At 58.4% G+C, this 51,494-nt stretch carries 48 protein-coding genes, 1 tRNA gene and 1 pseudogene; 35 read left to right on the top strand and 15 right to left on the bottom strand.

Annotation, left to right across the window (positions count from 1 at the left end; all coding sequences use genetic code 11):
- Positions 1-21: 21 nt before the first annotated feature.
- From ACKLKD_RS21830 to ACKLKD_RS21820, 3 genes are all read left to right on the top strand, one after another.
- Positions 22-294, top strand: a complete 273-nt coding sequence (locus ACKLKD_RS21830; RefSeq protein WP_420061987.1) for a fimbrial protein — start codon at positions 22-24, stop codon at positions 292-294.
- A 243-nt stretch (positions 295-537) separates the two neighbouring features.
- Positions 538-900: a hypothetical protein gene (locus ACKLKD_RS21825; protein ID WP_087805823.1), complete on the top strand. Its 363-nt coding sequence runs from the start codon at positions 538-540 to the stop codon at positions 898-900.
- A gap of 30 nt (positions 901-930) precedes the next feature.
- Positions 931-1,293 (top strand): hypothetical protein, encoded by a 363-nt coding sequence (locus ACKLKD_RS21820; protein WP_087805825.1) that lies wholly within the window; start codon positions 931-933, stop codon positions 1,291-1,293.
- Positions 1,294-1,970: 677 nt separating this feature from the next.
- Here the strand turns inward: ACKLKD_RS21820 and groL are convergent.
- The gene (gene groL, locus ACKLKD_RS21815; RefSeq protein ID WP_087805827.1) at positions 1,971-3,617 is read right to left on the bottom strand and encodes a chaperonin GroEL; all 1,647 of its coding nucleotides are present in this window, start codon (positions 3,615-3,617) and stop codon (positions 1,971-1,973) included.
- A gap of 37 nt (positions 3,618-3,654) precedes the next feature.
- On the bottom strand, positions 3,655-3,948 hold the full coding sequence (locus tag ACKLKD_RS21810) for a co-chaperone GroES (protein ID WP_004152420.1): 294 nt from the start codon (positions 3,946-3,948) through the stop codon (positions 3,655-3,657).
- Between the two features lie 232 nt (positions 3,949-4,180).
- Here ACKLKD_RS21810 and yjeH point away from each other — a divergent pair, with 232 nt between their 5' ends.
- Positions 4,181-5,431 carry an L-methionine/branched-chain amino acid transporter gene (gene yjeH, locus ACKLKD_RS21805; protein ID WP_025712595.1) on the top strand — a complete coding sequence of 417 codons (1,251 nt, stop codon included), beginning with the start codon at positions 4,181-4,183 and terminating at the stop codon, positions 5,429-5,431.
- A 50-nt stretch (positions 5,432-5,481) separates the two neighbouring features.
- Here yjeH and ACKLKD_RS21800 read toward each other — a convergent pair whose 3' ends face one another.
- Positions 5,482-5,958: an FxsA family protein gene (locus ACKLKD_RS21800; protein WP_025712594.1), complete on the bottom strand. Its 477-nt coding sequence runs from the start codon at positions 5,956-5,958 to the stop codon at positions 5,482-5,484.
- A 337-nt stretch (positions 5,959-6,295) separates the two neighbouring features.
- On the opposite strand from ACKLKD_RS21800, the gene aspA reads away from it, so the two are divergent.
- The 7 genes from aspA (at position 6,296) to ACKLKD_RS21765 (ending at position 14,308) form a co-directional block, all read left to right on the top strand.
- Positions 6,296-7,732: an aspartate ammonia-lyase gene (gene aspA, locus ACKLKD_RS21795; protein WP_025712593.1), complete on the top strand. Its 1,437-nt coding sequence runs from the start codon at positions 6,296-6,298 to the stop codon at positions 7,730-7,732.
- 115 nt (positions 7,733-7,847) lie between these two features.
- Positions 7,848-9,149: an anaerobic C4-dicarboxylate transporter gene (locus ACKLKD_RS21790; RefSeq protein WP_025712592.1), complete on the top strand. Its 1,302-nt coding sequence runs from the start codon at positions 7,848-7,850 to the stop codon at positions 9,147-9,149.
- A 121-nt stretch (positions 9,150-9,270) separates the two neighbouring features.
- The gene (gene cutA / locus ACKLKD_RS21785) at positions 9,271-9,594 is read left to right on the top strand and encodes a divalent cation tolerance protein CutA (protein ID WP_025712591.1); all 324 of its coding nucleotides are present in this window, start codon (positions 9,271-9,273) and stop codon (positions 9,592-9,594) included.
- On the top strand, positions 9,570-11,351 hold the full coding sequence (locus tag ACKLKD_RS21780; protein WP_087805829.1) for a protein-disulfide reductase DsbD: 1,782 nt from the start codon (positions 9,570-9,572) through the stop codon (positions 11,349-11,351). The genes cutA and ACKLKD_RS21780 overlap by 25 nt, the downstream gene beginning before the upstream one ends.
- 35 nt (positions 11,352-11,386) lie before the next feature.
- The gene (locus ACKLKD_RS21775) at positions 11,387-11,962 is read left to right on the top strand and encodes a transcriptional regulator (protein WP_087805851.1); all 576 of its coding nucleotides are present in this window, start codon (positions 11,387-11,389) and stop codon (positions 11,960-11,962) included.
- A gap of 67 nt (positions 11,963-12,029) precedes the next feature.
- The gene (locus ACKLKD_RS21770; RefSeq protein ID WP_080897635.1) at positions 12,030-14,117 is read left to right on the top strand and encodes a DUF1176 domain-containing protein; all 2,088 of its coding nucleotides are present in this window, start codon (positions 12,030-12,032) and stop codon (positions 14,115-14,117) included.
- A gap of 115 nt (positions 14,118-14,232) precedes the next feature.
- Positions 14,233-14,308 (top strand) — tRNA-Phe (locus ACKLKD_RS21765).
- Between the two features lie 715 nt (positions 14,309-15,023).
- Here ACKLKD_RS21765 and ACKLKD_RS21760 read toward each other — a convergent pair.
- Together ACKLKD_RS21760 and ACKLKD_RS21755 are read right to left on the bottom strand one after the other, a co-directional pair.
- Positions 15,024-15,314: a PerC family transcriptional regulator gene (locus ACKLKD_RS21760; RefSeq protein WP_080897653.1), complete on the bottom strand. Its 291-nt coding sequence runs from the start codon at positions 15,312-15,314 to the stop codon at positions 15,024-15,026.
- A 311-nt stretch (positions 15,315-15,625) separates the two neighbouring features.
- Positions 15,626-16,192, bottom strand: a complete 567-nt coding sequence (locus tag ACKLKD_RS21755; RefSeq protein ID WP_025712586.1) for a helix-turn-helix transcriptional regulator — start codon at positions 16,190-16,192, stop codon at positions 15,626-15,628.
- Between the two features lie 632 nt (positions 16,193-16,824).
- On the opposite strand from ACKLKD_RS21755, the gene pgaA reads away from it, so the two are divergent.
- Genes pgaA through pgaD form a run of 4 tightly spaced genes read left to right on the top strand, consistent with a single transcriptional unit; the run spans position 16,825 to position 23,066 of the window.
- On the top strand, positions 16,825-19,272 hold the full coding sequence (gene pgaA / locus ACKLKD_RS21750; RefSeq protein ID WP_165931843.1) for a poly-beta-1,6 N-acetyl-D-glucosamine export porin PgaA: 2,448 nt from the start codon (positions 16,825-16,827) through the stop codon (positions 19,270-19,272).
- A gap of 8 nt (positions 19,273-19,280) precedes the next feature.
- Positions 19,281-21,296, top strand: a complete 2,016-nt coding sequence (gene pgaB, locus ACKLKD_RS21745; RefSeq protein WP_025712584.1) for a poly-beta-1,6-N-acetyl-D-glucosamine N-deacetylase PgaB — start codon at positions 19,281-19,283, stop codon at positions 21,294-21,296.
- Positions 21,289-22,617 carry a poly-beta-1,6-N-acetyl-D-glucosamine synthase gene (gene pgaC, locus ACKLKD_RS21740; protein ID WP_025712583.1) on the top strand — a complete coding sequence of 443 codons (1,329 nt, stop codon included), beginning with the start codon at positions 21,289-21,291 and terminating at the stop codon, positions 22,615-22,617. The genes pgaB and pgaC overlap by 8 nt, the downstream gene beginning before the upstream one ends.
- Positions 22,617-23,066 carry a poly-beta-1,6-N-acetyl-D-glucosamine biosynthesis protein PgaD gene (gene pgaD / locus ACKLKD_RS21735; RefSeq protein ID WP_025712582.1) on the top strand — a complete coding sequence of 150 codons (450 nt, stop codon included), beginning with the start codon at positions 22,617-22,619 and terminating at the stop codon, positions 23,064-23,066. The genes pgaC and pgaD overlap by 1 nt, the downstream gene beginning before the upstream one ends.
- Before the next feature lie 45 nt (positions 23,067-23,111).
- Here the strand turns inward: pgaD and ACKLKD_RS21730 are convergent, their stop codons facing one another.
- Positions 23,112-23,897, bottom strand: coding sequence for a DsbA family protein (locus ACKLKD_RS21730; RefSeq protein WP_025712581.1), 786 nt, complete (start codon positions 23,895-23,897; stop codon positions 23,112-23,114).
- A gap of 225 nt (positions 23,898-24,122) precedes the next feature.
- On the opposite strand from ACKLKD_RS21730, the gene ACKLKD_RS21725 reads away from it, so the two are divergent.
- Positions 24,123-24,806 (top strand): TerC family protein, encoded by a 684-nt coding sequence (locus ACKLKD_RS21725; RefSeq protein ID WP_042929392.1) that lies wholly within the window; start codon positions 24,123-24,125, stop codon positions 24,804-24,806.
- Here ACKLKD_RS21725 and ACKLKD_RS21720 read toward each other — a convergent pair.
- Positions 24,766-24,877 (bottom strand): annotated as a pseudogene (locus ACKLKD_RS21720) (hypothetical protein); the annotation flags it as partial. The gene ACKLKD_RS21725 and the pseudogene ACKLKD_RS21720 sit on opposite strands and share 41 nt — an antisense overlap.
- 75 nt (positions 24,878-24,952) lie before the next feature.
- Between ACKLKD_RS21720 and cbpA the strand changes: the two are divergent.
- Together cbpA and cbpM are read left to right on the top strand one after the other, a co-directional pair.
- On the top strand, positions 24,953-25,870 hold the full coding sequence (gene cbpA / locus ACKLKD_RS21715; RefSeq protein WP_087805833.1) for a curved DNA-binding protein: 918 nt from the start codon (positions 24,953-24,955) through the stop codon (positions 25,868-25,870).
- Positions 25,870-26,175, top strand: a complete 306-nt coding sequence (gene cbpM / locus ACKLKD_RS21710) for a chaperone modulator CbpM (RefSeq protein ID WP_012543142.1) — start codon at positions 25,870-25,872, stop codon at positions 26,173-26,175. The genes cbpA and cbpM overlap by 1 nt, the downstream gene beginning before the upstream one ends.
- A gap of 210 nt (positions 26,176-26,385) precedes the next feature.
- Here cbpM and ACKLKD_RS21705 read toward each other — a convergent pair whose 3' ends face one another.
- From ACKLKD_RS21705 to ACKLKD_RS21690, 4 genes are all read right to left on the bottom strand, one after another.
- On the bottom strand, positions 26,386-26,757 hold the full coding sequence (locus tag ACKLKD_RS21705) for a plasmid partitioning/stability family protein (protein WP_025712578.1): 372 nt from the start codon (positions 26,755-26,757) through the stop codon (positions 26,386-26,388).
- 9 nt (positions 26,758-26,766) lie between these two features.
- Positions 26,767-27,723, bottom strand: coding sequence for a plasmid segregation protein ParM domain-containing protein (gene parM, locus ACKLKD_RS21700; RefSeq protein WP_087805835.1), 957 nt, complete (start codon positions 27,721-27,723; stop codon positions 26,767-26,769).
- A 272-nt stretch (positions 27,724-27,995) separates the two neighbouring features.
- Positions 27,996-29,411, bottom strand: coding sequence for a melibiose:sodium transporter MelB (gene melB / locus ACKLKD_RS21695; protein WP_025712576.1), 1,416 nt, complete (start codon positions 29,409-29,411; stop codon positions 27,996-27,998).
- A 93-nt stretch (positions 29,412-29,504) separates the two neighbouring features.
- A complete protein-coding gene (locus ACKLKD_RS21690) occupies positions 29,505-30,857 on the bottom strand; it encodes an alpha-glucosidase/alpha-galactosidase (RefSeq protein ID WP_087805837.1) in 1,353 nt (450 codons plus the stop codon).
- 239 nt (positions 30,858-31,096) lie between these two features.
- Here ACKLKD_RS21690 and melR point away from each other — a divergent pair, with 239 nt between their 5' ends.
- Complete coding sequence (gene melR / locus ACKLKD_RS21685; RefSeq protein WP_087805839.1) at positions 31,097-32,035, top strand: transcriptional regulator MelR; 939 nt, start codon at positions 31,097-31,099, stop codon at positions 32,033-32,035.
- A 49-nt stretch (positions 32,036-32,084) separates the two neighbouring features.
- Here the strand turns inward: melR and proP are convergent, their stop codons facing one another.
- Positions 32,085-33,587 (bottom strand): glycine betaine/L-proline transporter ProP, encoded by a 1,503-nt coding sequence (proP, locus tag ACKLKD_RS21680; protein WP_025712573.1) that lies wholly within the window; start codon positions 33,585-33,587, stop codon positions 32,085-32,087.
- A 543-nt stretch (positions 33,588-34,130) separates the two neighbouring features.
- Here proP and ACKLKD_RS21675 point away from each other — a divergent pair.
- From ACKLKD_RS21675 to phnP, 12 genes are all read left to right on the top strand, one after another.
- Complete coding sequence (locus ACKLKD_RS21675) at positions 34,131-34,466, top strand: zinc ribbon domain-containing protein YjdM (RefSeq protein WP_008807241.1); 336 nt, start codon at positions 34,131-34,133, stop codon at positions 34,464-34,466.
- A 228-nt stretch (positions 34,467-34,694) separates the two neighbouring features.
- Positions 34,695-35,129 (top strand): VOC family metalloprotein YjdN, encoded by a 435-nt coding sequence (gene yjdN / locus ACKLKD_RS21670; RefSeq protein WP_087805843.1) that lies wholly within the window; start codon positions 34,695-34,697, stop codon positions 35,127-35,129.
- A 155-nt stretch (positions 35,130-35,284) separates the two neighbouring features.
- Positions 35,285-36,010 carry a phosphonate metabolism transcriptional regulator PhnF gene (phnF, locus tag ACKLKD_RS21665; RefSeq protein WP_025712571.1) on the top strand — a complete coding sequence of 242 codons (726 nt, stop codon included), beginning with the start codon at positions 35,285-35,287 and terminating at the stop codon, positions 36,008-36,010.
- Positions 36,011-36,463: a phosphonate C-P lyase system protein PhnG gene (gene phnG, locus ACKLKD_RS21660; RefSeq protein ID WP_087805845.1), complete on the top strand. Its 453-nt coding sequence runs from the start codon at positions 36,011-36,013 to the stop codon at positions 36,461-36,463.
- Positions 36,460-37,044: a phosphonate C-P lyase system protein PhnH gene (gene phnH, locus ACKLKD_RS21655; protein ID WP_087805847.1), complete on the top strand. Its 585-nt coding sequence runs from the start codon at positions 36,460-36,462 to the stop codon at positions 37,042-37,044. Before phnG ends, phnH begins: the two co-directional genes overlap by 4 nt.
- Positions 37,045-38,109, top strand: a complete 1,065-nt coding sequence (locus ACKLKD_RS21650) for a carbon-phosphorus lyase complex subunit PhnI (protein WP_080897640.1) — start codon at positions 37,045-37,047, stop codon at positions 38,107-38,109. It begins immediately after the preceding gene.
- Entirely contained in the window at positions 38,102-38,950 is an 849-nt protein-coding gene (locus tag ACKLKD_RS21645) for an alpha-D-ribose 1-methylphosphonate 5-phosphate C-P-lyase PhnJ (RefSeq protein WP_025712567.1), read from the top strand. Before ACKLKD_RS21650 ends, ACKLKD_RS21645 begins: the two co-directional genes overlap by 8 nt.
- Entirely contained in the window at positions 38,947-39,705 is a 759-nt protein-coding gene (gene phnK / locus ACKLKD_RS21640) for a phosphonate C-P lyase system protein PhnK (RefSeq protein WP_012543148.1), read from the top strand. Before ACKLKD_RS21645 ends, phnK begins: the two co-directional genes overlap by 4 nt.
- A 118-nt stretch (positions 39,706-39,823) precedes the next feature.
- Complete coding sequence (phnL, locus tag ACKLKD_RS21635; RefSeq protein ID WP_080897641.1) at positions 39,824-40,504, top strand: phosphonate C-P lyase system protein PhnL; 681 nt, start codon at positions 39,824-39,826, stop codon at positions 40,502-40,504.
- Positions 40,501-41,637, top strand: coding sequence for an alpha-D-ribose 1-methylphosphonate 5-triphosphate diphosphatase (gene phnM / locus ACKLKD_RS21630; protein ID WP_025712565.1), 1,137 nt, complete (start codon positions 40,501-40,503; stop codon positions 41,635-41,637). The genes phnL and phnM overlap by 4 nt, the downstream gene beginning before the upstream one ends.
- The gene (gene phnN / locus ACKLKD_RS21625) at positions 41,637-42,200 is read left to right on the top strand and encodes a ribose 1,5-bisphosphokinase (protein ID WP_025712564.1); all 564 of its coding nucleotides are present in this window, start codon (positions 41,637-41,639) and stop codon (positions 42,198-42,200) included. Before phnM ends, phnN begins: the two co-directional genes overlap by 1 nt.
- 15 nt (positions 42,201-42,215) lie before the next feature.
- The gene (gene phnP / locus ACKLKD_RS21620) at positions 42,216-42,974 is read left to right on the top strand and encodes a phosphonate metabolism protein PhnP (RefSeq protein ID WP_008807250.1); all 759 of its coding nucleotides are present in this window, start codon (positions 42,216-42,218) and stop codon (positions 42,972-42,974) included.
- Between the two features lie 22 nt (positions 42,975-42,996).
- Here phnP and yjdP read toward each other — a convergent pair whose 3' ends face one another.
- Both yjdP and ACKLKD_RS21610 read right to left on the bottom strand, forming a co-directional pair.
- Positions 42,997-43,350: a DDRRRQL repeat protein YjdP gene (gene yjdP, locus ACKLKD_RS21615; protein WP_080897642.1), complete on the bottom strand. Its 354-nt coding sequence runs from the start codon at positions 43,348-43,350 to the stop codon at positions 42,997-42,999.
- 70 nt (positions 43,351-43,420) lie between these two features.
- A complete protein-coding gene (locus ACKLKD_RS21610) occupies positions 43,421-45,706 on the bottom strand; it encodes an ATP-binding protein (protein WP_080924692.1) in 2,286 nt (761 codons plus the stop codon).
- A 178-nt stretch (positions 45,707-45,884) separates the two neighbouring features.
- Between ACKLKD_RS21610 and ACKLKD_RS21605 the strand changes: the two genes are divergently transcribed.
- The 4 genes from ACKLKD_RS21605 (at position 45,885) to ACKLKD_RS21590 (ending at position 50,454) form a co-directional block, all read left to right on the top strand.
- A complete protein-coding gene (locus ACKLKD_RS21605; protein WP_087805849.1) occupies positions 45,885-47,405 on the top strand; it encodes a sugar ABC transporter ATP-binding protein in 1,521 nt (506 codons plus the stop codon).
- A complete protein-coding gene (locus ACKLKD_RS21600; protein WP_002885172.1) occupies positions 47,402-48,400 on the top strand; it encodes an ABC transporter permease subunit in 999 nt (332 codons plus the stop codon). The genes ACKLKD_RS21605 and ACKLKD_RS21600 overlap by 4 nt, the downstream gene beginning before the upstream one ends.
- Positions 48,401-48,430: 30 nt before the next feature.
- Positions 48,431-49,372 carry an ABC transporter substrate-binding protein gene (locus ACKLKD_RS21595; protein WP_008807254.1) on the top strand — a complete coding sequence of 314 codons (942 nt, stop codon included), beginning with the start codon at positions 48,431-48,433 and terminating at the stop codon, positions 49,370-49,372.
- A gap of 74 nt (positions 49,373-49,446) precedes the next feature.
- Positions 49,447-50,454 (top strand): carbohydrate kinase family protein, encoded by a 1,008-nt coding sequence (locus tag ACKLKD_RS21590; RefSeq protein WP_080924695.1) that lies wholly within the window; start codon positions 49,447-49,449, stop codon positions 50,452-50,454.
- A 124-nt stretch (positions 50,455-50,578) separates the two neighbouring features.
- On the opposite strand, the gene ACKLKD_RS21585 is transcribed toward ACKLKD_RS21590, so the two are convergent.
- On the bottom strand, positions 50,579-51,494 hold a 916-nt coding region (locus ACKLKD_RS21585), incomplete at its 5' end, for a nucleotidyl transferase AbiEii/AbiGii toxin family protein (protein WP_420061986.1).

Here is a 51,494-nt window from a genome sequence, read left to right as displayed (position 1 = left end):
TACGTTCAGTAAGTTGGAGTCATTACCTACGTTTCTTTTGACCCAACGACCGGTAGTACTGGAAAAGGTATACTTAATGTTGACACCAGTAATTCAGATGCCGCCACAGGTATAGCAATTGAGATACTTAATGCTAACGATCGTTCTCCTTTAGTTTTCTCTAGTGAAACCAAATATCATACCAATATGGAGAGCTCAGTAGAGATCCCACTTGTTGCTCACTATAAACGTATCGGGACGGTTAAATCAGGGACTGCTAATGCTGCAATGACCTTCACGATAAATCAATATTAATAAAACTTAAAATGAACTGTGATGTGAACCTAACCTCACAGTTCATTAAGCAGCAATAATTCATGTAAAGATGAGTTGAAAAACAGAATTGGATATTTATTCTGTAACGGCTTCCAGTAACAGGAATGCTTCTTGGCATTCACGTTATATTATTGACCAATGTATATTGATTAATAAGGAAGAAAATATTGGTTCGATCTAATATACAATTGTAAGCTTTATTACTTTTTTCAAGGAGCGTTAATGAAAGAGTTATCAGTAATTGAAATGGAATCCATTGCTGGTGCATACAGCTGGGATTTTTCCTCTCTGGGTTCAGCACTGACTTCTATCGTATCAAACAGCGTTGAAGCGGTAGCATCCGCGGTCACTCTGGGATCGATTCTTGCCAGCTACGGCAGTTCTATTGGCGGAACACATGGCAGCGATAGCGGCGGTATCCTCGGCGTTGGTACCATTGGTATGGCCGTTGGTGGCTTATGGGGGCTGATCGCTGGCGGTATTATCGGTGCTATTACCGGTGCCTTACTTGGTTGGGATGATTCTATGCAACTGACCATGGACGGTTATAAAGGTTTGATTGATGGAACAACCGGCATTTTCTAATTTCACCACTGATTAAAATAAGGACATAAAATGAAAGAATTATCTGTAATTGAAATGGAATCAATCTCTGGTGCTTATAGCTGGGACTTCTCATCCCTGGGATCGGCGATTTCATCTATTGCATCAAACGGCGTTGAAGCAGTCGCTTCTGCTTTGCTGTTAGGTGCAATCACCGCTGGTGGTGGTAGCATTGTTGGCGGCTCCCACGGCAGCGATAATGGCGGTATCTTTGGCGTTGGTACCATCGGTATGATGATCGGCGGACTCTATGGCATTATCGTTGGTGCAATTAACGGTGCTGCAGCTGGTTTCTTCCTGGGGTGGGATCAGTCAAAACAAATCGCGATTGATGGCATAGAAGGTATCTTTAAAGGTACCCCGGGCATTTATTAATCCCGATTTATTACTCAACATAAAAAGGTACGACGTTGTACCTTTTTATGTTTTTAACATTCCAATATAGCTATTTGCGAAATTTATCACTCCTTTCTTTATTAAAAATCAATCTCACAAATAAAAACCATCATTATAAATTTCATTCATAGATTTATTACGATAAACCACTTTAGTGATTAGGATTGATTAACATATTAATTATAAGATAAAACACTCATTACTGTAGTTTTTATACGTTTAATACTCTGCTCCAGTAGCGAATCCATTCCGACATCAATTTCCATTTAAAATCATTAAGTAGGTTTATGTGATTTTAAACTGATTGGTCCCCTCCCTTAAAACAGTACCAGGCTAAACAGGAAAATCAACGGATAACCCGTTAATTCAATCACTTAATAACAGCCTGAACATTCACTGGCTTCTGTCACTAGAAGAGGCGCAGGACGATCTCGAGAACTGGCGCAGGAATACAATCAATGAGAGAAAGTATTAATCAGTAAATGACATGATCCGGATGAATTTATCCGAAGTCTCCGAAAAGACGAAGATCACTGATTTAGCACAGCACTGATTTTGTACCAGGGTTACGAAGAGGATGATTAAAAATAACAATAAAAAACCCCCAGCCATTGCTGGCCAGGGGTTTCTGCTTTTTTAAGCCGTAGAGCGCACGATTACATCATGCCGCTCATACCGCCCATGCCACCCATGCCGCCGGCAGCACCTAAATCAGGCGCATCACCTTTCGGCAGGTCGGTCACCATGCACTCGGTGGTGATCATCAGACCAGCCACGGAAGCCGCGTACTGCAGAGCTGAACGGGTTACTTTGGTTGGGTCCAGGATACCGAAGTCGATCATGTTGCCGTATTCTTCAGTTGCCGCGTTGTAACCGTAGTTACCGTCGCCTGCTTTCACGTTGTTTGCCACAACAGACGGCTCTTCACCGGCGTTGGACACGATCTGACGCAGCGGTGCTTCCATTGCACGCAGCGCAACTTTGATACCGACGTTCTGATCTTCGTTCTGACCGGTCAGGCCAGTGAGTTTCGCTGCAACGCGAACCAGCGCTACGCCGCCGCCAGCCACCACGCCTTCTTCAACCGCAGCACGGGTTGCGTGCAGGGCGTCGTCGACGCGTGCTTTTTTCTCTTTCATTTCAACTTCGGTAGCCGCACCGACTTTGATTACTGCTACGCCGCCAGCCAGTTTAGCGACACGTTCCTGCAGTTTTTCACGGTCGTAGTCGGAGGTCGCTTCTTCGATCTGCTTACGGATCTGAGCAACACGGCCCTGGATTGCGGATTCTTCGCCAACGCCATCAATGATGGTGGTGGTGTCTTTGTTGATAACCACGCGTTTCGCCTGGCCCAGGTCTTCCAGAGTCGCTTTTTCCAGCTCCATACCGATCTCTTCAGAGATAACGGTACCGCCAGTCAGAGTGGCGATATCCTGCAGCATAGCTTTACGACGGTCGCCGAAGCCCGGTGCTTTCACCGCAGCCACTTTAACGATGCCGCGCATGGTGTTAACCACCAGGGTCGCCAGCGCTTCGCCTTCAACGTCTTCAGCGATGATAACCAGCGGTTTGCCCGCTTTCGCTACGGCTTCCAGAACCGGCAGCATTTCGCGGATGTTGGAGATTTTTTTGTCAGCCAACAGGATGAACGGGCTTTCCAGCTCAACGGCACCGGTGTCCGGCTTGTTGATGAAGTACGGAGACAGGTAGCCACGGTCGAACTGCATACCTTCAACTACGTCCAGTTCGTCTTCCAGACCAGTACCGTCTTCAACGGTGATCACGCCTTCTTTACCAACTTTATCCATCGCTTCCGCGATCAGTTTACCTACGGTTTCGTCGGAGTTAGCGGAGATAGTACCAACCTGAGCAATCGCTTTAGAGTCGGAGCACGGTACGGACAGCGCTTTCAGTTCTTCAACAGCAGCAACGACAGCTTTGTCGATACCACGTTTCAGATCCATCGGGTTCATGCCCGCAGCAACAGCTTTCAGGCCTTCGTTCACGATAGCCTGAGCCAGTACGGTTGCGGTGGTGGTACCGTCGCCTGCCGCGTCGTTCGCTTTAGAGGCAACTTCTTTCACCATCTGCGCGCCCATGTTTTCGAACTTGTCTTCCAGTTCGATTTCACGTGCAACGGAAACACCATCTTTGGTGATGGTCGGCGCGCCGAAGGACTTATCCAGAACCACGTTACGGCCTTTCGGGCCCAGGGTTACTTTAACTGCATCTGCCAGTACGTTTACGCCGCGCAGCATTTTTACACGAGCGTCGTTACCGAATTTTACGTCTTTTGCTGCCATTTCTTTTATTCCTCAAATTCGTTCAGGGTCGTGCGAATTACGCTTCAACAATAGCCAGGATGTCGCTTTCGGACATGATCAGTACTTCTTCGTTGTCGATCTTTTCAGTCTTCACGCCGTAGCCATCGTTGAAAATCACGATGTCACCAACTTTAACGTCCAGCGGCTGCACAGTCCCGTTTTCCAGGATGCGGCCTTTACCGACAGCGATGATTTCGCCACGCGTTGACTTAGCTGCTGCAGAACCGGTCAGAACGATGCCGCCCGCAGATTTGGTTTCAACTTCTTTACGTTTGACGATCACACGATCATGTAACGGACGAATACTCATTGATAGCTCTCCTTCGAGAAAGTCATTATCAGTTATGGGTGACGCCGGGCCGAACGCGGTTTACCGGCTAGTGCAGAGAGAGATGGGGATGGCCATTTCCGGCTTCAAGGGCAAAATTAAAAAAAATTTTTACCTTTGCGCTGGCGCACAAAAAGCGGCCATGCCAGGCAATCGGTCATAAGGAAAAGCGATTGTGATACTCTCTTTTTTTTCACTGGCGCAGGATTGAATCATGAGTGGTTTAAAACAGGAGTTAGGGCTAGGACAGGGAGTCGGGTTGCTTTCCACCTCATTGCTGGGTACTGGCGTCTTCGCTGTCCCGGCGCTGGCGGCGCTGGTCGCTGGCGATAACAGCCTGTGGGCATGGCCGCTGCTCATTCTCCTCGTTTTCCCGGTCGCCATCGTGTTCGCCCTGCTGGGCCGCCATTTTCCCAGCGCGGGCGGTGTAGCTCACTTTGTCGATATGGCCTTTGGCCCACGTCTGGCCAGCGTCACCGGCTGGCTGTTTTTATCGGTTATCCCGGTCGGGCTCCCCGCCGCCCTGCACATCGCCACCGGCTTTGGCCAGGCGCTGTTCGGCTGGCACGATACACAGTTGCTGCTGGCGGAGCTGGGTACCCTGGCCATCGTCTGGTGGGTCGGTTCGCGTGGCGCCAGCTCCAGCGCTAACCTGCAGACGCTGGTTGCCGTACTGATTGTGGCGCTGATCGTCGCCGTCTGGTGGCGCGGTGGAATAAGCCCGGCGCAGATCCCCTTCCCGGCCCCGGCGGAAATTGACCGCGGGCAGCTCTTTTCGGCGCTGTCGGTGATGTTCTGGTGCTTTGTTGGTCTGGAAGCCTTTGCTCACCTTGCCTCGGAGTTTAAACATCCCGAGCGTGACTTCCCCAGGGCGCTGATGATAGGCCTGCTGCTTGCCGGTTCGGTCTACTGGGCCTGTACCGTGCTGGTGCTGCACTTCCACGCCTTTGGCGAGGAGATGGCGGCGGCGGCGTCATTACCGAACATCGTGGTCCGTCTGTTCGGTGTCGAAGCGCTGTGGGTGGCCTGCGTCATCGGCTATCTCGCCTGTTTCGCCAGCCTCAACATCTATATTCAAAGCTTCGCCCGCCTGGTCTGGTCGCAGGCGCAGCATAAGCCCGAAAGCTACCTCGCCCGCCTGTCGCCGCGGCAGATCCCGCGCAACGCCCTTAACGCCGTGCTGGGCTCCTGCGTGGTCAGTACCTTGTGTATTTATTTGCTCGATATCAATCTGGACGCGCTGATCGTCTATGCCAACGGCATCTTCATCATGATCTATCTGCTGTGCATGCTGGCGGGCTGTCGTTTGCTGCGCGGACGCTATCGGCTATTGGCGGTGGTGGGCAGCATTCTCTGTCTGCTGCTGTTAACGATGGTCGGCTGGAAGAGTCTGTACGCGCTGGTGATGCTCGCGGTGCTGTGGCTGTTTTTACCGAAGCGCAGGCTGGCGACGGGAAGCGTATAGATCTGGAAAGAAAGCGGCCCGGACGCCTCTGCTGACCGGGCCGCTGTATGTTATTCGCGGCGATCGTCCTTATGGTCCAGACGGTCGTGTTGCTCATCCTTGCGCTGGAATTCCCCTTCGAAGGTCTCCCCGCCGCCAGTTCCGGCGCTAAAGCCGCCGCCCGGCATCCGGCTGAAGCGCAGATGCGGCATCAGCTTCATCGTCAGGTGCTTTTGCACCGGCGGCAGAAGCAGCAGCAGGCCGAGGAAGTCGGTAAAGAATCCCGGGAGCAACAGCAGCAGACCAGCGATAATCAGCGATACGCTTTTGATCATCTCCGCCGCCGGACTCTCGCCCGCGGCCATCTTCTGCTGCATCAGCAGGAAGTTTTTGAAGCCCTGGTTACGCACCAGCGACATCCCCACCACCGAGCTAAAGATCACCAGAATCAGGGTCATAAAGACGCCCAGCACGTGCGCGACCTGAATAAAGATCGATATCTCAATGTAAACGTAAAGAAAAAAGGCAATAAACGGAATCCAACGCACTGGCGTCTCCTTCATCGACGGGCGCTGCGTTCAGCGCCCGTAATCATCAATTTGCTGATCGTATCCCACTAAGATGGGGGTACTGCGCGAATTTTCAATCAGCGGAAATGCTTATTTTTCTCAGGAATAGAAAAGCGGTGATTCATTTCACAGATTAATAAATCTTCACATACCCGCGATGTAATAAGTGATCAAGCTTACTGATATTCGCTATCATCAGCATATGATCTTGGGCACCGGGCCGGTTAAGGAAATAATCGTCGGCCAGAAAATATACTGAATCCTGGATATTCTGTGTATTTGGTGAATTCATTGGCAGCTTGAAAAGAAGGTTCACATGTTAAACAACATTCGTATCGAAGAAGATCTGTTGGGCACCAGGGAAGTTCCCGCGGACGCTTACTACGGCGTTCATACTCTGCGAGCGATTGAAAACTTCTACATTAGCAACAGCAAAATCAGCGACATACCAGAATTCGTGCGCGGCATGGTGATGGTGAAGAAAGCCGCGGCGCTGGCGAACAAGGAGCTGCAGACCATTCCCAAAAGCGCGGCAAATGCAATTATTGCCGCCTGTGACGAGGTCCTGAATAACGGCAAATGCATGGACCAATTCCCGGTCGATGTCTTCCAGGGCGGGGCCGGCACCTCCGTAAACATGAACACCAACGAAGTTTTGGCAAACATCGGCCTTGAGCTGATGGGCCACCAGAAAGGCGAATACCAGTACCTGAACCCAAACGATCACGTCAACAAATGCCAGTCTACTAACGATGCCTACCCTACCGGGTTCCGCATCGCGGTGTATGCTTCCATTCTGAAGTTAATCGATGCGATTAAACAGCTGGGCGAAGGCTTCCAGGCGAAAGCCGTGGAGTTCGAGGACATTCTCAAAATGGGCCGCACCCAACTGCAGGATGCCGTGCCGATGACCCTCGGCCAGGAGTTCCATGCCTTCAATGTGCTGCTTAATGAAGAGACCAAAAGCATTCTGCGCACTGCGGAGCTGCTGCTGGAGGTGAACCTCGGCGCCACCGCGATCGGTACACGCCTCAACACCCCGGACGGCTATCAGCAGCTGGCGGTGCAGAAGCTGGCGGAAGTGAGCAACTTACCGGTCGTCCCGGCGGAAGACCTGATTGAAGCCACCTCGGACTGCGGGGCGTACGTCATGGTTCACAGCTCGCTGAAACGCCTGGCGGTGAAACTGTCCAAGATCTGTAACGACCTGCGTCTGCTCTCTTCCGGACCGCGCGCCGGCCTCAACGAAATCAACCTGCCGGAGCTGCAGGCTGGCTCTTCTATTATGCCGGCGAAGGTTAACCCGGTAGTGCCGGAGGTGGTCAACCAGGTCTGCTTTAAAGTCATCGGCAACGATACCACCGTGACCATGGCCTCCGAAGCCGGCCAGCTGCAGCTGAACGTGATGGAGCCGGTGATCGGCCAGGCGATGTTCGAGTCCATTCATATCCTGACCAACGCCTGCTACAACCTGCTGGAGAAATGCGTTAACGGCATCACCGCCAATAAAGCGGTGTGTGAAGGCTACGTCTACAACTCCATCGGCATTGTCACCTACCTCAACCCGTTTATCGGCCACCACAATGGCGATATCGTCGGCAAGATCTGCGCCGAAACCGGCAAGAGCGTACGGGAAGTGGTGCTGGAGCGTGGACTGCTGACGGCGGCGGAGCTGGATGATATTTTCTCCGCGCAAAACCTGATGCATCCCGCTTATAAAGCGAAGCGTTATACCGATGAAAGCGAACAGTAATCTTTCAGGTTAGTCATTGAAAGGCATGTCAGCGATGACATGCCTTTTTTGCTTTTAAGTTTTACTAAAATACAACAATCCAATATCAACTTGTTAAAAAACAAGGAAGGCATATATGTTTGGTGCAGAACTGGTTATTGTCCTGCTGGCGATTTATCTCGGCGCCAGGCTGGGCGGCATCGGTATCGGCTTTGCCGGTGGCCTTGGCGTCCTTGTCCTGACGCTTATTTTTCAAATTAAACCGGGCGCAATCCCCTTCGACGTTATTGAAATCATTATGGCGGTGATTGCCGCTATCGCCGCCATGCAGGTCGCCGGCGGGATGGATTATCTGGTTAGCCTCGCCGAACGGATGCTGCGTCGCCATCCGAAGTACATTACCTTCCTTGCCCCGCTGGTGACCTGGTTTATGACCGTGCTCGCCGGCACCGGCCATACCGCCTTCTCCACGCTGCCGGTGATAACCGAAGTGGCCAAAGAGCAAGGTATTCGTCCCTCGCGTCCGCTGTCGATTGCGGTGGTGGCCTCCCAGATAGCAATCACCGCCTCGCCTATCTCCGCGGCGGTGGTGTTCTTTGCCGGGCTCCTGGAGCCGCTGGGCGTCAGCTACCTGATGCTGCTGGCCATCTGTATTCCCGTCACCCTGCTGGCGGTGATGCTCACTGCGATTGTCTGCAACTTTCTCGGCTGCGAGCTGAAAGACGACCCGGTTTATCAGGAACGGCTGGCCAAGGGGGAAGTCAGACTGCGCGGCAGCCAGGTATTTGAGCTGAAGCCGCACGCCAAACGTTCCGTCCTGCTGTTTTTGATCGGCATTGTGGCGGTGATGTTCTACGCCACCGCCATCAGCGATACCGTCGGCCTGATCAAGAACCCGGTGCTGCCGCGTAACGAGGCGATCGTGGTGTTTATGCTGACCATCGCCACCCTGATTAGCATCACCTGCAAAATCGACACTGGCGAGGTGCTCAACGCCAGCACCTTTAAGTCCGGGATGAGCGCCTGCGTCTGCGTGCTCGGCGTCGCCTGGCTGGGGGACACCTTCGTTAAGGCGCATATCAGCGATATCCAGGCCGTGGCCGGCGACCTGCTGCACAACTATCCGTGGCTGCTGGCGGTGGTGTTATTCTTCGCCGCCACGCTGCTCTACTCGCAGGCAGCCACCACCAAGGCGTTGATGCCCGCCGCACTGCTGCTGGGCGTCAGCCCGTTAACGGCGATTGCCTCGTTTGCCGCCGTCTCGGCGCTGTTCGTCCTGCCAACCTACCCAACCCTGCTGGCGGCGGTAGAAATGGACGACACTGGCTCGACGCGCATCGGCAAATATGTCTTTAACCACGCCTTCCTGATCCCTGGCGTTATCGCTATCACGCTGTGCGTGATCCTCGGCTTTATCTTTGGCGGGATTATGCTGTAAATACCGCTGGCGGCGGGCCTGCTGAGGGCCCGCTTCCCGTTTGCCCCTTTCCCCGCGCGTTACCCTGATCTCCCCGCATCTTGCGTGTTATAGTGCCTCTTTCGCTGATACGAGGTTCATAATGACTACGCCTGATGCTGTTGTTGTTCTCTGTACCGCGCCGGACGAAGCGACCGCCCAGGATCTGGCGGCAAAAGCCCTGGCGGACAAGCTTGCCGCCTGCGCCACGCTGCTGCCGGGCGCCACTTCGCTGTATTACTGGGAAGGAAAGCTGGAGCAGGAGTATGAAGTTCAGATGCTGCTCAAAACAGACCTTGCCCATCAGCAGGCGTTGCTGGACTGTCTGAAGGCTCATCACCCGTATCAAACCCCTGAACTGCTGGTTCTGCCCGTCACGTATGGAGACAACGATTACCTCTCATGGCTTACCGCATCATTACGCTGATTTTGCTGCTGTGCAGCACGTCAGCCACCGCCGGGTTATTCGATGCGCCAGGGCGCTCGAACTTCGTGCCTGCTGATCAAGCTTTCGCCTTTGACTTTCAGCAGCAACAGCACGACATCAACCTGAGCTGGCAAATCAAGGATGGTTATTATCTTTATCGTCAACAGTTTACCTTCAGCGTCGCTGGCGCAACGATCGACGAACCGGCGCTGCCGGCGGGAGAGTGGCATGAAGATGAGTTTTACGGCAAAAGCGAGATCTTTCGCCAGCGCCTGACCGTGCCCGTGACGGTAAAGCAGGCGGATAAAGACGCCACCCTCACCGTCACCTGGCAGGGCTGCGCCGATGCTGGATTCTGTTATCCGCCGGAGACCAGAGTGGTCCCGCTGAGCGCCGTGCTGACGGCCTCAAGCGACGCTCAGTCAACCGTCGCCGCTCCCGTGTCGTCGCCGAACCCTCGTCCAGCCTTCAACCCGCCGCTGCCGGTCGAGCCGCGCCCGGCGGCGCAAGCGCCTGCCTCTGCGCCGCCAGCGGATACTCCCGCTCGCCTGCCGTTTACCGCCCTGTGGGCGCTGCTGATCGGCATTGGCATTGCCTTCACCCCCTGCGTGCTACCGATGTACCCGCTGATTTCCGGCATCGTGCTGGGCGGGAAACAACGGCTTTCCACCGCGCGGGCCCTGCTTCTGGCCTTTATCTATGTTCAGGGGATGGCCTTAACCTACACCGCGCTGGGGCTGGTGGTGGCCGCCGCCGGGCTGCAGTTCCAGGCAGCCCTGCAGCACCCGTATGTTCTGGTGGGCCTGTCGGTGGTGTTTATACTGCTGGCGCTCTCCATGTTCGGCCTGTTCACGCTGCAGCTGCCGTCGTCGCTCCAGACGCGGCTGGCGCTGCTCAGCAATAAACGCCAGGGCGGCTCGCCCGGTGGCGTTTTCGCGATGGGCGCCATTGCCGGGCTGATCTGCTCCCCCTGCACCACTGCGCCGCTGAGCGCCATTCTGTTGTATATCGCCCAGAGCGGTAATCTGTGGCTGGGCGGCGGCACGCTGTACCTGTACGCGCTGGGCATGGGGCTGCCATTGATCCTCGTGACCGTGTTTGGCAACCGCCTGCTGCCGAAGAGCGGCCCGTGGATGAGCCATGTGAAAACCGCCTTCGGGTTTGTGATCCTTGCCCTGCCCGTCTTCCTGCTGGAACGCATCCTCGGCGAGCAGTGGGGATTACGGCTGTGGTCAATGCTCGGTGTCGCCTTCTTCAGCTGGGCGTTTATCACCTCGCTGGGCGCTACCCGGCCGTGGATGCGGCTGGCACAAATTGTTCTGCTTGCCGCCGCGTTGGTCAGCGCCCGTCCTCTGCAGGACTGGGCGTTTGGTGCCCCGGCGGTCGAACAGCAGGCGCATCTGGCCTTCACCCGCGTCAGCTCGGTGGCCGAACTTGACCGGGCGCTGGCGCAGGCAAAAGGCCAGCCGGTAATGCTCGATCTCTACGCCGACTGGTGTGTGGCCTGCAAAGAGTTTGAAAAATACACCTTTAGTTCACCTGACGTGCAGCAGGCGCTGAAAGGCACCGTGTTATTACAGGTTGATGTGACGAAGAACAGCCCGCAAGACGTCGCGCTGCTGAAACACCTGCAGGTGCTGGGTCTGCCGACGATCCTGTTCTTCAACGCTGAGGGTCAGGAACAGCCTGAGCGGCGAGTCACCGGTTTTATGGATGCCGCGGCATTCAGCGCCCATTTGCGCGATTGGCAAGCGTGAGCGACACTTTAGGAGGAAAGATGGAGGAGAACACCGTGCAACGTGAAGACGTCCTGGCAGAAGCCATTAAAATTCTTGAAATTGAAGGTATCGCCAACACGTCGCTGGAGATGGTCGCTGAGCGTTTGTCCTGCCCGACGATCGACCTGAAACGCTTCTGGCCTGACCGCGAAGCGCTGCTGTACGACGCGCTTCGCTATCTGAGCCAGCAGGTGGACGCCTGGCGTCGACAGCTCCTGCTGGACGAGACCTTAAGCGCGGAGCAAAAGCTGCTGGCACGCTATGCCGCCCTCACCACCTGCGTCAGCAACCAGCGGTACCCGGGCTGTCTGTTTATCGCCGCCTGCACCTTCTATCCGGATCCTCAGCACCCGATTCATCAGCTGGCGGAACAGCAGAAGCGAGCCTCGCTGGCCTACACCCATGAACTGCTGACGCAATTAGAAGTGGACGACCCGGAAATGGTCGCCAAGCAGATGGAGCTGATCGTCGAGGGCTGCCTGAGCCGTCTGCTGATCAAGCGTAGCCAGACGGACGTGGATACCGCCCGGCGGCTGGCAGAAGATATTCTGCGCTTCGCCCAGTGCCGCATGGGCGGGGCATTAACCTGATTCTGATATCCTAACCGCCACGTCGCGCCTATAATTTCCCCCTCACTGATTGCTGACAGGGATTGATATGCGCGCGTTCTTCTGGGCTGCCTGGCTGGGGCTTTGTTCCACGCCCCTGCTGGCGGCTCCCCTGCAAGGTTTTTCCTTTGCGCAAAATGACTGGGAGCTCGCCTGCGATAACACCGGCACCTGCCGGGCAGCGGGCTACGGTGTCCGCATGGGCGAAGTCAGCATACTGTTAACCCGCAACGCGGGCAGCGAACAGCACCTCACCGCCACGGCCACCTTCGCGCAGATCGAACACGATATCCCCGCCGACTCCACCGCCAGCCTGCTGATCGACGACAGGGATCTCGGCGCGCTGGACGCTCTGGACGACAGCCACTTCCGCCTCGACAGCGACCAGACGACCGCCTTGCTGCAGGCGTTAACGAATCAGCGCAAAATCGAATTCACCCTCAACGGTCAACGCCTGCCGCTGTCCAGCGCCGGCAGCCGCGAGGTGCTGGGTAAAATGGATGCGTTTCAACGACGCACCGGCACCGCCGATGCGCTGCTGGATAAAGGCGACGCGGGCGACGACGCCATTTTGCCAGCCACGCCCGCCCCGGAAATTATCGCCGCCCCGGTTCTCCATAACGCGCAGCCGGTGCCACTAAGTATGCTCCAGCGCCAGAAGCTGCTGCCCTCCCTGACGCCGCTGCTAAACCAGCGCTGCGACGACTGGCAGAACCCGGCCATTCCGGCGGCAGAGCGCCAGATCACGCTGACCGCGCTGGATAAAACCCATTCTCTGGTGCAGGCGCTCTGCTGGCGAGCGCCCTATAACGACGGCTATGCCCTGTGGCTGGTTGATAACGCCCAGTTAAGCAAACCGCGGCTACTGACCACCGAGGCTTCCAGCTACGCCAACGGTACTCTCGTCTTCCAGCACAAAGAACGGGGGATTGCCGACTGCGTCACCGGCGAAACCCGCGTCTGGGACGGTAAAACCTTTACCCCCAGCCTGAAGTACAGCACCGGTATGTGCCGGGAAATCACCCCCGGCGGCACCTGGATGCTGCCGACCTTTGTCAGCCAGGTGATCCCCAAACAGCAGAAAGAGGCGGATAACCTCGCCCTGCGCACGCTGTATAACGCAGTGTTAAAAGCGCAAAAAAGCGATCCAGAGCTGGCGCTGAACCGGGTCGCCGAGCAGTTTCCGTTAACCGGCCATATTACCGACTTCACGCTCACTTACGCCGACGATACGCTGGTTTCGACCAGCAAACCGTCCCCGGACATCAGCGATGATGAGTGGCAGGCATTTCTGCGCTCCGCGATCAGCGCGGATTCAGAAAACGGCAAAGTCAGCTTCACGCTTATCGATCTCGATGGCGACGGTAAACGCGATCTGATCATCGATAGCTACGTGGGCGGGACCGGGCTCTTCAGCTACACCGGTGTGCTCAAGCGAGGTGATGATGATTTTGCCGCCGTCAACGGCAGCGACAGTGATAACGGTGATGATTTCGATGCCGGAGTGCCCGGTGCCCTCTTTTCCATTAATGGCCGCGGGGCTAACCAGTGGAACCACTGGGTCAAAATCAACGGTCAGGTGTATGCCCTGTGGTACAACGGCCAGTTTGGCGAAGATAACCTTTACCTGCTGCGTCCGTTCAGCACCACCAGCCAGACGCCCGCAGTGACGGTTCGCTATCGCTATACGCTGAACAGCATCCGTTCGCCGGAGAAAGACCAACCGTTGACCCCCAGCCTGAGCGATACCGATAAAGCGGATCTGCTGCGATCGCTGGAAGTGATGCAGGGCAGCCTGCTGAAAGACAGACCCGCCAGCGACAACGACGCGCCGATCTGCCCCATCCCGCCGGGCACCTCCGCTGACGAGGCGGATAACTACTACAGCGGCGTCGCCGTTAACTATATCTATGAGACGGTGGCCTATATTCCAGTCTGGCTGAATGGGAAATGTTATATCGGCACCATTTTCAGCCACCATGGCGCCTATCGCCACGGCGTAGATGCGGAAATTACGCTGAGCTCGCCGCGAGAGGACGAGGAGGTCATTGGTGATTACCTCATCTCCGGGCTGCGCCACGTTATCGCTATTACCAGCGGCTGGAAAACCCGCGAAGGCGATAACGGCATGCAGTGAAGTTAAGCCAAAACGCGCCGTTGAACGCGGAATTGCCGCAAAGATAAGCAATCGACAAGTAATTTAAGAAATTTGGTTGACGGGGTGGGCGGATTACGGTTTAATGCGCCCCGTTGCCCGGATAGCTCAGTCGGTAGAGCAGGGGATTGAAAATCCCCGTGTCCTTGGTTCGATTCCGAGTCCGGGCACCACTTATTTAGAGAACCCGCCCAAAAGGCGGGTTTTTGCTTTTCTGCGATCGGACTCTCCATCGAACTCCGTTCGATTATTCGCCGCACAGCGGCTCACCCCTTCGGGGCCAGCGCGGCAAGCGCGCTGTTCAACGCCTGCGGCGTTAGTCCGAGTCCGGGCACCACTTATTTAGAGAACCCGCCCAAAAGGCGGGTTTTTACTTTTCTGTATCCGGACTCTTCATCGAACTCTATTCTATGATCCCCTACCCGGCGGCGCTGCGCTTGCGCGGGTCTGCGCTGTTTGAGCCTGCGGAGGACCCGTAGGCCGGATAAGGCATTTATGCCGCCATCCGGCACAACCGCGGGTACAGCGTCTGATGTGTATCGCCCGGCGGATGTACGCTTGCACGGTCCTACGCTGTTTGAACCTGTGGAGGACCCGTAGGCCGGATAAGGCATTTATGCCGCCATCCGGCACAACCGCGGGTACAGCGTCTGATGTGTATCGCCCGGCGGATGTACGCTTGCGCGGGCCTACGCTGTTTGAACCTGCGGGGGGCCCGTAGGCCGGATAAGGCATTTATGCCGCCATCCGGCACAACCGCGGGTACGGCGTCTGATGTGAATCGCCCGGCGGCGCTGCGCTTGTGCGAGCCAGGGAGGTAAGGAAACGCCTGTTGAGACGTAGACCGGATAAGGCGAAGCTGTCAGGCAAACCCCGTGAAGAAAGGTATTACTCGGCGGCCGTTTTCCCTTTACCAGGCAGCCTGAACGCTTCGCCATAGGGCTGTGCGATGCCCATGCGATACTGCGTCTCTTTGGCCGCCTGATGGAGATCGGCAAACTCCTCTTTCGGCGCCGGCGGACGTTGCGCCTTTTTCAGACACTGGTTGCGATGGTGACGGATCCACTCTCTGTCATCATCGTCCAGACAGCGCTGCATCACCTCTATCCATCTTGATGCCGCCCGGCGGTAGAGTCCGCACGCCTCTAACCGTTCAGCAATACTGTCCCTTATTCTCATCCACCTCGCTCCTCTGATGCTTTCACGAAATTTCATGGCATTCCGGCGCATGATCCGGAATACCATGATAGAGTTAATTTATGACAAAACTATTCCTGTGCGGCGCAAGGAATATATTCATTATAATAATCGCTGTGCATAGCAAACCGCATTGGCGGTAATTACTTCCAAAGAGCTTCGAAATTATATGCCTGACGCGACCAGAGATACCAGGTAGTCATGACGGTTATACCTATCAATAGCCATTTAATTTATTACAATTCCGTCATCAAATACCTTGCGATGTCATCCGTTACCTGTACAGCAAAGCCTCAAGGGGATGCACCGGCCTGCTCCAGCAGTTTATTTCTAAAGATAAATAAGCAGGCTTCATTAAAATTATCTAATCCCAGGCGTTCATAAAGTGCGGTGCGCTTGCGGTAAAGGCTTTTTACCGACGTATTCAGATTCACCGCCACTTCCTCCATTGTCATTCCAGTCCAAAGCAAACGCAGCATCAACTGTTCGGTCATACTTAAACGCAGATCGTCAAACCACTCTTTGGTCAGTCGTTTGCTCTTCATTTCCAGAAAAAGACCAAATAATGTCGCCATATCCGCGGGTGACAATGACATGTTTAAAAATGATTTCAGACTGAGTAAATGCTCTTCCCGATGGCGCATATCAAGGACAATACAACATATTCGTTTTCGGGATTGTGCCGCCTCCATCACCAGGTAATCGTAATGGCAAAGCGGCGAACGGCTATCAACCAGCAGAGAGACGTCATCAACCTCATTATCTAAAATCGTTTTTCCGCTAGAATCCAACTGAATGATATCAGGAAAAAAATTCTTAACACCTTGAAAGAGATAGTAATCCTCGGTAATCAATATCATTGAAGTTGCCACAAATCGTCCCTTTTACATTTAATCAACAAATTCTCGTCAACCAGACGTATCCTTCGCCCTATGGAACGCTTCGCATGGCGGTGAAAATAACGAGAGCAGTGATTTATCATTAGCGCGGCATCTGAATCAGGCTAAGAAAAACCTCCTTATGTACTGATAGAAAATAAACGGATTAATTATAAATAAAAAAATCCCACAGAAAAGATGCTTTTTCTGTTATTGAGAGTTTTTGTCAGAAATCATCTTAAATATCCACAAAAAACTCTTACCACTTCACCTATATATGCCCCAGGTTACTTTTGAAACAAAATTTCACCCAAGGTTATTTTTTATTTATTTCAGTCAGTTAACAAAAACCCGTTAAGAGCCACCATGCTAATTAAGCCGATTTTACAGATTTATCTTAAAACGCAGATCACCATTAATCCATATTTATCCGCTGCCATATCGGGTATAAATTATCCATTCAATTATCAACCGGAGATATGTTTAATACCTTGCAATAAGTCATTCACCTGCAGTGCCAGTCAGCTAAATGGGACCATCCTCATCCTTTAACTCACCGTCAAAGGACGGTCGTGTTGTGCAATGGATTCTTGATGAACATATGGCAAATAGAAATGGAAAGATCACCTTATTCAAATACATTATTGTTTAATCGCAACACGAAACTCTCGCTGTCAATCGGCTTGCTTTTGCTCTTTCCCTCGTTGGTGCAAGGAGCGGACTCGGTATATGACCAGCAGATCCTGCAAGCACGTCAAGGCCAGTACACCCCCTTTCTCTCTTACCTTCAGCAGTACCAGCTGCGCCATGCTTTAACCCCCTCTCAGGTGGCGGACTGGCTGCAGGTCGCACTCTGGGCGGGTCAGGACGATGAGGTCGTGAAAGTCTGGCGACGCTACCAGGTCTATATGCCGCTTCCCGCACGCGGTACCGCCGCCGCCGCGCAGGCGCTACGCAATCAGAAACAGTGGCAAGCCTCGCTCACGCTGTGGCAACAAGCCCTCAGCCAGGCCCCCGACAGCGACGACTATCGTATCGGCTATATCAAAACGCTGGCCGATGCCCATAAGGACAGCGAGGCACTCAGCGGAGCGCGTCGCCTGGTGGCCGAGCAGGCAAGCATTGCGCACCTGCAGACGCTCTCTTATGTCTATCTGCGGCTGGGTAAAAGCAGGGATCAACTGTTGGTCGACACGCAGATCCTCGATCGTGAGCCGCAAAACAAAGCGGCGCTGGCCAGCCTGATGACGTCCCTCAGCCAAAACCGGATCGATTCCCCCGCCCTCGGCCTGGCGGATAGCGTCGCGCTGTCGCCTGCGGAAAAGCGCAACCTGCAGCTGAACGCCGCCGCCGAACTGGTGCGCCTTGCCGATACGCCTTCCCGGGAGGAAAATGCGCGCTACGCGCTGGCCCGCACGGCACTGGCGCAGTATGACGCGCTGATCGCCGCCTGGCGTCCCGACCCGCAGGCCGGCCCCGACATCATCCGGGCGCGCATTGACCGCCTGGGCGCCCTGTACGCCAGCGCCGACTACGCGCAGGTCATCCGCGAATACCACAGCCTGATCGCGCAGCAGCAGGTGGTTCCCGACTGGGCCATCGGCTGGGTCATCTCCTCTTATATCGCCCTTAAGCAGATTGAGCCTGCGCTGACGCTTATCCACCAGCATCCTTCGTGGCTGACAAGCCCACAGAATGAAGAGCATGAGCTTTTCTACGCCCTGCTGGATACCGGTCAGTACCCGGCGGCGCAACGGTATGTCGCCCGCCTCACCCGGAATGCGCCCTACATCCGTCGCCTCTACGGCTCGCCAACGCCGCAGCCGAACGATGACTGGCTCACCGCGCAGTCGCTTAACGTGCACTATTTATCCGCCACCAACGCCCTGCCGCAGGCCGAAGCCCGGATGCAGCGCCTGGCGGCAACGGCCCCTGGCAACCAGGGCCTGCAGATAGATTATGCCGCCCTTCAGCAGGAGAGAGGACAGCCGCGAGCTGCCGAACATCGGCTAAAAGCAGCCGAATCTCTGGAGCCCGCCAGCCTGCAGCTGGAGCGCCAGCAGGCCTGGGTCGCCCTCGATCTGCAGGAGTGGCGGCAGATGGATCTGCTGACTGACGACGTCATCGCCCGCTCGCCCCGGGATCTGAATACCCAACGCTTAGCCAGAGCCCGTGAGGTCCATCATCTCTCCGAACTTCGCCTGAGCGTTGGCAAAGGGCTGCATTCCGACAACCCGGTGAGCGGCACACACGATCTCAGTTTTGAGACGGCGATCTACAGTCCGCCGCTAGCCGACAGCTGGCGATTGTTCGGCGGGCACCGCTTCGCTGAAGGCAATTTTGAAGAGGGGAAAGGCAGCCGTCGCCAGCTGTTCGCCGGCGTTGAATGGCGCCCGCGCGACTACTGGGGCGAGCTTGAGCTCTCCAGCGTCAATTTTCAAGGCGAGAACAAGCCCGGCCTCCGCCTTTCCGCCGCGCACGACCTCAGCGATCGCTGGCAGCTGGGCGGCGAACTGGAGCGGATTTCGCAGCAGACGCCGCTGCGCGCGTTACGCAATGGCGTCAGCGCCAACCGCGGCGAAGGCTGGCTGCGCTGGTCTCCAAACGAACGCCGGGAGTACCGCGTCAGCGCGGCCGCCAGCCGCTTTACCGACCATAACCGCCGCCAGGAGTACACCCTCTCCGGTAAAGAGCGCCTCTGGCAGACGCCGTGGTTAACGCTGGATCTGCAGCCCGGTTTGTCGGCCAGCGCCAATAGCCGTACCGACACCGCCTACTACAGCCCGGCGCGTGACCTCGCCGCCACCGCGGCGCTGGCCGTCGATCACAGGCTTTACCAGCGCTATGACACCGTCTGGAGCCAGCAGTTGCTCGCCGGCGGCGGCAGCTACTGGCAAAAAAATCACGCCGCCGGCGCGATCACGGTGCTGGGCTACGGGCAGCGCCTGCGCTGGAACAACGTCGTCGACACCGGGGTGATGCTGAACTGGGACAAACGCCCCTATGACGGTAAACGCGAAAACAACCTCGCTATCACTCTTGATGCAAATATACGGTTTTAAGGATGACCATGCTGAACACGACCCTGCGCAACGGCCTGATGCTTCTCGTCTGGCTGTGCCTTATCTTCAGCGTGCGTGCTGAGGACGTCCCCTTCCTCACCCCGCAGCAGCGCCCCCAGCTGGAGGCTAATAAACCCTGGCCGGCGGATCGCTTTCTGGTGCTGGCCTACCATGATGTCGAAGATGACGCCGCCGACCAGCGTTATCTCTCGGTACGCACCAGCGCGCTCAATGAGCAGATCGCCTGGCTGCTTCATCACGGCTACCGTGCGGTGAGCGTTCAGGACATTCTGGATGCGAACCAGGGGCTTAAGCCACTGCCACCTAAGGCTTTTCTTCTCAGCTTCGACGATGGTTATAGCAGTTTTTACACCCGCGTCTGGCCGCTGCTTAAAGCCTGGAACGTCCCGGCGCTGTGGGCTCCGGTGGGCAGTTGGGTGGATACCCCCGCCAATCAGCCCGTTAATTTTGGCGGCCTGATGACGCCGCGCGAGCGCTTCGCCACCTGGGAGATGGTGCAGGAGTTGAGCCGCTCGCCGCTGGTGGAAATCGGCGCGCATACCTGGGCCTCGCACTACGGTCTGCCGGCCAATCCGCAGGGCAGCCGCGAGCCAGCCGCCGCCAACCGCGGCTGGGATAAAACCACCGGCCGCTATGAAAGCGACGCGCAGTTTACCCGGCGCATGGCCGATGATGTGCAGAAAGTGACGACGAAAATCCATGAGGTCGCCGGGAAAGCGCCGCGCGCCTGGGTGTGGCCCTACGGCGCCGCCAGCGGCACGACCCTGGCCATCGCCAAACAACAGGGCTATCAGCTGGCGTTTACGCTGAACGACGGGCTGGGCAACGTTCATGATCTGGACAATATTCCGCGCCTGCTGATCGCCGGGAATCCGTCGATCAAGGCCTTTGCCAACGCCGTGACCCAGATTCAGGAAGCCGACCCCGTCCGGGTGATGCATGTGGATCTGGACTATGTCTATGACCCCAATCCCGTCCAGCAGGCGAAGAATATCGATAAGCTGGTGCAGCGCGTCTATGACATGAAAATCAGCTATGTTTTCCTGCAAGCCTTTTCCGACCCGCAGGGCGATGGCACGGTCAAGTCGCTCTATTTCCCCAACCGCTGGCTGCCGATGCGCGCCGACCTGTTTAACTTCGTCTCCTGGCAGCTGCAGACCCGCGGCGGGGTCAAGGTTTATGCCTGGATGCCGGTGCTGGCCTTCGATCTCGCGTCCGATTTGCCGCGCGTTCAGCGCTGGGATCCACAAACCGGCCAGGCGCAGCTCGCCCGGCAGCCCTATGTCCGCTTGTCGCCCTGGGATCCCCGGGTGCGCCAGCAGATCACCGACATCTACGAAGATCTGGCCCGACACGCCAGCTTCAGCGGGATTTTGTTTCACGACGACGCCGTGCTGACCGATTTTGAAGACGTGAGCCCGGAGGCAATCGCTGCCTGGCGGCAGACCGGCCTGGCGCAGGACGCCGGGCCGGTGCCCCAACGTCCGCAAGAGCGCGAGGCGTGGATGCGTTTCAAAAGCCAAACCCTGACCCGTTTCACTCGGGATCTACGCCAGGCGGTGCAGGCCATCCGCGGCCCGCAGGTGAAAACGGCGCGTAATCTCTTCGCCCTGCCGATCCTGGAGCCGCAGAGCGAAGCCTGGTTTGCGCAGAATCTGGATGATTTCCTGGCCGCCTATGACTGGACGGTCCCGATGGCGATGCCGCTGATGGAGTCCGTGCCGATTGACGCCAGCCAGGCCTGGCTGACGCGGCTGGTTCAGGCCGTCGCCAGCCGCCCGGGCGCGCTGAATAAAACCATCTTTGAGCTACAGGCCAGAGACTGGAACCAGCGCCAGCAAAATGCCATTCCTGACCAGCAGCTGGCGGACTGGATGCAGTTGCTGCGGCTGAACGGCGTCAAAAACTACGGCTACTACCCTGACGACTTTATTAACAACCAGCCTGATATCTCCCGTATCAGGCCGCAATTTTCTTCCTGGTGGTACCCTGACCATGACTGATCGCATCATCGCATTGTGTATTTTATGCCTCGTTTTCGGGCTGCCGTTAGGCGTCGCGGCGGTATTTACCGGCGAGCTTATCCTCGACTTTGTCTTTTTCTGGCCGCTGTTTATGTCGGTATTGTGGATCACCGGGGGCCTTTACTTCTGGTTTCAGCTGGAACGCCACTGGCCGTGGGGGGAGGATACCCCGCCGCCGACGCTGCCGGGTAATCCGCTGATCTCGATCCTGATCCCCTGTTTCAACGAGGAGAAAAACGCCCGGGAGACCATCAGCGCGGCATTGGCCCAGCGTTACGCCAATCTCGAAGTGATCGCCATTAACGACGGATCTTCGGACAACACCGCTCAGGTGCTCCAGCAGCTGGCGCAGGAGGAGCCGAGGCTGCGGGTGATCCACCTGGCCGCCAATCAGGGAAAAGCGGTGGCGCTCAAAGCAGGCGCCGCCGCCGCCCGCGGCGATCTGCTGGTCTGCATCGATGGCGATGCCCTGCTGGACCGGGATACCGCGGCCTGGCTGGTCGCGCCGTTGATCCACTATCCGCACGTCGGGGCGGTCACCGGCAATCCGCGGATCCGCACCCGATCCACGCTGATCGGCCGTATTCAGGTGGGGGAGTTCTCGTCGATCATAGGGCTTATCAAGCGGACACAGCGGATCTATGGCCGGGTCTTTACCGTCTCCGGCGTGATCGCCGCCTTTCGGCGGCAGGCGCTGGCGGACGTCGGCTACTGGAGCCCGGATATGATCACTGAAGATATTGATATCAGCTGGAAGCTTCAGCTCCGCCACTGGGACATCTTTTTCGAGCCGCGGGCGCTGTGCTGGATCCTGATGCCGGAGACCCTCAAAGGGTTATGGAAGCAGCGTCTGCGCTGGGCCCAGGGCGGCGCGGAGGTTTTTCTGGTCAACCTCCGTCGCCTGTTTCACTGGCAGCATCATCGGATGTGGCCGCTGTTTCTGGAGTATGCCTGCTCCACGCTGTGGGCCTTTGCCTACGCGATCACCATCCTGCTGTTTATCCTCAGCCATCTGATGCCGCTGCCAGACAATCTGACGGTGCACAGCCTGTTCCCGCCGGAATTCACCGGCATGCTGCTCGGCCTGATGTGCCTGCTGCAGTTCGTCGCCAGCCTGTATATCGAGCGGCGCTATGAGAAGAAGGTCGCCAAATCGCTGTTCTGGGTGATCTGGTTCCCGATGGTCTACTGGATGATCGGCCTGCTGACCACGCTGGTCGCTTTTCCGAAAGTGATGTTGAAACGTCAACGTTCCCGCGCGCGCTGGGTGAGTCCGGACCGGGGAAAAGGAAGCCTGTGATGAATGAAAATACGCTCATCTTAACCGAACACCGTGTGCTGCCCCGGCTGGTGGACGCTGGCTTAACGCTGCTGGCCTGGCTCGGTTTTCTGTTCTTTCTGTACGCCAATTTGCTGATGCAGTTCATCGCGCCGCCCTCACCGCGCTGGGAGTCGCTGATGGCCTCGCTGAATACGGCGCTGGTGTATCTGTTGATTGCCGCGCTGAACGGCTGGCTGCTGATCCTCTGGTACCACTACAACCGGCGCCGCGCCCGTACCCGACGTCATACCACGGTGCTCGCTCTGCGCGACGATGAGCTGGCGAGCAGCTTTAACGTCGCGCCGCAAATTATCTCGGAGATGAGCCGCTATAATTTGCTCACCGTTTACCACGATCAAATCGGGCAGATTATTGATTTGAAAAGCCACGCGTTACCGCCGCCGCAGGAAGAGAGCGATCGCGCATGAGAGCAAGGCCGCCATCGGCGGCCTTGACAGGTAATACGCCGGGGATCAGCCGCCGGCTTTTTTGATGGCGGCCTCCAGAGAGGCTTTATCTGCCAGGCCCGGGAAGACGGTAATGCTGGCTTCCGTGGCGCCGGTGGTCGGCATCACGATCACGCCCGGCGTACCGCTGAGACCAATCTCCTGCGCCAGGTCGTTAATGCTCTGCAGAACCGGTTCGACGTCGGCGGCCTTCTTCGCATCAAAGCCGGCTTTCTTCGCCTGCTGCTGGATATCCGCCGTCGTCAGCTTGCCTTCGTTATGGCCGGTAGCGTAAACCCCGTTATGGTAAGCCAGATAGGCATCCGCCCCTTTCTGCTGATAGATCTGCAGGCCGGTTTTCGCTGCCTCCAGCGAGCTTTCCCAGCGGCCGCCAAAAATCGGCCACTCTTTAAAGGCGAAGCGGGTCTGCGGGTGCGCTTTAATCACCTGCTCCATCACCGGCGCCAGACGGCTGCAGTACACGCACTGGTAGTCGAAGAACTCGATCACCGTGACTTTGCCATTGGCCGGGCCGTAGGTCGGGGTATTTTTATCCTGGGTCAGCACGGCGGCATTTTTCAGCACCGCCTGGGTGGCCGCGCTGGCCTGTTGCTCCGCCTGAATTTGCTGCAATTTCTGGCTCGCCTGCAGCAATACTTCCGGATGGGCGACCAGATAGTCGGCAGCGATTTTGCCGATTTGCGCCTCCTGTTCCGGGGTAAAGGTCGCTGGCGCGTCAGCGGCAGCGGCCATCGCCGGCAGTAAGACAGCGCTCAACAGGGCGACAGAGAGGTATTTCTTGTGGCCAGACATAGTGGGGATCCTTGCGATAAGTGAACGGCAGGTGAGTCTGGATGACAAAATATCACCCTTTTTCGCCGAAGCCTTGCCCAACGGCGCGTTGATTCGTAACTTTATTTTTCAGGCTCTCTCTTTCCCACGCGATAGCGCAGGCCTGCGCCAGTGGTCAACGCGGCCCAGGCGGAGTACCCTGCGCAGCGGTTTTTCTTGCTCTTATTTCAGGTGGTTTCTCTCGATATGTATGCATTTCTTCAACAGTGGGACATGGCGGTGATTGTACTGCAGATTGTCGCCATCGATTTACTGCTGGGCGGCGACAATGCCGTGGTGATCGCCATGGCCTGTCGCAAACTGCCGCCACAAAAGCGCACCACCGCGATCGTCATTGGCACGGTGGGGGCGATCCTGGCGCGCGTCCTGCTGCTGGCGATCGCCCTGTATCTCCTGTCGCTGCCGTGGTTGAAAATAGTCGGCGCGCTGCTCCTGCTGTGGATTGGCGTAAAGCTGGTCAATAACGAGGAAGAAGAGAACGAGGTCGGCGGTTCAGTCAGCCTGTGGCGTACCGCGATCACCATCACCGTCGCCGATGTGATCATGTCGCTGGATAACGTACTGGCGGTGGCTGCCGCCGGGAAAGGGCACATTACGCTGGTTGCTCTCGGCGTGGCGATCAGTATTCCGGTTATTGTCGCGGGCAGCAAGCTGGTGCTGGCCCTGCTCACCCGCTTTCCCGCCGTGGTGCTGCTGGGCGGGATGCTCATCGGCTGGATTGCCGGGTCAATGCTGGTCAGCGACCCTACCATTCGCCAGCTGTTTCCCAGCGCCGGAGACGGCGTTGCGCGCCTGGCCGGCGCCGTCGGTGCGCTGTTGGTTCTGTTCGCCGGATGGCGCCACCGCCCACGGCCGCAGACGAAAGACTAATCTTACCCACGACGCTGTCGCCCCCCGACGGCGTCAAGTTTTCGCCACTTTTCTTCCCCTTCAGGGCGCATTTGCCCTACGCTGTATACAGACGCCTGATCCAGGGAATATGTAACCACTGCACTGAGCACAGATGAGATAACACCATGGAATTGAAGGATTATTATGCCATTCTCGGGGTGCAACCAACGGACGATCTGAAAACCATCAAGACCGCCTACCGCCGCCTGGCGCGCAAATATCACCCCGACGTCAGTAAAGAAAACGATGCCGAAGCCAAATTCAAGGATCTCGCCGAAGCCTGGGAAGTCCTGAAAGATGAGCAGCGGCGCGCCGAATACGATCAGCTCTGGCAGCATCGTAACGATCCCGGCTTCGGTCGCCAGCAGCAGTCACACGAGCAGAGCTACAGCCAGCAGGATTTCGACGACATCTTCTCCTCCATGTTTAGCCAGCAGGCGCATCAGCGCCGTCGTCAGCATGCCGCGCGCGGCCACGATCTGGAGATCGAAGTGGCGGTGTTCCTTGAAGAGACGCTGGCCGAGCAGACTCGCACCATTAGCTATAACCTGCCGGTCTATAACGTGTTTGGCATGATCGAAAGTGAAACGCCGAAAACGCTGAATGTGAAAATTCCGGCCGGGGTCGTCGATGGCCAGCGTATCCGCCTGAAGGGCCAGGGGACGCCGGGGGAAAACGGCGGCCCGAACGGCGATCTGTGGCTGGTGATCCACATCGCGCCGCATCCGCTGTTCGACATCGTCGGCCATAACCTGGAGATCGTCCTGCCGCTGGCGCCGTGGGAAGCCGCGCTGGGCGCGAAAGTCACGGTGCCCACCCTGAAAGAGAGCATTCTGCTGACGGTGCCGCCTGGCAGTCAGGCAGGGCAGCGCCTGCGCATCAAAGGCAAAGGGCTGGTGAGCAAAACCCACACCGGCGATTTGTTCGCCGTCATCAAGATTGTCATGCCGCCAAAACCAGATGAAAAAGCGCGTGAGCTCTGGCAACAATTGGCCGCCGCCGAAGCCAGCTTCGATCCGCGTAAGACATGGGGGAAAGCCTGATGGCTACAGTAACAGTGACGTTTACCATTACCGAATTGTGCCTGCGTACCGGGGTGTCGGAAGAGGAGCTGACGGAGATCGTTGGCTTAGGGATGATTGAGCCGCACCAGCCGCAGGCGGAAACCTGGCTATTCGACGACAGCGCGGTGACGATTGTCCATCGCGCGGTGCGCCTGCGTAACGAGCTGGAGCTGGACTGGCCGGGAATTGCGGTAGCGCTGACCCTGCTGGATGAGAACGCACGTCTCACACGCGAAAATCGCCTGCTCCAGCAGCGCCTGGCCCGCTTCCTCGCCCACGGATAGGGACGACATCCCGGATAGCGGCGTTCCGTCTTCGCGCCGGGTGGCGGCTACGCCTTATCCGGCCTACAAACTAAGCACAGCGCAAGCCGGGGAATTTCCCGGGTCGCGGCGTTCCGCCTTACCCGGGCTACCGGACGATGCAAATAGTAGCCCGGCTAAGCGCAGCGCAAGCCGGGGAGTTTCCCGGATAGCGCAAACCGGGAACAGCGCTTAATCCGGTAACGAACCGGCGAGGTTACGCGCCGAAACACTCTCGCTGACCGGCGCGGGCGGCTCGGGTGCCTTTACCGGCGCAGCCGCTGGCGCGGAGACCGGGGTGGAAGAGGCTGGCTGGATCTCAAGGAACGAGGCCAGCATCTTACGCAGCGTTTCCGGTTTAGTATCTTCCGCCAGCAGCGCCGCCAGCATCGACGGCAGGCGGCTATCGACTTCCCCTAACGCCAGCCCTGCCAGCAGCGCCGTACGCGACATATCGCCGCGGTCGCCGCGGTGATGGGCCTCAATTTTTGCGTCCGCGAAGCGCTCGCTGGCGCTGATATCCGGGCGCAGGTAAATCAGCACTTTTCTGCGATCCAGAGTCATAGACGCTCCTTAACCGATAATTTTCAGGCCACGCACGAGGGCGAACTGCGGCTCATCGGCCACCACGAAACGGTCCTCACGCAGGCCCATACGTTCACGAATCGCATCGGCCACCAGCGGCGCGCCGCCGCCAATCACGATGGCATGCGAGTAGCCTTTAAAGCTATCGATGGCCGTCAGGACACGGGTGGTCAGACGTTCGATGCTGTTCGTGATCACCTTCTTCACCTCAGATACCGCATCCGGATCGTTGATGTTGTCGGTGAGGTACTCCTCATCATGGCGGTTGATAATAATCTGGTCGACGTTATAGCTGGAGGTGTCGGTATTTGCCCGCGCCAGCGCCAGCTTAACGGCGTCGGTCACCAGCGATACCCCCAGCTTCGGGTCGCCGTAAATGCGCGAAACCGAGGTCATCTGCCCGGCCACCATCGAAATATCCAGCGTGGTGCCGCCAAGGTCGATAATCAGCACCGAATGCGACGGTTTCAGTTCATCACACAGGCTGATCCCCGCCGGAATGGACTCCGGGCGCACGGTGACTTTAGTGATGTTGAACACCACGCCTTTATTCAGTTTAACTTCCCGCAGCAGGCTCTTTTTCTTACGCTCAATGTTGTCGAGGCGATATTGCGCATCTTCGTCGTAAAATTCAGTCAGCGGCAACGTCACGACAATTTCGACATCCTGCAGCTCAAGACCGCTGGTCAGCAGCGCGTGATGGACAGCGATGGAGTTCAACGGGCTGTATTGCCAGTCAATGTTATTGGTGGGGAGCGCATCGGGGGTGATCAGGTCGAATGAGTACTTTTCATCATCCACGGTGTAGTTAAAGGGCTTCCCGGAACCGAAGGTGGCAGACCAGCCGCGTTTGAAACTGTTGGGGCTGATATGGGTGAAAGTTTCGCCATCTTGCTCCCACAGCATCTTGATATTGGTTGAACCATCATCGATAAAAATGCGCATTGCATTGCTCCATCACTGAGACAAATAAGAGAAAATGTAAGACCCAAAAAGAGTAGCAAGAGTTAAAAAGCCGCGCAAGAGATCGAAAAAGAGACAATTCCGAGTTTTATTTGAGAGCAAATGGAGAAAAAAAACTCCCTGAGCCCGAAAAGAGAAATTATTGAGACAATATAGAGAAATACAGTTTCCTCTTTCTGTCTGTTTTGAACACGGTTTTTTGTACAAAAAGAGAGCATCCCTCCCCTCTTTCGCCAGCGGTTTTTGCACGCTTTTTACACCTGATTGGATACCACAATCGGCCGTTCCGGCTCGACGACATTTTCCGGTACCCGACGATATTTATCCAGCAGGTGAATCTGAATACGCCGCAGCATGTCGCCATTCAGTTTGTAATAACGGAAATAGAGAAACAGCGTCAGGGCAAAAAAGAGCGTCGGCAGCGCAATCATTATCGCCTGCATTCCCAGCAGGGTGTGTGGTGATTGCACCGCATTCGGCACGTAGCCGATGATACCCAGCACGATAGCGATAAACCAGGCCGCAAACGCCGAGCCCGCTTTCACCACCAGCGTCTGTACCGAGTAGGCGATGCTTTCGCAGCGGATATTCATCGTATATTCGCCGTAGTCGACGGTATCGGCCACCATAATGACCTGCAGCACCCAGAACAGCGCGGTGCCAATATTCAACAGCACCCCGGCCAGCGAGATCAGCGCGATGTTGTAAACACCGCTCAATGCCATCAGCAACAGCACGCCACAGCCCAGCACCGGCATAATCGATGCTCCTGCCCACAGAATGCGCCGCGACAGCCCTTTTACCAGTCGTGGGAACAGGATCAGCGTCAGCAAATTCGCCGCCCCCGCGTAGGACATGTAATACGGGAACATCTCCGCGCTGCCAATGACGTAGGTAAAGTAATAAATCGCGAAGCCGGCGATAATATTCGCCGCCGTGTTATAGGCCAGCGCCATGCCCAACAGGCAGGCCAGCTGATCGTTTTTATAGATGAGCGCCACCATCTGGCGCAATGAAAGATGGCTGGCATCCTCGCTCACGCCGCTATCCGAGGAGTAAACCTCATGGACATTACGCAGAGTGACCAGGGTGGAAATCACAAAGAAGGCGATCAGCACCAGGGTAAACATCTGGAAACCAAAACCGCGGTCGGCGCCGCCGACGGCGCTGACAAACGGCAGCGTGACGCCGGCCGTCACAAACCCGGCAAGGCTGGCGAAAAAGCGCGGGTAAGGCACCAGTTGTTCACGTTCGCGTTTATCGAGGGTAATGGTCGGCACCAGCGACCAGAACGGCACATCCATGATGGTGTAGGTGAAGCCCCACAGCAGATAGGTCAGCCACACCCACGCCAGCAGCGCCCCGCCGGAGAAGTGATGGGCGCTGAACAGCATATACAGCACCACCGAGTTGGTTATCGTGCCGATCAGGATCCACGGTTTAAACTTCCCCCATCGCGATCGCGTGCAGTTGACGATCCATCCCATGATCGGATCGGCTATCGCATCGAGGATCCTTGCCACGAGGAATAAGGTGCCGACCACCCCAACCGATAATCCGACAATATCGGTGTAGTAATACATCAGGTACATGTAGACGATACCGATAGCGAAATCTTTACCAAAGGCACCAAATCCGTAGCTGAGCTTTGTTGTCATTGAAATACTCATAGGGTACAGGTCGCTGTCGCCAGCGCCTCCTTCAGTGTTTGATAGAGCGTGACAGGCACCGCCGGGTTCATTGCCCCCGGCGGCATGAGAGGATTAACGGTGTAGCCAGGCCGGCAGCCAGTCGCCATGGCTGGCGATCAGATCGTCCACCAGCGCGTAGATCTCTTCGATCCCCAGCACCGCGGCGGTGTGCGGATCCATCATCGTGGCGTAATAGACGTAATCGCGATTTTCGGTGAGGATCGCCTCTGTGAGCAGCGTCTGCACGTTGATATTGGTCTGCATCAGCGCCGCCAGATGCGCCGGCAGCGCGCCCACTTTGGTTGGCTGAATGCCGTTAGCGTCCACCAGGCAAGCCACCTCCACGCAGCAGCCCTGCGGCAGATTGTCGATAAGATTATCGTTGCGCACGTTGCCGTACACCACGCTCGGCTCGCCGGTCCAGATGGCGTTCATGATGGTGCTGGCATATTCGCGGGATGGTTTCACCTCGATGCGCTCGCCGCGCTTATAGCTCTCCAGCTCCTGATGCCAGTTGGCCAGTTGCTCGACGCAGCGTTTAGGATACTCATCCAGCGGCACTTTATAGCGGGCAATAAGGTCATCACGCCCCGGCTTGATAAACCATGGCGTGTATTCCGCGAAATGCTCCGACGATTCAGTGACGAAGTAGCCCAGTTTTTTGAACATCTCGTAGCGGACGATGTTTTCGCAGCGCGGGTTGCCGTGCAGGTTCGGCTTCGGCGCCCGGCCCTCGGCGTAGGCCTGCAGCAGGTCGGGATAGAGACTGACGTAGCTGCCGTCGGCGCGCTTTTTCTCCAGCGACAGATAGAACGCCATATGGTTAATGCCCGCGCAGCGGTAGCGTAAATCCGCCGGGTCGAGGTCAAGATCGCGCGCCAGCTCTTCCGCTGTTCCCTGCACCGAATGGCACAGGCCAACCTGCTTGATATGTGGGTACCGGGCGTACATCGCCCAGGTATTCATCGCCATCGGGTTGACGTAGTTAAGCAGGGTGGCGTCCGGGCAGACCTCGGTCATGTCGTCGCAGATAGCCCACAGGTGCGGGATGGTCCGCAGGGCGCGCATAATGCCCCCCGGCCCCAGCGTATCGGCGATGGTTTGCTCCAGGCCGTGGCGCTTGCAGACTGCAAAATCGGTCACGGTGCAGGGCTCATAGCCGCCAATCTGGAAAGCGACGACGACAAAATCGGCGCCCTGCAGGGCGGTTTTACGATCGCGGTGGCAGCTGATTTCACCGTTCGCGCCCACCGAATCCATCAGCTTGCGCACCACGATATGCGACTCTTCCAGCCGGGTTTCATCGATATCCATCAGCGCGATATGCGCCGATTTCAGCGCCGGGCGCTGGAAAACGTCACCGAGAATATTTTTGACGAACACCGTCGAACCGGCGCCGATAAAGGTAATTTTGGGGGCAGACATCGTGCTCTCTCCATCAGGTCATTGAACACTTTCAGAGTGGCACGCCGCTCCCCGCTGCGCTGCCCCGTTCCCGCCGGAGCATTCCCGGAAACTCAGATCGGCCATTAAGCGCCACAAAATCTGAGTTTTCGGGAACATATTGAGCAAAAAGGAGAGAAAACGGGCCGATTATTCCGCTAAGCTGTCGTCAGTTCTGGCGAAAAATACAGCCACTCTGACAATCCAGGAATACGCTAACGATGGAACATCGCTTCACTTCCCTGCCTCCCGACCCTTTTATGTGCAGCAGCGACGAAAAGCAGAGCCGTAGCCCGCTGGCGCTCTACTCCGAGTACCAGCGTATGGATATCGAACTGCGCCCACCGCACGCCATGCCCACCAGCCACTGGCACGGCCAGGTGGAGGTCAACGTGCCGTTCGACGGCGACGTGGAGTATTTGATTAATAACGAAGTGGTGCGCATTGAGAAAGGCTATATCACCCTCTTCTGGGCCTGTACGCCGCACCAGTTGACTCGCCCCGGCGACTGCCAGCAGATGGCGATATTCAACCTGCCGATGCATCTGTTTCTCTCATGGCCGCTGGATCGGGAGCTTATCAACCACGTCACCCATGGGATGGTGATTAAATCACTCGCCGCCCAGCAGTTAAGCGCCTTTGAAGTACGCCGCTGGCAGCAGGAGCTGAACCACGACAACGAACAGATTCGCCAGCTGGCGATCGATGAAATCGCCCTGATGCTCAAACGGCTGAGTCTCTCCGGCTGGCAGCCGATCCTGGTCAATAAAACCTCGCGCACGCACAAGAACAGCGTCTCGCGCCATGCGCAGTTTTATGTCAGCCAGATGCTGGAGTTTATCGCCGCGCATTACGACCAGGCGCTGACCGTCAATGCCGTCGCCGAACACGTGAAGCTCAACCCGAACTACGCGATGGGGATTTTTCAGCGGGTGATGCAGCAGACCATGAAGCAGTACATTACCGCCATGCGGATCAATCACGTTCGGGCGCTGCTGAGCGATACCGATAAGACCATCCTGGAGATCGCCCTCACCGCCGGATTTCGCTCCAGCAGCCGCTTCTACAGCACCTTTACCCGCTACGTGGGTATGCCGCCGCAGCAGTACCGTAAACTCAGCCAGCAGCGACGTCACGGGCTGGCCCTGGCGCAGACATAAAAAATGCCGCCGGGGAAGCCCGCGGCGGCATTTTTAACAGCGAAAAGCGTTAGTCGTTGATGCGTGGATGCTGCTGCACCAGACGTGAGCGTTTTGCCTGCAGGTCGGCGATCTCCTGATCGATATCTTCGATTTTTTGTTCGATGTTATCGTAGTGCTCGCCAAGAATTTCTTTCGCTTCCTGGATATCCGACGCCGCCGGGGTCGCCCCTTTCAGCGGGCGGTTAGCCGTCTCTTTCATCGACAGACCCGTCGCCATCCCCACCACCGCGATGACCATCAGATAGTACGCTGGCATCATCAGGTTCTGAGTGGTTTCCACCAGCCACGCCGCCAGGGTTGGCGTCAGACCAGCAACCAGCACCGAGATGTTAAAGGCGCTGGCCAGGGCGCTGAAGCGGATGTGCGTCGGGAACATCGCCGGCAGCGAAGAGGCCATCACGCCGATAAAGCAGTTCAGCACGACCGCCAGCAGCAGCAGACCGGCGAAAATCAGGCCAATCACGTTGCTGTTAATCATAATGAAGGCCGGGATCGCCAGGGCAAACAGCGCCACGCTACCAATCAGGATAAACGGACGACGGCCGAAGCGGTCGCTGAGCATACCGATAACCGGCTGGACAAACAGCATGCCGACCATGATGGCGATGATGATCAGCACCCCATGATCTTCCGAGTAGTGCAGGTTATGCGACAAGTAGCTCGGCATGTAGGTCAGCAGCATGTAGTAGGTTACGTTGGTGGAAATCACCAGACCGATACAGGTCAGCAGGCTGCGCCAGTGCTTGGTGGCAATCTCTTTAAAAGAGACCTTCGGCCCATCCTGCAGCCCTTCACGGTCGCCCTGCTCCATGGTATCGACATGCTGCTGGAACGCCGGGGTCTCCTCCAGGGCATGGCGCAGATAAAGACCGATGATCCCTAACGGCAGCGCCAGGAAGAACGGGATACGCCAACCCCAGTCGAGGAAGTTCTGTTCACCCACCACGCTGGAGATGAGAACCACCACGCCGGCCCCCATCACAAACCCGGCGATGGAGCCAAAGTCCAGCCAGCTGCCCATAAACCCGCGTTTACGGTCAGGAGAGTATTCCGCGACGAAGATCGACGCCCCGGTATATTCACCACCGACCGAAAAGCCTTGCGCCATTTTACACAGCAGCAGCAGGATCGGTGCCCAGATACCTATTGTGGCATACGACGGAATAAGGCCGATACAGAAAGTACTTATCGACATGATCACGATGGTTATCGCGAGGATTTTCTGCCGACCATATTTATCGCCCAGCATCCCGAAGAACAGGCCGCCCAACGGACGAATTAAAAAGGGAACAGAGAAGGTACCGAGTGCAGCAATCATCTGCACGCTTGGGTCGGCATCGGGGAAGAAGACTTTACCTAAGGCGTAGGCCACAAAGCCATAGACGCCGAAATCGAACCACTCCATCGCGTTACCCAGTGAGGCCGCGGTGATCGCCTTTTTCAGTTTACCATCGTCGATGATGGTCACATCCTTAAGGGTGATGGGCTTTATTTTTTTCCTTTTAAGCATAATTTTCCTCTGCTACTCCGCCTTGAGTGCACGCCTCTTCGCCGAATGGCAAGGCCATTCGCATCGTGCGTCAGGAGCGATAATCGCTGTGCTCCTCATTTCAAGCGTAGCAGGTTTGCCTGCACTGTCTGCTGACAGAATGTACAACCGAACCTGTTGACGCCTGCTCTGGCTACTGGTGAATAAATAGAGCGGCTCATCGTGATAATTGATGAAATTGACCTGCTCCCCTTTTTTACCCTAACAGTGTTTATATCTGCGATCAACTTCACAGAAATTTACCGCCTAATGACAGAGTGCCAGAAAATAAATAAGTTCATTCTCTGGCGGTCTCGCGGAAATTATTCCGTCGATTTTTATCCGCCACTGGAGGTTAATTTTCGCGGGTATTCTGTTTTCAACGGAATAGCGAGAGGGTTAATTTTCAGCAAAAAAACACCCGACAAAAGTGGGTGATTGCGCTATAATCACCCCCACTTTCGGCTATCAGCCGCTGTTTAAAGGACCAACGTCCTGTTTTTCGACGACATCACGAGGAACGTCATGCAACTGCCACACTGCCCAAAATGCGATTCGACTTACACTTATGAAGATAACGGCATGTACATTTGCCCGGAATGTGCCCATGAGTGGAACCCTGCCGAGGCGACAGAAGAGAGCGACGTTCTGATCGTTAAAGATGCCAATGGCAATTTACTGGCCGATGGCGACAGCGTTACCGTCGTGAAAGATCTCAAGGTTAAAGGCAGCTCTTCGATGCTGAAAATCGGCACCAAAGTGAAGAATATCCGTCTGGTCGAAGGCGATCACAATATTGACTGCAAAATTGACGGTTTTGGCCCGATGAAACTCAAATCGGAATTCGTCAAAAAGAACTGATTTATTTTCGGGGTGGCGGCGCGATTATTTTCTCACATCGCCGTCGCCGCTCCCGATATCCTGGTTGCCGTTCGTCCCCCTGCGCATCCTGTTATTTCCCTCGCCAGCAGCCGCTATTTACGCTGCCCTCTGCCACGGTATTCCAGCGCCCCTTTTCGCTCTGCCGTCTGGCCCAATCGCCTTCCGCACGACTACGCTTAACGGGTTACGGTCACTGAGGTATTCACCATGTCCTTAAGTCCCTACCTTGCCTTTGCGGGCAACTGCGCCGAGGCGATCGCCTTCTATCAGCAGACGCTGGGCGCGGAACTGATGTTTAAAATGACCTTTGGCGAAATGCCACCTTCGGCGCAGGAAGCCTCTGACGGCTGCCCGTCAGGGCAGAAGATGGCGGATGATGCCATCGCCCACGCCAGCCTGCGCATCAATAATGGCGAGCTGATGCTGAGCGACAGCGCCTTCGGGCCCGATGTGCACTACGCCGGCTTTACCCTCGTGCTCGACCCCGGCGATGTCGATGAAGGCCAGCGCTGGTTCGACGCGCTGGCCGTCGGCGGACGCATTGAAATGGCCTGGCAGGAAACCTTCTGGGCCCACGGCTTCGGCAAAGTCGTCGACCGCTTTGGCGTCCCGTGGATGATCAACGTGGTCAAACAAGGCTGACGCCCCCAGGGCGGCCCGGCCGCCCTGTCATCCGCCTGGCATCAACTCTTCATCCTTTAGTCATCATCACTTAACCGAAATGCAACATAAACCGGTCAGGATCGGCCCACAACGCGAGGAAGCTCCTCGCCTATGCTGTGTGAGGCTTGATGACTATGCACCTGTCCAGACATCCGACCAGTTATCCCACGCGCTATCAGGAAATCGCCGCCCGGCTTGAGCAGGAGCTGCGCCACCACTATCGCTGCGGCGACTATCTGCCCGCCGAACAGCAGCTGGCGACGCGCTTTGACGTTAACCGCCACACCCTGCGCCGGGCCATCGACCAGCTGGTGGAACGCGGCTGGGTCCAGCGCCGTCAGGGCGTCGGCGTGCTGGTCTTAATGCGCCCCATCGACTACCCGCTCAACGCTCAGGCGCGGTTCAGCCAGAACCTGCTGGAACAGGGCAGCGATCCCACCAGCGAAAAGCTGCTGTCGGTGCTGCGTCCCGCCAGCGCCCATGTGGCCGAGGCCTTTGGCATCAATGAGGGTGAGAACGTCATCCACCTGCGCACCCTGCGCCGGGTCAACGGCGTCGCCCTGTGCCTGATTGACCACTACTTCGCCGACCTGCGCTTCTGGCCGGTATTGCAGACCTTCAGCCACGGCTCACTGCATGACCTGCTGCGCGATCGGCTCGACGTCGAACTGACCCGGGTGCGCACCAAAATCAGCGCCCGTCGCGCGCAGGCGAAAGAGAGCAAGCTGCTGGAGATCCCCAATATGGCGCCGCTGCTCTGCGTACGCACGCTCAATAGCCGCGAGGGCGAGTCGGTCACGACGGAGTACTCCGTCAGCCTGACCCGCGCCGACATGATTGAATTTACCATGGAGCACTGAATGCACTTCGATACCGCTACCCGCCAGCGCTGGATGTCCGTGCTGGCCCACAGTGAACCGCAAGATCTTCTGGCGCGCATGCAATCGCTGCGGCTGGCCCCGGAGTATGAATTAATTCGCGCCCCGGAAACCGGGCTGGTACAGCTCCAGGCGCGTATGGGCGGCATCGGCGACCGTTTCTTTGCCGGCGACGCCACGCTTACCCGCGCGGCGGTACGTCTGGCCGACGGCACCCTCGGCTACAGCTGGATTTTAGGCCGCGACCGCCCGCACGCCGAACGCTGCGCGGTCATCGACGCCCTGCTGCAGTCGCCTCGCCATTTTCACACCTTAATGGAAACCCTGATAACCCCGCTGGAAGCGCTACGCAGCGCGCGCATTGAAGCCCGACGCGCCGAAGTCAACGCCAGCCGGGTCGACTTCTTTACCCTGGTTCGCGGAGATAACGCATGACCTTACAACCCGCTTTTCCCCTGGCTGTGCAGGATGCCCAACACAGTTTTCGTCGCCTGTTGAAAGCGATGAGCGAGCCGGGAGTGATTGTCTCCCTGCAGCAGCTTCAGCACGGCTGGCAGCCATTGAACGTGGCGTCCACCAGCCTGCTGTTGACCCTTGCCGATCGCGAAACGCCGGTCTGGCTCGCCAGCGCCCTGCATAACGATCTGGTGGGACAGAATCTGCGCTTTCACACCGGCGCGCCGCTGGTGAACCAGCCGCAGCAGGCGGTCTTTGCCGTCGCCAATGACGGCATCAGCGCCGAGCAGCTCAACGTCCTTTCCGCTGGCACCGTCACCGCGCCGGAAACCGGCGTCACGCTGATTGTTCAGCTCGCCAGCCTCAGCGGCGGACGCATGCTGCGCCTGACCGGGGCAGGCATTGCTGAAGAGCGAATGATCGCCCCGCAGCTGCCGGACTGCATCATCGACGAATTAACCGAACGCCCGCATCCGTTCCCGCTGGGCATCGACCTGATCCTCACCTGCGGCGAGCGCCTGCTGGCGATCCCGCGCACCACCCACGTGGAGGTGTGCTAAATGTACGTAGCCGTCAAGGGCGGTGAGAAGGCGATCCTCGCCGCTCACGCCTTACAGGAACAGAAGCGGCGGGGCGATGGACGGCTTCCCGAACTGAGCGTTGACCAGATAGGCGACCAGCTCAGCCTGGCGGTGGACCGGGTGATGACCGAGGGCGGTATCGCCGACCGCGAACTGGCGGCGCTGGCGCTCAAGCAGGCCAGCGGCGATAACGTCGAAGCGATCTTCCTGCTGCGCGCCTACCGTACCACTCTGGCGCGGCTGGCGGTCAGCGAACCGGTAAACACTGCGGAGATGCGCCTCGAACGCCGCATCTCCGCAGTGTACAAAGACATTCCCGGCGGCCAGCTGCTGGGCCCCACCTACGACTACACCCATCGCCTGCTCGATTTTACCCTGCTGGCCAACGGCGAAGCGCCGTCTGTGCAGCAAGCCGATGGCGAAGCGCAGCCCTCGCCGCACGTCTTCCATCTGCTGGCGCAGCAGGGGCTGGCAAAAGCGGAGCAGGACCACGGCACGCCGCCCGACGATATCACCCGCACCCCGCCGGTCTACCCCTGCTCGCGCTCCTCGCGTCTGCAGCAGCTGATGCGCGGCGATGAAGGCTACCTGCTAGCGCTGGCCTACTCGACCCAGCGCGGCTATGGCCGCAACCATCCGTTTGCCGGCGAGATCCGCAGCGGTTATGTGCAGGTGGAAATCGTCCCGGAAGAGCTGGGCTTTAGCGTCAATATTGGCGAGCTGCTGCTGACCGAATGCGAGATGGTCAACGGCTTCGTCGCCCCGCAGGCGGAGCCGCCGCACTTCACCCGCGGTTACGGTCTGACCTTCGGCATGAGCGAGCGCAAAGCGATGGCGATGGCTCTCATCGACCGCGCCCTGCAGGCGCCGGACTATGGTGAAGAGATTGCCGGCCCGGCCCAGGACGAAGAGTTCGTGCTGGCCCACGCCGATAACGTTGAAGCCGCCGGTTTCGTCTCGCATCTGAAGCTACCGCACTATGTCGATTTCCAGGCCGAACTGGCGCTGCTGAAACGCCTGCAACGGGAGAACGAACGTGGCTAACCCACTGACTGGCTATAACTTTGCTTATCTCGACGAGCAAACCAAGCGCATGATCCGCCGGGCGATCCTCAAAGCGGTGGCGATTCCCGGCTATCAGGTGCCGTTTGGCGGCCGCGAAATGCCGATGCCCTACGGCTGGGGCACCGGCGGCATCCAGTTGACCGCCAGCGTCATCGGCGAGAACGACGTGCTAAAGGTGATTGACCAGGGCGCGGATGACACCACCAACGCGGTGTCGATTCGTCAGTTCTTTAAGCGCGTCACCGGCGTCGCCACCACCGAACGCACCGAAGACGCCACCCTGATCCAGACCCGCCACCGCATCCCGGAGACGCCGCTGGCGGAGGATCAGATCCTGATCTATCAGGTGCCGATCCCGGAGCCGCTGCGCTTTATCGAGCCGCGCGAAACGGAAACCCGCACCATGCACGCCCTGGAAGAGTACGGCATCATGCAGGTGAAACTGTATGAAGATATCGCCCGCTTCGGCCATATCGCCACCACCTACGCCTACCCGGTGAAGGTCAATGGCCGCTACGTGATGGACCCTTCGCCGATCCCGAAATTCGATAACCCGAAAATGCACATGATGCCGGCGCTGCAGCTGTTCGGCGCCGGGCGCGAAAAGCGGATCTACGCGGTGCCGCCCTATACCCCGGTGGAGAGTCTCGATTTCGACGACCATCCCTTTACCGTGCAGGAGTGGGATGAGCCCTGCGCCATCTGCGGCTCGCGCCACAGCTACCTCGACGAAGTGGTGCTCGATGACAGCGGCCAGCGGATGTTTGTCTGCTCCGATACCGACTATTGCCGCCAGCAGAGCGAGGGGCAGAAAAAATGAGCCAGCCATTACTTGCGGTGAATAACCTCACCCATCTCTACGCCCCGGACAAAGGTTTTCGCGATGTCTCCTTCGAACTGTGGCCGGGGGAAGTGCTCGGCATCGTCGGTGAGTCCGGCTCCGGTAAAACCACCCTGCTGAAGGCGATCTCCGCCCGCCTGACGCCGCAGCAGGGCGAGGTGCTGTACCAGCAGCGCTCGCTGTACGCCATGAGCGAAGCCGAACGCCGCCGCCTGCTGCGCACCGAATGGGGCGTGGTGCATCAGCACCCGATGGACGGCCTGCGTCGCCAGGTCTCCGCCGGGGGCAACATCGGCGAACGGCTGATGGCTACCGGCGCCCGCCACTACGGCAACATTCGCGCCACCGCCGAAAAGTGGCTGCAGGAGGTGGAGATCCCGCCCTCGCGCATCGACGACCTGCCGACCACCTTTTCCGGCGGCATGCAGCAGCGTCTGCAGATCGCCCGCAATCTGGTCACCCAGCCGAAGCTGGTGTTTATGGATGAACCCACCGGCGGGCTGGATGTGTCCGTGCAGGCGCGGCTGCTAGACCTGCTGCGCGGCCTGGCGGTGGAGCTGAATCTGGCGGTAGTGATTGTTACCCACGATCTCGGCGTCGCCCGCCTGCTGGCGAACCGTCTGCTGGTGATGAAGCAGGGCCAGGTGGTGGAGAGTGGCTTAACCGACCGGGTGCTCGACGATCCGCATCATCCTTACACCCAGCTGCTGGTGTCGTCGGTGTTGCAGAACTAACCCTCGGTGCCATTCCCGGCGGCGCTGCGCTTGGCCGGGCTACAAATTCTACAGGTGCGTTATTCGTAGGCCGGGTCAGCGAAGCGCCACCCGGCAACCCAACCCCGCGAGAGCTAACATGATACGCGTTGAAAACATCCATAAAACCTTTGTTCTGCACCAGCAGCACGGCGTGCGTCTGCCGGTGCTGGCCGACGCCTCGCTGACCGTTAACGCCGGGGAGTGCGTGGTCCTCCACGGCCATTCCGGCAGCGGAAAATCGACGCTGCTGCGTTCGCTGTACGCCAATTATCTGCCGGACAGCGGCCATATCCATATCCGCCACGGCGACGAATGGGTCGATCTGGTCACCGCCACGCCGCGCAAGGTGCTGGAAGTGCGTAAAACCACCATCGGCTGGGTCAGCCAGTTTCTGCGGGTGATCCCGCGCATTTCGGCGCTGGAGGTGGTGATGCAGCCGCTGCTCGACCTCGGGATGCCGCGTGAAGCGAGCGCCGCAAAAGCCGCCCAGCTCCTGACCCGCCTCAACGTTCCGGAACGCCTGTGGCACCTTGCGCCGTCGACCTTTTCCGGCGGCGAACAGCAGCGGGTCAACATCGCCCGCGGTTTTGCGGTCGACTATCCGATCCTGCTCCTTGATGAACCCACCGCCTCGCTGGATGCCAAAAACAGTGCTGCCGTGGTCAACCTGATCCACGATGCCAAAGCGCGCGGCGCGGCCATCGTGGGGATTTTCCATGACGAAGGGGTGCGCCGTCAGGTCGCCGACCGACTGCACTCCATGGGAATGACAGCATGATTATCAATAACGTAAAACTGGTTCTCGACGACGACGTGGTCCACGGTTCACTGGAAGTCCAGCACGGTCGCATTCTCGCCTTCGCGGAAAGCCAGAGCCGGCTGCCGCAGGCGCTGGATGGGGAAGGCGGCTGGCTGCTGCCAGGCCTTATCGAACTGCATACCGATAACCTCGACAAGTTCTTTACCCCGCGACCGAAGGTGGACTGGCCGGCCCACTCGGCGATGAGCAGCCATGACGCCATGATGGTCGCCAGCGGTATCACCACCGTGCTCGACGCCGTGGCGATTGGCGACGTGCGCGATGGCGGCGATCGTCTTGAGAATCTGGAGAAGATGGTCAATGCGGTGGAAGAGACGCAAAAGCGCGGCCTTAACCGCGCCGAGCACCGCCTGCACCTGCGCTGCGAACTGCCGCATCACACCACGCTGCCGCTGTTCGAAAAGCTCATCGAGCGTGAGTCGGTGAGCATGGTCTCTCTGATGGACCACTCGCCGGGCCAGCGTCAGTACGCCGATCGCAGTAAGTATCGCGACTACTATCAGGGAAAATACCATCTGACGAATGACGAGATGGACCGTTTTGAAGCCGAGCAGATGGCCCTGGCCGCCACCTGGTCACAGCCCAATCGCCAGACCATCGCCGCCATGTGCCGCGCCCGCCGTATCGCCCTCGCCAGCCACGACGACGCCACCGAGGCCCATGTGGCCGAATCCCACCAGCTGGGGAGCGTCATCGCCGAGTTTCCCACCACGCTGGCCGCGGCGCAGGCTTCACGTCAGCATGGGATGCACGTCCTGATGGGTGCGCCCAATATCGTGCGCGGCGGTTCCCACTCCGGCAACGTCGCCGCCCACCAGCTGGCGAGCCACGGTTTGCTGGACATCCTCTCCTCTGACTATTACCCCGCCAGCCTGCTGGATGCGGCGTTCCGCATCGCCGACGCCGAGGATAACGCCTTCACCCTGGCGCAGGCGATCCGCCTGGTCAGTCAGCATCCGGCGCAGGCGCTGGGCCTTGACGATCGCGGCGTCATCGCCGAGGGGAAACGCGCCGACCTGGTGCTGGCGCACCGTCGCGGCGAGCATATCCACATCGACCATGTCTGGCGCCAGGGAAAGAGGGTCTTTTAATGCCAGGAAAACTGATTTGGCTGGTGGGCCCTTCCGGCTCCGGTAAAGACAGCCTGCTGGCGGCGCTGCGCCAGCGCGAGCACCCGCAACTGCTGGTGGCGCATCGTTACATTACCCGCCCGTTTAACGCGGGCAGCGAGAATCATATCGCCCTCAGCGAACATGAATTTTTTACCCGCGCCGAGCAGCATCTTTTTGCTCTCAGCTGGCACGCCAACAATACTTACTATGGCATTGGCGTGGAGATCGACCTGTGGCTACACGCTGGCTTTGACGTGGTGGTCAACGGCTCCCGCGCCCACCTGGCGCTGGCCCGGGAACGCTACGGCGAGGTGCTGGTGCCGATCTGTCTCGCCGTCTCGCCGCCGGTGCTCCGCCAGCGGCTGGAGCAGCGCGGCCGGGAAAACGCACTGGAAATCGCCCAGCGTCTGGATCGCGCCGCGCGCTATAAGCCGGACAATTGCCTGACGTTGAATAATGACGGGAGTCTTCGACAATCGGTTGACGATTTCTTCCGCCTGCTGCGCAGCCACGTGGCACGCGTAGAGGATCAGCCGGTATGAGTGAAAGGTGACACGATGAGCCTGACAATCCGTTTAACCGGCACCGGCGGCGCCCAGCTGGTGCCCGTCTTCGGCTGCGACTGCGCGGCCTGCCGCCGCGCCCGCCGCGAGGAGAGCCACCGCCGCCGCCCCTGTAGCGGCGTGGTCACGTTCAACAGCGCCGTGACACTGCTTGATGCCGGACGACCGGATCTGATGGAACATCATCCTGCCGGTAGTTTTCAGCAGGTGCTGCTGACCCACTACCATCTGGATCATGTGCAGGGGCTGTTTCCGCTGCGCTGGGGAGTCGGCGCGTCGATCCCGGTCTATGGCCCGCCGGACGACGCCGGCTGCGACGATCTGCTCAAGCACCCCGGCCTGCTCGATTTTAGCCATACCGTCACGCCGTTTGTGGTGTTTGACCTGCAGGGGTTGCGGGTAACGCCCCTGCCGCTCAACCACTCGAAGCTCACCTTCGGTTATCTGCTGGAGTCGGCCCACAGCCGGGTGGCCTGGCTCTCGGATACCGCCGGGCTGCCGGACAAGACGCTGAAGTTTTTACTTAACAACCGCCCGCAGGCGATGATCATCGATTGCAGTCATGAGCCGCGCGCGCAGACCCCGCGTAACCACAACGACCTAAACACCGTCCGCCACCTTAACCAGGTGATTGGCTGTCCTCGGGTGATCCTCACCCATATCAGCCACCAGTTAGATGTCTGGATGATGGATAACCCGCTGCCGACAGGTTTCGAAGCGGGCTATGACGGGATGGAAATCGTGCTGGATTAAGTGCTGGTCCGTTGCGGGGCGATCAGTAGCTATCATCCAGACGACGCTGGTCGCTTTCTAACTGACGACGATCCTGATCGAGCTGACGCTGGCGTTCATCCAGCTGGCGGCGGCGGTCGTCAAGCTGGCGCTGGCGATCGTTATATTGCTGCTGATTATCCCTACGCTGCTGGCGGCTGCCCTGATAGCTGCCATCATCATACCGGCCATCGTCATCGTATCTGTCGTCGTCATCGGAGCGACTGCTGCCCGGGTTATAGGCGTCGTTAATGGCTTGCTGAATATTGCCGATCGCGTCATCGATAATATCGGCGCGAGCGGCCAGGCTGGTCAGCGACAGGGTGCAAAAGAACAGTGCGGTTGCGTAACGTTTCATCGGGGCCAATCTCGTCAGAGTCCTGCCGCTACCTTAATCAAGCGTACACCCCCCGAGTAGCGGAGGAATCTCAAATCCTCGCGTACGCCGCGCTCAGCGCCTGCGCCAGCTGGGCGCGGGTAAACGGCTTACGCAGCCACTCTACCTCCGGCAGGGCCGGGTTCTGCGCCGGACGCAAATCCTGGCCGCTGATCAGCAGCACCGGCAGCGCCGGAAAGCGGCGTCGGGCGGTATGGATCACGTCGGCGCCGCTCAGGGCGCCGGGCAACATCAGATCGCTAATCAACAGGGCGATATCCGGCGACGCCGCCAGCAGTTGCAACGCCTCTTCACCGCTGGCGGTTTCCAGCGTCAGCCAGCCCAGCTGATGCAGCTGTTCACACAGCGTCCGGCGCACGTCCTCTTCATCTTCCAGCACCAGCGCCAGCCGTTCCCCCGCCGGCAGCGGCTCGTCTTCCGCTGGCGCCACCGTCGTCTCAACCTCGGTCATCGCCCGCGGCAGCTGCAGCCGCACCGTCGTCCCCTGCCCCGGCGCGCTCTCCAGCGCCACCCGGCCGCCCGACTGGCGCACAAAGCCATACACCATCGACAGCCCCAGGCCGCTGCCGCTGCCGGTGGCTTTGGTGGTGAAGAACGGTTCAAACACCCGGGCCTTCACCGCCTGCGACATCCCGCAGCCATGATCGATCACCTCCAGGGCCACCATATCCTGCCGCTGGCCGCTGCTGCGGGTGACCCGCTGATTCCAGGTACGTATTTTGATAATCCCGTCGCGCCCCGCCATGGCGTCACGGGCGTTCATCACCAGATTGATCAGGGCGTTTTCCAGCTGGCCGACGTCTATCCATGCCGGCCACGCCGGCGACTGCGCCTCAATCTCCAGGCTTAAGGTCGCCGGCAGGGAGTGGCGCATCAGCTCGCTGAGGTTCTCCAGCAGCGGCGCCATCGCCACCGCCTGCGGATGCAGCGCCTGTTTGCGCGAAAAGGCCAGCAGCCGCTGGGTCAGAAGCGCCCCACGCTCCGCCGCCTTCAGCGCCCTGGAGAGGCGCGGCGCATCGCGTGCGTCCGGCTCCACCAGCTCGAGGCTGCCGATGATCACCGCCAGCAGGTTGTTAAAGTCATGCGCCAGGCCTCCGGTCAACTGGCCGACGGCCTTCATCTTCTGGCTGTGCAGCAGCGCCTCCTCCAGCTCCTGGCGCTTAATCCGATCGATCTCCATCTGGGTGGTCTTCTCTTTCAGCAGCCGGGTGGTGTGCTCCAGCGACGCCGTATTGCGGGCGAAGACGTTAAAGGCCCGCGCCAGCTCGCCCAGCTCATCGCGCCGCTGCAGGGCCGGCACCGAGACGTTCGGCTCCCCCTGAGCCAGCCGCGACATCGCCCGCGAGATAGCGGTCAGGTTCGAGCCGAGGTTACGGTAGATATACCATCCTGCGCAGCCGGTGATCGCCAGCGCCAGCAGCGCGGAAAGCAGGATAAACATGCTGATGGAGCGCAGCTCGCGATGGCTCTGCGCCGCCCGCTGCTCGGAGGCTTGCGCCACGCGGGTCACGTACTGATTGATGTCCTCGTTAAGCAACGCGACCAGCGCTTTGATGTGGTACATGTACCAGCTGATCGTCAGGTCGCTCTCCTCCAGCTGGGCCGACAGCGGGGCCAGCGTCGCCAGCTCCCGGGTAACGTCGGGCAGGAAAAACGCCAGCGCGGGATCGGCGCTATGGGCCGGCAGGTCGCCGCGCAGCTGGTCGAGCTGCAGGACGATCGACCGCGGCGTGACGGTATGGATCGCCGCCACGATCAGCCGGTCCATCTCGGCCAGCCGGCGCGGATCGATCGCCTTATTCCCGCCGCGATCGTTAAGATCGGCGAGATGGCGCAGGTTGCTCTGATTCTGATAAAGCGAACTCAGCAGCGCATTGCGCTGCAGATGGCGGCGCTGGCCGCGCTCCAGCATCTCCGCCACGCTCTGCTGCAGCGCGTTGCTGCGGCGAATAATATTGGCCACCCGCGCCTGCTCCTGCTGCGCCAGCGGGGCCGCCGCCAGCTGGGCCAGCGAGTGCTTCAGCGCCTGCTGCGTCGCCAGTAGCCGTTCCGCTTCGCTTTTGTACTCCAGCGCCCCCACCACCTGCGACAGGCGCACCGCCGCCGTGGCGACATTCGCCGTGTCCCGCGCCAGATCCATACTGCCGCGCATGTCGTTGAGAGTCTGGCGCTGCACCTGTTCCTGCAGCTGGCTGGCATGGTGAAAGCCAAACACCGCCACGCCGCTGACCAGCAGGGTGACCACGCCCATCAGCAGATTAAAGGAGAGCAGGCGGCCACGGGCGCTGGTGAAAAACGGGTGTCGGCGAGCGGTCATAGCAACTCCGGTGAAGGATCGGTCGGCAGATAGGCGTGACGGTGCAGAAAATGACGCCGCGTAACTGTGATCGCGGTTAACTATTTATCACTATGACAAATATGAATGGATTCTGACATCCTGCATTTATTTTCCGGTGGTGGACTGCAGCTATGTTCTCACAGACAGGAGCGCCGCGATGACCGCCACCCCGGTACTGGAAATGCGCCATATCGCCAAAGCTTTTGGCAAATTCTACGCGCTGAAGGGCGTCGACCTGACGGTCTGGCCCGGCGAGATCCATGCCCTGATGGGCGAAAACGGCGCCGGAAAAAGCACACTGATGAAGATCCTCGCTGGCGCCTATACCGCCACCAGCGGCGAGATCCTGATCGACGGCAAACCACAAACCATCCGCGGCCCAAAAGATGCGCTGGCCGCCGGGATCACGCTGATCTACCAGGAGATGCAGCTGGCGCCGAACCTCACCGTCGCGGAAAACATTTTCCTCGGCAGCGAGCTGGCGCGCGGTGGTCTGGTGCAGCGTAAAGCGATGCTCAGCCAGGCGCAGGCGGTGATCGACCGTCTCGGCGCCCAGTTCAAAGCCAGCGACCGGGTGATGACCCTGACCATCGCCGAACAGCAGCAGGTGGAGATCGCCCGCGCGCTGCACCGTCAAAGCCGCATTCTGGTGATGGATGAACCCACCGCCGCCCTCTCCTCGCGGGAAACCCAGCGCCTGTTCGATCTCATCCTGCGCCTGCGCGATGAGGGGATGGCGATTATCTATATCAGCCACCGCATGGCGGAAGTGTATGAACTTTCCGACCGCGTCAGCGTCCTGCGCGACGGGCAGTATGTCGGCAGCCTGGTGCGTGACAAGCTCAACGCGCCGGAGCTGGTGCGCATGATGGTCGGCCGCCCACTCAGCGATCTGTTCAATAAAGAACGCGATATTCCCCGCGGCCAGTCGCGCCTGCGGGTCGAGGCGCTGACCGATGGCGGCAAGGTGAAGCCCAGCAGCCTGGTGGTGCATGCTGGCGAAATCGTCGGCCTCGCCGGACTGGTCGGCGCTGGACGTTCCGAACTGGCGCAGCTGATCTTCGGGGTGCGCAAAGCCACCGGCGGGGTGATTGAGATCGACGGCGAGCCGGTGGTGATCCACTCGCCCCGCGAAGCCATCGACCTCGGGATCGGCTTTCTGACCGAAAACCGCAAAGAGCATGGGTTGTTTCTCGAACTGGCGGCTCAGGAGAACATCACCATGGCGACGCTGGAGCGCGACGCGAACTGGGGGATGCTCAACCGCCGGAAGGCGCAAACCATCTCCGATGACGCCATCCAGTTGCTTAACATCCGCGTGCCGCACGCCCAGGTGCGCGCCGGCGGGCTGTCCGGCGGCAACCAGCAGAAATTATTGATTTCACGCTGGGTGGCGATTGGCCCGCGCATCCTGATCCTCGATGAACCCACCCGCGGCGTCGACGTCGGCGCGAAAAGCGAGATTTACCGCATCATGAACGACATGGCGCGCCAGGGCGTCGCCATTCTGATGATCTCCAGCGAGCTGCCCGAAGTGGTGGGCATGAGCGACCGGGTCTATGTGATGCGCGAGGGCGCTATCGCCGGCGAGCTGCAGGCCGGCGATATCAGCCAGGAAAGCATCATGACGCTGGCCACCGGCGTGAACGATTCTCACCTAAAGGCAGGGCAACTATGAGCATACCGAAAGAGACCTCCGCGCCGGTCGCGAAATCCGCTTCGGCGAAAAAAATGTTGATGGGCGACCTGATGCAGACCGTCGGCATTCTGCCGATCCTCATCCTGATCGTCGCCGTGTTCGGCTTTATCGCCCCCAACTTCTTCACGGAAAGCAATCTGCTGAATATCACCCGCCAGGCCTCGATCAACATTGTGCTGGCGGCGGGAATGACCTTCATCATCCTCACCGGCGGCATTGACCTCTCCGTCGGCTCCATCCTTGGCACCACCGCAGTGGCCGCGATGGTGGTGTCGCTGATCCCGGCGTTTGCGTTGCTGTCGATTCCGGCGGCGCTGATGCTCGGCCTGCTGCTCGGCCTGTTCAACGGCGCGCTGGTCGCCTTCGCCGGGCTACCGCCGTTTATCGTCACCCTCGGTACCTACACGGCGCTGCGCGGCGCCGCCTATCTGCTGGCCGACGGCACCACGGTGATCAACTCCGATATCAGCTTCGAGTGGATCGGCAATGACTACCTCGGCCCAGTGCCCTGGCTGGTAGTCATCGCCCTGGCGGTGATCGCGGTGTGCTGGTTTATCCTGCGCCGCACCACCCTTGGGGTGCATATCTACGCGGTGGGCGGCAACATGCAGGCGGCGCGGCTGACCGGCATCAAAGTCTGGCTGGTACTGCTGTTTGTCTATGGCATGAGCGGCCTGCTCTCCGGCCTTGGCGGGGTGATGAGCGCTTCGCGGCTGTACAGCGCCAACGGCAACCTCGGCGTCGGCTACGAGCTGGATGCCATCGCCGCGGTGATCCTCGGCGGCACCAGCTTTGTCGGCGGTATCGGCACCATCACCGGTACGCTGGTGGGGGCGCTGATTATCGCCACCCTCAATAACGGCATGACCCTGATGGGGGTCTCCTACTTCTGGCAACTGGTGATCAAAGGGGCGGTGATCATCATTGCGGTGCTGATCGACAAATACCGTACCCGACACCATCAAAGTGCATAACAACAACATCTTACCTGCGAGGAAAAGCGAATGCGTTTAAAACCGATAGTGACCGCGCTGTGTGCTGGCGCGCTGCTGGCCGCCTCCCCCTTTGCGTCGGCCAAAGAGCTGAAAGCGATTGGCGTGACGGTGGGCGACCTTGCCAACCCGTTCTTTGTGCAGATCACCAAAGGGGCGGAGCTGGAGGCCCGTAAGCTGGCGGGAGATAACGTCAAAGTGACGCTGGTCTCCAGCGGCTACGATTTGGGCCAGCAGGTGGCGCAGATCGATAACTTTATCGCCGCCAAAGTCGATATGATCATCCTCAACGCCGCCGATTCGAAGGGCATTGGCCCGGCGGTGAAGCGAGCCAAAGAGGCCGGGATCGTGGTGGTGGCGGTTGACGTCGCCGCCGAAGGCGCCGACGCCACCATTACCTCCGATAACACCCAGGCGGGCGAGCTGGCCTGTAAATACATTAGCGACCGCCTGAACAACAAAGGCAACGTGGTGATCATCAACGGGCCGCCGGTCTCAGCCGTACAAAACCGCGTCGAAGGCTGCGAAACGGAGTTTAAAAAACATCCGGATATAAAAATCCTCTCCTCCAACCAGAACGCCAAAGGCAGCCGGGAAGGCGGCCTGGAGGTAATGACCTCCCTGCTGGCGGCCAATCCGAAGATTGACGGCGTGTTCGCGATCAACGATCCGACGGCGATTGGCGCCGATCTGGCGGCAAAACAGGCGCAGCGTAGCGAATTCTTCATTGTGGGCGTCGACGGCAGCCCGGACGGCGAAGAGGCGCTGAAGCGTAAGAACTCCCTGTTCGTCGCGACGCCGGCGCAGGATCCGCAGGTCATGGCGGCGAAGGCGGTGGAGATTGGCTACGACATCCTGCAGGGCAAACCGGCGCCGACCGCGCCAGTGCTAATCCCGGTGACGATGATCGACAAAAACAACGTCAGCTCTTACAAAGGCTGGACCGTGAAATAAGCGCAACCCGGCGCACAATCGTTCCGCCGATTGTGCGCTACGCTTAACAAGTATGACGGCGCGGAGTAGCGATCATGGAACGTAAAGGGATTATTGCCGCAGGCAACATGCTGGTCGATCATGTCCACCAGATCAGGCAGTGGCCGGAGCGCGGCTGGCTGGTGGAAATTGTCCATAGCGAACGCGCCACCGGCGGCGCGCCGCTGAATGTCCTGCTGACCCTGGCTAAAATGCATGCCGGACTGCCGCTGCAGGCGGTTGGCCTGATTGGCGAGGATAACGACGGCGACTACATTACCGCCATGCTCGATCAGTACCATATCAATCGCCAGCTCGTGCAGCGCACCAGCTCCGCCCCCACCTCGATGACCCAGGTGATGACCGACGCCGACGGCCAGCGCACCTTCTTTCACTCACCCGGCGCCAACCGCCTGCTTGACCTCCCGGCCTTTGAGCCGCTGGATGCGCCGCTGAAGATTTTCCATCTCGGCTATCTGCTGCTGCTCGAAAGCCTTGATCGGCCCGACGAGGCGTTCGGCACCCGCAGTGCGCGACTGCTGGCGCAGATGCGCGATCGAGGCTATGAAGTGTCCCTCGACCTGGTGTCGCGCAAAGGCGATCCGCGCTACCGGCCGCTGGTCCTGCCGGCGCTGGCGCATCTCGACTACCTGACCATCAATGAGCTGGAGGCCAGTGAGTTTAGCGGGCTGGAAATCCGTCTGCCCAACGGCGAGCCGCACGTCGCTAATATCGCCCGCGCCGCCAGCGCATTACTTGACGCCGGCGTGCGCCAGCGGGTGGTGATCCATTGTCCGGAGGGGGCATGGGGTGTATCCCGCACGGAAGCCGGGCGCTGGGTACCGTCATGGCGGCTGCCGCCGGAGGAGATTATCGGCAGCGTCGGCGCGGGGGATGCCTTCTGTGCGGGCCTGCTGTATGGCAGTCACGAACGCTGGCCGTTAACCGACAGTCTGCAGCTGGCCCACGCCTGCGCCCGCGCCAGCCTGCAGGCCGCCAATGCGATCGACGGCGCCAAAACGCTCCCTGAGCTGCAGGCGTTTATTCAGTTGCAGAATGGTTAGACTGGGTAGATCCCGCTATCAGGGCGATGCCACAGGAGAACGACGTATCATGGCGAGAAAAGGGATACGGTTTTTTCAAATCACGCCTGTTTTACGCTGAGTTCAACAAGGGCGGGCCAGGTAACTAACTGCGCCACTCGGCCAACACCTTTTCCAGTTTATCTAATGACTCAGCGCGTTTTATCGCTGGCATCTGATGAATATTGCGCAATTTCCACTGCACGGCAGGCAAATCCTGAATACGCGTTTCCGGCGCTAAACGCCAGTCTGGTTCGCCTCGTTTAAATGACAGCAAAAAATCGACATCCTGTTGCGTGAAACAGGATTTTAACGCATCAATCATCCTGTAGGGGACTGCTGTCAGTTCCTCCAGGGCTATCGTCTCAAATGTCATCCCGCTGAATTCACGGTAAAAGGGTTCAGCAATATCTTTCCAGCGAGGACTAAGCACTTCAGCCAGAGGCCGATTATGGCTAAGTAAATACGCGATAAACCCATTGAAAATGGGACGGTTAAGCTCCTGCGCATCAAGAAGTAATTTCACATCATAAAAATCTCTGGGATGCTGGCGATCCAGCGCCGCGCATAATTTTCCACCGTAGAGATCGGGCAACGAAACCACCGGAAGGCTGGCATAGCCAAAAACGTCCTCTACCGCCCCCACCACTTCTCGCTCCTGTGGCGGATATAATGTTCCCCGTGCGACCGGTGAGACCTCTATCTTTATTTGTGCGCTATCGGTAGTAACAATGACACGCATCTCATCGGAACGATTAGCTTGTAATACAGCGTTCATACCTGCCTGTTGTTGCAGATTGGCGGCAATACGTGCAAGCGCATCCCGTATATGAGGTAAAGCGATCGCTCTGCTTTCCAGGGGCACCCAGGCGAGGTCGATATCCACCGATAATCGTGGGAAATCACGGATAAAGAGATTGATTGCCGTGCCACCTTTCAGCGCAAATTCCCGTTCGACGGCAACATAGGGTAAAACCTGCATTAACAGAGCAACCTGCCGATAATAGGGCGCCTGTATATCC

Source organism: Klebsiella sp. 10982 (assembly GCF_048589245.1).
Taxonomy (GTDB): Bacteria; Pseudomonadota; Gammaproteobacteria; order Enterobacterales; family Enterobacteriaceae; genus Klebsiella; species Klebsiella quasivariicola.
The sequence above is the reverse complement of the archived record's forward strand: the minus strand, read 5'-3'. Positions and strand labels throughout refer to the sequence as shown.

Excerpts from the sequence above, each read along its gene's own strand:
- phnK (WP_012543148.1), top strand. The coding sequence starts at position 38,947 with ATGAGCCAGCCATTACTTGCGGTGAATAACCTCACCCATCTCTACGCC.
- ACKLKD_RS21610 (WP_080924692.1), bottom strand. The coding sequence starts at position 45,706 with ATGACCGCTCGCCGACACCCGTTTTTCACCAGCGCCCGTGGCCGCCTG.
- ACKLKD_RS21600 (WP_002885172.1), top strand. The coding sequence starts at position 47,402 with ATGAGCATACCGAAAGAGACCTCCGCGCCGGTCGCGAAATCCGCTTCG.
- ACKLKD_RS21810 (WP_004152420.1), bottom strand. The coding sequence starts at position 3,948 with ATGAGTATTCGTCCGTTACATGATCGTGTGATCGTCAAACGTAAAGAA.
- pgaA (WP_165931843.1), top strand. The coding sequence starts at position 16,825 with ATGGAAAGATCACCTTATTCAAATACATTATTGTTTAATCGCAACACG.
- yjdN (WP_087805843.1), top strand. The coding sequence starts at position 34,695 with ATGTCCTTAAGTCCCTACCTTGCCTTTGCGGGCAACTGCGCCGAGGCG.
- yjdP (WP_080897642.1), bottom strand. The coding sequence starts at position 43,350 with ATGAAACGTTACGCAACCGCACTGTTCTTTTGCACCCTGTCGCTGACC.
- ACKLKD_RS21790 (WP_025712592.1), top strand. The coding sequence starts at position 7,848 with ATGTTTGGTGCAGAACTGGTTATTGTCCTGCTGGCGATTTATCTCGGC.
- pgaB (WP_025712584.1), top strand. The coding sequence starts at position 19,281 with ATGCTGAACACGACCCTGCGCAACGGCCTGATGCTTCTCGTCTGGCTG.
- cbpA (WP_087805833.1), top strand. The coding sequence starts at position 24,953 with ATGGAATTGAAGGATTATTATGCCATTCTCGGGGTGCAACCAACGGAC.
- ACKLKD_RS21590 (WP_080924695.1), top strand. The coding sequence starts at position 49,447 with ATGGAACGTAAAGGGATTATTGCCGCAGGCAACATGCTGGTCGATCAT.
- pgaC (WP_025712583.1), top strand. The coding sequence starts at position 21,289 with ATGACTGATCGCATCATCGCATTGTGTATTTTATGCCTCGTTTTCGGG.
- phnP (WP_008807250.1), top strand. The coding sequence starts at position 42,216 with ATGAGCCTGACAATCCGTTTAACCGGCACCGGCGGCGCCCAGCTGGTG.
- ACKLKD_RS21770 (WP_080897635.1), top strand. The coding sequence starts at position 12,030 with ATGCGCGCGTTCTTCTGGGCTGCCTGGCTGGGGCTTTGTTCCACGCCC.
- phnH (WP_087805847.1), top strand. The coding sequence starts at position 36,460 with ATGACCTTACAACCCGCTTTTCCCCTGGCTGTGCAGGATGCCCAACAC.
- cutA (WP_025712591.1), top strand. The coding sequence starts at position 9,271 with ATGACTACGCCTGATGCTGTTGTTGTTCTCTGTACCGCGCCGGACGAA.
- ACKLKD_RS21825 (WP_087805823.1), top strand. The coding sequence starts at position 538 with ATGAAAGAGTTATCAGTAATTGAAATGGAATCCATTGCTGGTGCATAC.
- cbpM (WP_012543142.1), top strand. The coding sequence starts at position 25,870 with ATGGCTACAGTAACAGTGACGTTTACCATTACCGAATTGTGCCTGCGT.
- ACKLKD_RS21605 (WP_087805849.1), top strand. The coding sequence starts at position 45,885 with ATGACCGCCACCCCGGTACTGGAAATGCGCCATATCGCCAAAGCTTTT.
- ACKLKD_RS21595 (WP_008807254.1), top strand. The coding sequence starts at position 48,431 with ATGCGTTTAAAACCGATAGTGACCGCGCTGTGTGCTGGCGCGCTGCTG.
- groL (WP_087805827.1), bottom strand. The coding sequence starts at position 3,617 with ATGGCAGCAAAAGACGTAAAATTCGGTAACGACGCTCGTGTAAAAATG.
- ACKLKD_RS21675 (WP_008807241.1), top strand. The coding sequence starts at position 34,131 with ATGCAACTGCCACACTGCCCAAAATGCGATTCGACTTACACTTATGAA.
- phnL (WP_080897641.1), top strand. The coding sequence starts at position 39,824 with ATGATACGCGTTGAAAACATCCATAAAACCTTTGTTCTGCACCAGCAG.
- ACKLKD_RS21755 (WP_025712586.1), bottom strand. The coding sequence starts at position 16,192 with ATGATATTGATTACCGAGGATTACTATCTCTTTCAAGGTGTTAAGAAT.
- melR (WP_087805839.1), top strand. The coding sequence starts at position 31,097 with ATGGAACATCGCTTCACTTCCCTGCCTCCCGACCCTTTTATGTGCAGC.
- phnN (WP_025712564.1), top strand. The coding sequence starts at position 41,637 with ATGCCAGGAAAACTGATTTGGCTGGTGGGCCCTTCCGGCTCCGGTAAA.
- ACKLKD_RS21760 (WP_080897653.1), bottom strand. The coding sequence starts at position 15,314 with ATGAGAATAAGGGACAGTATTGCTGAACGGTTAGAGGCGTGCGGACTC.
- ACKLKD_RS21780 (WP_087805829.1), top strand. The coding sequence starts at position 9,570 with ATGGCTTACCGCATCATTACGCTGATTTTGCTGCTGTGCAGCACGTCA.
- proP (WP_025712573.1), bottom strand. The coding sequence starts at position 33,587 with ATGCTTAAAAGGAAAAAAATAAAGCCCATCACCCTTAAGGATGTGACC.
- ACKLKD_RS21730 (WP_025712581.1), bottom strand. The coding sequence starts at position 23,897 with ATGTCTGGCCACAAGAAATACCTCTCTGTCGCCCTGTTGAGCGCTGTC.
- yjeH (WP_025712595.1), top strand. The coding sequence starts at position 4,181 with ATGAGTGGTTTAAAACAGGAGTTAGGGCTAGGACAGGGAGTCGGGTTG.
- parM (WP_087805835.1), bottom strand. The coding sequence starts at position 27,723 with ATGCGCATTTTTATCGATGATGGTTCAACCAATATCAAGATGCTGTGG.
- phnM (WP_025712565.1), top strand. The coding sequence starts at position 40,501 with ATGATTATCAATAACGTAAAACTGGTTCTCGACGACGACGTGGTCCAC.
- phnF (WP_025712571.1), top strand. The coding sequence starts at position 35,285 with ATGCACCTGTCCAGACATCCGACCAGTTATCCCACGCGCTATCAGGAA.
- aspA (WP_025712593.1), top strand. The coding sequence starts at position 6,296 with ATGTTAAACAACATTCGTATCGAAGAAGATCTGTTGGGCACCAGGGAA.
- melB (WP_025712576.1), bottom strand. The coding sequence starts at position 29,411 with ATGAGTATTTCAATGACAACAAAGCTCAGCTACGGATTTGGTGCCTTT.
- ACKLKD_RS21690 (WP_087805837.1), bottom strand. The coding sequence starts at position 30,857 with ATGTCTGCCCCCAAAATTACCTTTATCGGCGCCGGTTCGACGGTGTTC.
- pgaD (WP_025712582.1), top strand. The coding sequence starts at position 22,617 with ATGAATGAAAATACGCTCATCTTAACCGAACACCGTGTGCTGCCCCGG.
- phnG (WP_087805845.1), top strand. The coding sequence starts at position 36,011 with ATGCACTTCGATACCGCTACCCGCCAGCGCTGGATGTCCGTGCTGGCC.
- ACKLKD_RS21705 (WP_025712578.1), bottom strand. The coding sequence starts at position 26,757 with ATGACTCTGGATCGCAGAAAAGTGCTGATTTACCTGCGCCCGGATATC.
- ACKLKD_RS21820 (WP_087805825.1), top strand. The coding sequence starts at position 931 with ATGAAAGAATTATCTGTAATTGAAATGGAATCAATCTCTGGTGCTTAT.
- ACKLKD_RS21650 (WP_080897640.1), top strand. The coding sequence starts at position 37,045 with ATGTACGTAGCCGTCAAGGGCGGTGAGAAGGCGATCCTCGCCGCTCAC.
- ACKLKD_RS21725 (WP_042929392.1), top strand. The coding sequence starts at position 24,123 with ATGTATGCATTTCTTCAACAGTGGGACATGGCGGTGATTGTACTGCAG.